Source organism: Ancylobacter sp. TW_SC_1 (genome assembly GCF_056836805.1).
Genome location: NZ_CM166365.1, coordinates 392,647 through 448,845 on the forward strand (window position 1 = coordinate 392,647; position 56,199 = coordinate 448,845).

General features: G+C 68.3%; 53 protein-coding genes (1 of these 53 only partly in view). 27 read left to right on the forward strand and 26 right to left on the reverse strand.

The genetic code is table 11. From position 1 onward, the window contains the following. Positions 1–18: 18 nt before the first annotated feature. A complete protein-coding gene (locus AC1PZ7_RS01770; protein ID WP_482357806.1) occupies positions 19–225 on the forward strand; it encodes a ChaB family protein in 207 nt (68 codons plus the stop codon). 23 nt (positions 226–248) lie between these two features. Then, a complete protein-coding gene (locus tag AC1PZ7_RS01775) occupies positions 249–1,319 on the forward strand; it encodes an alpha/beta hydrolase (protein WP_482357807.1) in 1,071 nt (356 codons plus the stop codon). Positions 1,320–1,340: 21 nt separating this feature from the next. Here AC1PZ7_RS01775 and AC1PZ7_RS01780 read toward each other — a convergent pair whose 3' ends face one another. Beyond that, the gene (locus tag AC1PZ7_RS01780; RefSeq protein WP_482359542.1) at positions 1,341–2,012 is read right to left on the reverse strand and encodes an LOG family protein; all 672 of its coding nucleotides are present in this window, start codon (positions 2,010–2,012) and stop codon (positions 1,341–1,343) included. A gap of 182 nt (positions 2,013–2,194) precedes the next feature. Next, a complete protein-coding gene (locus tag AC1PZ7_RS01785; protein WP_482357808.1) occupies positions 2,195–4,234 on the reverse strand; it encodes an NAD(+) synthase in 2,040 nt (679 codons plus the stop codon). 213 nt (positions 4,235–4,447) lie between these two features. Here AC1PZ7_RS01785 and AC1PZ7_RS01790 point away from each other — a divergent pair, with 213 nt between their 5' ends. Then, the gene (locus tag AC1PZ7_RS01790; RefSeq protein WP_482357809.1) at positions 4,448–5,722 is read left to right on the forward strand and encodes a porin; all 1,275 of its coding nucleotides are present in this window, start codon (positions 4,448–4,450) and stop codon (positions 5,720–5,722) included. A gap of 64 nt (positions 5,723–5,786) precedes the next feature. Here AC1PZ7_RS01790 and fabG read toward each other — a convergent pair whose 3' ends face one another. Further along, positions 5,787–6,566, reverse strand: a complete 780-nt coding sequence (fabG, locus tag AC1PZ7_RS01795) for a 3-oxoacyl-ACP reductase FabG (protein ID WP_482357810.1) — start codon at positions 6,564–6,566, stop codon at positions 5,787–5,789. Positions 6,567–6,822: 256 nt separating this feature from the next. Between fabG and AC1PZ7_RS01800 the strand changes: the two genes are divergently transcribed. From AC1PZ7_RS01800 to AC1PZ7_RS01830, 7 genes are all read left to right on the forward strand, one after another. Beyond that, complete coding sequence (locus AC1PZ7_RS01800) at positions 6,823–7,977, forward strand: ABC transporter substrate-binding protein (protein WP_482357811.1); 1,155 nt, start codon at positions 6,823–6,825, stop codon at positions 7,975–7,977. 204 nt (positions 7,978–8,181) lie between these two features. After that, positions 8,182–9,321 carry an ABC transporter ATP-binding protein gene (locus tag AC1PZ7_RS01805; RefSeq protein ID WP_482357812.1) on the forward strand — a complete coding sequence of 380 codons (1,140 nt, stop codon included), beginning with the start codon at positions 8,182–8,184 and terminating at the stop codon, positions 9,319–9,321. A 3-nt stretch (positions 9,322–9,324) separates the two neighbouring features. Further along, on the forward strand, positions 9,325–10,230 hold the full coding sequence (locus AC1PZ7_RS01810) for an ABC transporter permease (protein WP_482357813.1): 906 nt from the start codon (positions 9,325–9,327) through the stop codon (positions 10,228–10,230). A 1-nt stretch (position 10,231) separates the two neighbouring features. Continuing rightward, positions 10,232–11,062, forward strand: coding sequence for an ABC transporter permease (locus AC1PZ7_RS01815; RefSeq protein WP_482357814.1), 831 nt, complete (start codon positions 10,232–10,234; stop codon positions 11,060–11,062). After that, complete coding sequence (locus AC1PZ7_RS01820; RefSeq protein ID WP_482357815.1) at positions 11,059–11,859, forward strand: DeoR/GlpR family DNA-binding transcription regulator; 801 nt, start codon at positions 11,059–11,061, stop codon at positions 11,857–11,859. Before AC1PZ7_RS01815 ends, AC1PZ7_RS01820 begins: the two co-directional genes overlap by 4 nt. Positions 11,860–11,867: 8 nt before the next feature. Then, positions 11,868–12,905 carry a phosphotransferase enzyme family protein gene (locus AC1PZ7_RS01825; RefSeq protein WP_482357816.1) on the forward strand — a complete coding sequence of 346 codons (1,038 nt, stop codon included), beginning with the start codon at positions 11,868–11,870 and terminating at the stop codon, positions 12,903–12,905. A gap of 17 nt (positions 12,906–12,922) precedes the next feature. Next, on the forward strand, positions 12,923–14,215 hold the full coding sequence (locus AC1PZ7_RS01830) for an aspartate aminotransferase family protein (protein WP_482359543.1): 1,293 nt from the start codon (positions 12,923–12,925) through the stop codon (positions 14,213–14,215). Positions 14,216–14,233: 18 nt separating this feature from the next. Here the strand turns inward: AC1PZ7_RS01830 and AC1PZ7_RS01835 are convergent, their stop codons facing one another. Both AC1PZ7_RS01835 and AC1PZ7_RS01840 read right to left on the reverse strand, forming a co-directional pair. Then, positions 14,234–15,052 (reverse strand): FadR/GntR family transcriptional regulator, encoded by an 819-nt coding sequence (locus AC1PZ7_RS01835; RefSeq protein WP_482357817.1) that lies wholly within the window; start codon positions 15,050–15,052, stop codon positions 14,234–14,236. Beyond that, the gene (locus tag AC1PZ7_RS01840; protein WP_482357818.1) at positions 15,018–16,193 is read right to left on the reverse strand and encodes a mandelate racemase/muconate lactonizing enzyme family protein; all 1,176 of its coding nucleotides are present in this window, start codon (positions 16,191–16,193) and stop codon (positions 15,018–15,020) included. The genes AC1PZ7_RS01835 and AC1PZ7_RS01840 overlap by 35 nt, the downstream gene beginning before the upstream one ends. A 190-nt stretch (positions 16,194–16,383) precedes the next feature. Between AC1PZ7_RS01840 and AC1PZ7_RS01845 the strand changes: the two genes are divergently transcribed. The 6 genes from AC1PZ7_RS01845 (at position 16,384) to AC1PZ7_RS01870 (ending at position 21,302) form a co-directional block, all read left to right on the forward strand. Continuing rightward, entirely contained in the window at positions 16,384–17,238 is an 855-nt protein-coding gene (locus tag AC1PZ7_RS01845; protein ID WP_482357819.1) for a substrate-binding periplasmic protein, read from the forward strand. Between the two features lie 79 nt (positions 17,239–17,317). Beyond that, positions 17,318–17,998: an amino acid ABC transporter permease gene (locus AC1PZ7_RS01850; protein WP_482357820.1), complete on the forward strand. Its 681-nt coding sequence runs from the start codon at positions 17,318–17,320 to the stop codon at positions 17,996–17,998. Positions 17,999–18,010: 12 nt separating this feature from the next. After that, positions 18,011–19,195, forward strand: coding sequence for a mandelate racemase/muconate lactonizing enzyme family protein (locus AC1PZ7_RS01855; protein WP_482357821.1), 1,185 nt, complete (start codon positions 18,011–18,013; stop codon positions 19,193–19,195). A gap of 115 nt (positions 19,196–19,310) precedes the next feature. Continuing rightward, on the forward strand, positions 19,311–20,156 hold the full coding sequence (locus AC1PZ7_RS01860) for a fumarylacetoacetate hydrolase family protein (RefSeq protein ID WP_482357822.1): 846 nt from the start codon (positions 19,311–19,313) through the stop codon (positions 20,154–20,156). A gap of 14 nt (positions 20,157–20,170) precedes the next feature. After that, positions 20,171–20,923: an SDR family NAD(P)-dependent oxidoreductase gene (locus AC1PZ7_RS01865; RefSeq protein ID WP_482357823.1), complete on the forward strand. Its 753-nt coding sequence runs from the start codon at positions 20,171–20,173 to the stop codon at positions 20,921–20,923. Positions 20,924–21,059: 136 nt separating this feature from the next. Next, on the forward strand, positions 21,060–21,302 hold the full coding sequence (locus AC1PZ7_RS01870; RefSeq protein WP_482357824.1) for a BON domain-containing protein: 243 nt from the start codon (positions 21,060–21,062) through the stop codon (positions 21,300–21,302). Positions 21,303–21,329: 27 nt separating this feature from the next. Here the strand turns inward: AC1PZ7_RS01870 and AC1PZ7_RS01875 are convergent, their stop codons facing one another. After that, the gene (locus tag AC1PZ7_RS01875; RefSeq protein WP_482359544.1) at positions 21,330–22,337 is read right to left on the reverse strand and encodes an aldo/keto reductase; all 1,008 of its coding nucleotides are present in this window, start codon (positions 22,335–22,337) and stop codon (positions 21,330–21,332) included. 217 nt (positions 22,338–22,554) lie between these two features. Here AC1PZ7_RS01875 and AC1PZ7_RS01880 point away from each other — a divergent pair, with 217 nt between their 5' ends. From AC1PZ7_RS01880 to AC1PZ7_RS01890, 3 genes are all read left to right on the forward strand, one after another. Further along, positions 22,555–23,094, forward strand: coding sequence for a DUF2478 domain-containing protein (locus AC1PZ7_RS01880; protein ID WP_482357825.1), 540 nt, complete (start codon positions 22,555–22,557; stop codon positions 23,092–23,094). Positions 23,095–23,165: 71 nt separating this feature from the next. After that, a complete protein-coding gene (locus AC1PZ7_RS01885) occupies positions 23,166–23,987 on the forward strand; it encodes a glutamine amidotransferase (protein WP_482357826.1) in 822 nt (273 codons plus the stop codon). A 164-nt stretch (positions 23,988–24,151) separates the two neighbouring features. Continuing rightward, entirely contained in the window at positions 24,152–24,853 is a 702-nt protein-coding gene (locus AC1PZ7_RS01890) for a maleate cis-trans isomerase family protein (protein WP_482357827.1), read from the forward strand. 55 nt (positions 24,854–24,908) lie between these two features. On the opposite strand, the gene AC1PZ7_RS01895 is transcribed toward AC1PZ7_RS01890, so the two are convergent. From AC1PZ7_RS01895 to AC1PZ7_RS01915, 5 genes are all read right to left on the reverse strand, one after another. Further along, positions 24,909–26,450, reverse strand: coding sequence for an amidohydrolase family protein (locus tag AC1PZ7_RS01895; protein ID WP_482357828.1), 1,542 nt, complete (start codon positions 26,448–26,450; stop codon positions 24,909–24,911). Beyond that, positions 26,381–27,301, reverse strand: coding sequence for a carbon-nitrogen hydrolase family protein (locus AC1PZ7_RS01900; RefSeq protein ID WP_482357829.1), 921 nt, complete (start codon positions 27,299–27,301; stop codon positions 26,381–26,383). Before AC1PZ7_RS01900 ends, AC1PZ7_RS01895 begins: the two co-directional genes overlap by 70 nt. 6 nt (positions 27,302–27,307) lie before the next feature. After that, complete coding sequence (locus tag AC1PZ7_RS01905; RefSeq protein WP_482357830.1) at positions 27,308–28,096, reverse strand: ABC transporter ATP-binding protein; 789 nt, start codon at positions 28,094–28,096, stop codon at positions 27,308–27,310. Next, a complete protein-coding gene (locus AC1PZ7_RS01910; protein ID WP_482357831.1) occupies positions 28,093–29,013 on the reverse strand; it encodes an ABC transporter permease in 921 nt (306 codons plus the stop codon). The genes AC1PZ7_RS01905 and AC1PZ7_RS01910 overlap by 4 nt, the downstream gene beginning before the upstream one ends. A gap of 74 nt (positions 29,014–29,087) precedes the next feature. Beyond that, the gene (locus AC1PZ7_RS01915) at positions 29,088–30,146 is read right to left on the reverse strand and encodes an ABC transporter substrate-binding protein (RefSeq protein ID WP_482357832.1); all 1,059 of its coding nucleotides are present in this window, start codon (positions 30,144–30,146) and stop codon (positions 29,088–29,090) included. A 581-nt stretch (positions 30,147–30,727) separates the two neighbouring features. On the opposite strand from AC1PZ7_RS01915, the gene AC1PZ7_RS01920 reads away from it, so the two are divergent. Together AC1PZ7_RS01920 and AC1PZ7_RS01925 are read left to right on the forward strand one after the other, a co-directional pair. Next, on the forward strand, positions 30,728–31,474 hold the full coding sequence (locus tag AC1PZ7_RS01920) for a GntR family transcriptional regulator (RefSeq protein ID WP_482357833.1): 747 nt from the start codon (positions 30,728–30,730) through the stop codon (positions 31,472–31,474). A gap of 10 nt (positions 31,475–31,484) precedes the next feature. Then, positions 31,485–32,252, forward strand: coding sequence for an aspartate/glutamate racemase family protein (locus AC1PZ7_RS01925; protein ID WP_482357834.1), 768 nt, complete (start codon positions 31,485–31,487; stop codon positions 32,250–32,252). Positions 32,253–32,282: 30 nt separating this feature from the next. Here the strand turns inward: AC1PZ7_RS01925 and AC1PZ7_RS01930 are convergent, their stop codons facing one another. Then, positions 32,283–32,810, reverse strand: coding sequence for an ureidoglycolate lyase (locus tag AC1PZ7_RS01930; protein WP_482357835.1), 528 nt, complete (start codon positions 32,808–32,810; stop codon positions 32,283–32,285). Between the two features lie 107 nt (positions 32,811–32,917). Between AC1PZ7_RS01930 and AC1PZ7_RS01935 the strand changes: the two genes are divergently transcribed. Beyond that, entirely contained in the window at positions 32,918–33,679 is a 762-nt protein-coding gene (locus tag AC1PZ7_RS01935) for a FadR/GntR family transcriptional regulator (RefSeq protein WP_482357836.1), read from the forward strand. Between the two features lie 18 nt (positions 33,680–33,697). On the opposite strand, the gene hydA is transcribed toward AC1PZ7_RS01935, so the two are convergent. From hydA to AC1PZ7_RS01955, 4 genes are all read right to left on the reverse strand, one after another. Beyond that, positions 33,698–35,122 carry a dihydropyrimidinase gene (gene hydA, locus AC1PZ7_RS01940; protein WP_482357837.1) on the reverse strand — a complete coding sequence of 475 codons (1,425 nt, stop codon included), beginning with the start codon at positions 35,120–35,122 and terminating at the stop codon, positions 33,698–33,700. A 265-nt stretch (positions 35,123–35,387) separates the two neighbouring features. After that, a complete protein-coding gene (locus AC1PZ7_RS01945; protein ID WP_482357838.1) occupies positions 35,388–38,126 on the reverse strand; it encodes an HAD-IC family P-type ATPase in 2,739 nt (912 codons plus the stop codon). A 134-nt stretch (positions 38,127–38,260) separates the two neighbouring features. Then, the gene (locus AC1PZ7_RS01950) at positions 38,261–38,809 is read right to left on the reverse strand and encodes an ActR/PrrA/RegA family redox response regulator transcription factor (RefSeq protein ID WP_482357839.1); all 549 of its coding nucleotides are present in this window, start codon (positions 38,807–38,809) and stop codon (positions 38,261–38,263) included. Between the two features lie 138 nt (positions 38,810–38,947). Then, positions 38,948–40,321 (reverse strand): ActS/PrrB/RegB family redox-sensitive histidine kinase, encoded by a 1,374-nt coding sequence (locus AC1PZ7_RS01955; protein WP_482357840.1) that lies wholly within the window; start codon positions 40,319–40,321, stop codon positions 38,948–38,950. 172 nt (positions 40,322–40,493) lie between these two features. Between AC1PZ7_RS01955 and AC1PZ7_RS01960 the strand changes: the two genes are divergently transcribed. After that, positions 40,494–41,846: a polyhydroxyalkanoate depolymerase gene (locus AC1PZ7_RS01960; protein ID WP_482357841.1), complete on the forward strand. Its 1,353-nt coding sequence runs from the start codon at positions 40,494–40,496 to the stop codon at positions 41,844–41,846. 32 nt (positions 41,847–41,878) lie between these two features. Here the strand turns inward: AC1PZ7_RS01960 and AC1PZ7_RS01965 are convergent, their stop codons facing one another. Beyond that, positions 41,879–42,802 (reverse strand): LysR family transcriptional regulator, encoded by a 924-nt coding sequence (locus AC1PZ7_RS01965; RefSeq protein ID WP_482357842.1) that lies wholly within the window; start codon positions 42,800–42,802, stop codon positions 41,879–41,881. A 127-nt stretch (positions 42,803–42,929) separates the two neighbouring features. Between AC1PZ7_RS01965 and AC1PZ7_RS01970 the strand changes: the two genes are divergently transcribed. Together AC1PZ7_RS01970 and AC1PZ7_RS01975 are read left to right on the forward strand one after the other, a co-directional pair. Further along, on the forward strand, positions 42,930–43,694 hold the full coding sequence (locus tag AC1PZ7_RS01970; RefSeq protein WP_482357843.1) for an SDR family oxidoreductase: 765 nt from the start codon (positions 42,930–42,932) through the stop codon (positions 43,692–43,694). A 120-nt stretch (positions 43,695–43,814) separates the two neighbouring features. Further along, the gene (locus AC1PZ7_RS01975; RefSeq protein ID WP_482357844.1) at positions 43,815–44,894 is read left to right on the forward strand and encodes a bifunctional transcriptional activator/DNA repair enzyme AdaA; all 1,080 of its coding nucleotides are present in this window, start codon (positions 43,815–43,817) and stop codon (positions 44,892–44,894) included. A 53-nt stretch (positions 44,895–44,947) separates the two neighbouring features. Here AC1PZ7_RS01975 and phoB read toward each other — a convergent pair whose 3' ends face one another. From phoB to AC1PZ7_RS02010, 7 genes are all read right to left on the reverse strand, one after another. Next, positions 44,948–45,649 (reverse strand): phosphate regulon transcriptional regulator PhoB, encoded by a 702-nt coding sequence (phoB, locus tag AC1PZ7_RS01980; protein ID WP_482357845.1) that lies wholly within the window; start codon positions 45,647–45,649, stop codon positions 44,948–44,950. A 37-nt stretch (positions 45,650–45,686) separates the two neighbouring features. After that, on the reverse strand, positions 45,687–46,400 hold the full coding sequence (gene phoU, locus AC1PZ7_RS01985) for a phosphate signaling complex protein PhoU (protein WP_482357846.1): 714 nt from the start codon (positions 46,398–46,400) through the stop codon (positions 45,687–45,689). 25 nt (positions 46,401–46,425) lie between these two features. Further along, on the reverse strand, positions 46,426–47,247 hold the full coding sequence (gene pstB / locus AC1PZ7_RS01990; RefSeq protein ID WP_482357847.1) for a phosphate ABC transporter ATP-binding protein PstB: 822 nt from the start codon (positions 47,245–47,247) through the stop codon (positions 46,426–46,428). A gap of 8 nt (positions 47,248–47,255) precedes the next feature. Further along, complete coding sequence (gene pstA / locus AC1PZ7_RS01995) at positions 47,256–48,089, reverse strand: phosphate ABC transporter permease PstA (protein ID WP_482357848.1); 834 nt, start codon at positions 48,087–48,089, stop codon at positions 47,256–47,258. Positions 48,090–48,099: 10 nt separating this feature from the next. Further along, positions 48,100–49,074 (reverse strand): phosphate ABC transporter permease subunit PstC, encoded by a 975-nt coding sequence (pstC, locus tag AC1PZ7_RS02000; RefSeq protein WP_482357849.1) that lies wholly within the window; start codon positions 49,072–49,074, stop codon positions 48,100–48,102. 142 nt (positions 49,075–49,216) lie between these two features. Beyond that, positions 49,217–50,260 (reverse strand): phosphate ABC transporter substrate-binding protein PstS, encoded by a 1,044-nt coding sequence (pstS, locus tag AC1PZ7_RS02005; RefSeq protein ID WP_482357850.1) that lies wholly within the window; start codon positions 50,258–50,260, stop codon positions 49,217–49,219. 149 nt (positions 50,261–50,409) lie between these two features. Next, complete coding sequence (locus AC1PZ7_RS02010; RefSeq protein ID WP_482357851.1) at positions 50,410–51,726, reverse strand: ATP-binding protein; 1,317 nt, start codon at positions 51,724–51,726, stop codon at positions 50,410–50,412. A 98-nt stretch (positions 51,727–51,824) separates the two neighbouring features. Between AC1PZ7_RS02010 and ppk2 the strand changes: the two genes are divergently transcribed. Next, positions 51,825–52,913: a polyphosphate kinase 2 gene (gene ppk2 / locus AC1PZ7_RS02015; RefSeq protein ID WP_482357852.1), complete on the forward strand. Its 1,089-nt coding sequence runs from the start codon at positions 51,825–51,827 to the stop codon at positions 52,911–52,913. A gap of 22 nt (positions 52,914–52,935) precedes the next feature. Then, entirely contained in the window at positions 52,936–53,541 is a 606-nt protein-coding gene (locus tag AC1PZ7_RS02020) for a hypothetical protein (RefSeq protein WP_482357853.1), read from the forward strand. A 27-nt stretch (positions 53,542–53,568) separates the two neighbouring features. Here the strand turns inward: AC1PZ7_RS02020 and AC1PZ7_RS02025 are convergent, their stop codons facing one another. Both AC1PZ7_RS02025 and AC1PZ7_RS02030 read right to left on the reverse strand, forming a co-directional pair. Further along, positions 53,569–54,651 carry a putative bifunctional lysylphosphatidylglycerol flippase/synthetase gene (locus AC1PZ7_RS02025; RefSeq protein WP_482357854.1) on the reverse strand — a complete coding sequence of 361 codons (1,083 nt, stop codon included), beginning with the start codon at positions 54,649–54,651 and terminating at the stop codon, positions 53,569–53,571. Positions 54,652–54,854: 203 nt separating this feature from the next. Beyond that, positions 54,855–56,199 carry the 3' portion of a potassium transporter Kup gene (locus AC1PZ7_RS02030; protein ID WP_482357855.1) on the reverse strand. The gene runs 539 nt beyond the window's last position, so 1,345 of the gene's 1,884 nt are visible here — the last part of the coding sequence; its start codon lies beyond the right edge, outside the window; its stop codon occupies positions 54,855–54,857.

Here is a 56,199-nt window from a genome sequence, read left to right on the forward strand (position 1 = left end):
CCGCTGCGGAGCATGGCCATGCCTTACGCCAGCAATGCGGATCTGCCCCCGCCGGTACGGGCGCATCTGCCCGGCCATGCGCAGGACATCTATCGTGAGGCGTTCAACCACGCTTTCGCCACCCATACCGGCGAGAGCGACCGTGAGGAGCGGGCCCACCGCATCGCCTGGGCGGCAGTGAAGCGCTCCTACGTTAGGGATGGCGAACACTGGGTTCCACGCTGAACCCGCCCGCAGGGAGGATGCCGATGCCCCACGCCGCGCCCCAACCCGATCCTGACCCGCTCGTCGGCCTGCGCGCATCGCAACGCGCCGCCATTGAGCAATGGCGCGGCCTGCAGGCGCGCGCGCTCGACCTGTTCGGCTATGGCGTCCATGAATGCGCTTATGACGTGGTGGCCTGCGGCCCGCGCTGGCGGCTGCGGCGCTACCGGGGCGAGGCGACGGGCGCGCCGCTGCTGATGGTCCCGGCGCCGATCAAGCGGGCCTATATCTGGGACCTGACACCGGCCGTCAGCGCGGTCCGCTTCTGCCTCGACCGCCGGCTGGACGTCCATCTGCTCGAATGGCTGCCACCGCCGGACGGGCATGACGGAATCGAGGCGCATGCACAGGCCATACTGACAGCCGGCGCGGCGATCGCGACCGAGACCGCCGGCGGCCCGCCGGTCGTGCTCGGCCATTCGCTCGGCGGCCCGCTCGCCGCCATCGCCTGCGCGCTGGAGCCCACATTCGCCCGCGGACTGGTGCTGCTGGCGGCGCCGCTGAGCTTCGAGCCGGGATCCAGCCCGTTTCGCGACATCGTCGTCGCGCAGCCGGACCGGGTGTCGCAGGACGACACCGTTCCCGGCGCGCAGTTCTCGCAATCCTGCGCCATGCTCTCGCCCGGCACCTTCCTGTGGTCGCGCTGGGCCGACGGCGCGCTCAGCCTCGCCGATCCGGCGGCACTCGGGCTGCATATGCGCATCGAGCGCTGGGCGCTGGACGAGATGCCGCTGCCCGGCCGGCTGGTGCACGAGATCGTCGAATGGCTGTACCGGGAGAACCGATTCGCGCGCGGCACGCTCGCCCTCCGTGGCCGCGCGCTCGGGCCGCAGGACCTTCGCGTTCCCACCCTCGCCGTGGTGAACGCCGCCGACGAGATCGGACCGCGCGCGGCGGTCGAACCCTTCCTCGCGCGGATGGCCGGCTCCACCGGCATCATCGAGAACCCGGTGGAGATCGGCGTCGGGCTCCAGCACCTCGCCATCCTCGCCGGCCGCCAGGCCCATGCGCAGACCTGGCCGAGGATCGCCGACTGGATCGCCGCCCGCGCCTGAACGCCTCGATGGGGGGCGGGATCAGGAGCGCGGCTTGAGACCGCAGGCGATGAGCCGCGCCCAGATATCCTCGGCGGTATCGGCGAACTGGAACAGCTCGCATTCCTGCGCGCTGACCATGCCGTTCTCGACCAGCGCCGGGAAATTGATCACCGAACGCCAATAGGCCTCATCGAACAGCACGATGCCGACCGGCGGCGCCTTGCCTGTGACACGCAGGTTGAGGATCTCGAACAGCTCGTCCAGCGTGCCGAAGCCGCCGGGGAACACCACCAGCGCGTTCGCCCGCATGGCCAGATGCATCTTGCGCATCGCGAAATAGTGGAAGCGGAAGGTGAGCTGCGGCGTGGTGTAGGGATTGGGCTCCTGCTCGTGCGGCAGGCTGACGTTGAAGCCGATGCTCGGTGCCGCCGCCTCGAACGCCCCGCGATTGGCGGCCTCCATCAGGCCGGGCCCGCCGCCGGTGGCGATCACATTGTCCCGGTAGCCGCCATCGGCGACCTCGAGCGCGCCGCCGCGCTCGGAGGCGATGCGGCCGAAGGTGCGGGCCTGCTCATAGAGGAAGGGCTGGCGGCCGGGGCCGTTGGCGCGCACCCGCGCCGAGCCGAACACCACGATGGTCGAGCGGATGCGCCAGCGCCGGAGCTCCTCCTCCGGCTTGGCGTATTCGAGCATGAAGCGCACCCCGCGCATCGAATCGCCGAGGATGAAATCCTCGTCGCGCGCGGCCAGCCGGTAGCTCGGATGCGCCAGCCTGCCGTTTTCCGGCCCGTCCTTTTCCACGTCGCTGCTTCTCCCGTTCGCGCCGATCCCGCACGGGCTGGTTCACGCCCCGCGAGGCACATGTCAAGCGGCGGCGGGCGGAAGCCGCCGGGTCAAGCTTCCGGCGGCCATCCGGCCTCGAGTTCGTCGAGCCAGACTCCCGCCGCAGCGTCGGAGGGCGCGCGCCAGTCGCCGCGCGGCGACAGCGAGCCGCCGGAGGAGATCTTCGGCCCGTTGGGCAGCGCCGAGCGCTTGAACTGGTTGGCGAAGAATCGTTTGAGGAACAGACGCAGCCAGTGGCGGATCTCGTCCCGCGAATAGGCCCGCCGGTCCTCGGCCGGCGTGTTGGCCGGCCAGCTGCCGCGCGCCGTGTCGCCCCACGCCTGCTCGGCGAGATAGGCGATGCGCGAGGGCCGGTAGCCGTACCGGGTCAGGTAGAACAGGTTGAAATCCTGCAGCGCGTAGGGACCGACCACCTGCTGGGTCGACTGGATGGTCGCACCCGCATCGGCCGGCACCAGCTCGGGCGAGATCTCGGTCGCCAGCACGGCGTCAAGCACTGCGGCGGTGTCCGCCGACACGTCGCCCGAGGCGGCGACAAAGCGGATGAGATGCTGGACCAGCGTCTTCGGCACCGAGGCGTTGACGTTGTAGTGGGACATGTGGTCGCCCACGCCATAGGTGCACCAGCCGAGGCCGAGCTCGGACAGGTCGCCGGTGCCGACCACCAGCCCGCCGCGCTGGTTGGCGAGACGGAACAGGTAGTCGGTGCGCAGCCCGGCCTGCACATTCTCGAAGGTGACGTCGTAGACCGGTTCGCCCTTGGCGAAGGGGTGGCCGAGATCGGCCAGCATCTGCCGCGCCGCCGGGCGGATGTCGATCTCCGCGCCGGTGACGCCCAGCGCACGGATCAGCGCCTGCGCGTTGGCCCGCGTCGCGTCGGAGGTGGCAAAGCCCGGCAGGGTGAAGGCGAGCACGTCGGTGCGGGGCCGGCCGAGCCGATCCATCGCCCGCGCCGCGACGATGAGCGCCTGCGTCGAATCGAGGCCGCCGGAGACGCCGATCACCGCATGCCGCACGCCGGAGGCGGCGAGCCGCTGCGCCAGCCCCTGAACCTGGATGTTGTAGGCCTCGTAGCATTCCTCGGCGAGGCGGGAGGCGTCCACCGGCACATAGGGAAAGCGCTCGACGATCCGCTCCAGCGCGACCGCCGCCGCCGGCCGGTCGAGAGTGAAGCCAACGCTGCGGAATCCCACCGCTCCCCCGGCCCGCACGCAGTCGCCGAAGGTGTTGGTGCGCATGCGCTCCTGGCGCAGCCGGTCAAGGTCGACATCCGCGCACAGCAGGGTCGGCCCGTCGGGAAAACGCTCGCTCTCGCCGAGCGTGTCGCCATTCTCGAAGATCGCCGCCTGGCCGTCCCAGGCGAGGTCGGTGGTCGATTCGCCCGGCCCCGCCGCGGCATAGGCATAGGCGGCGATGCAGCGGGCGGAATGGCTGGCGCAGAGCAGCCGGCGATGGCGCGCCTTGCCGATGGTGATGTTGCTGGCCGACAGGTTCAGCAGCAGCTCGGCGCCCACCATCGCCCCCCGCGTCGAGGGCGGCAGCGGCACCCAGAGATCCTCGCAGATCTCGACATGGAAGGTGACGCCGACCTCGCCGCCCGAGCGGAACAGCAGGTCGTCGCCGAACGGCGCCTCGCGGCCGGCGACGGCGATCGTTCCGCCCGTGCCGATGCCCGGCGCGAAATGCCGGCGCTCGTAGAACTCGCGGTAATTGGGCAGATAGCTCTTGGGCACCACGCCGAGCAGCGCGCCGCGATGAATCACCACCGCCGTGTTGAAGAGCTGGCCCTCGCGCCGCAGCGGCGCGCCGACGACGAGCACCGGGTGGAGATCGCGCGAGGCCGCGACGATCGCGCCGATCGACGCCTCGACGCGGTCCAGCAGGGCGTCCTGAAACAGCAGGTCGTCAATGGCGTAGGAGGAAAGGCCGAGCTCGGGGAACAGCAGCACAGCGGCGCCGCGCCGGTCACCCTCCCGCGCCAGCGCCAGATGTTCATCGACCGCGAACGCCGGATCGGCGACGCGCCCGCGCGGCACGCAGGCGCCAACGCGCAGGAAGCCGTGGCTGTACAGGCAGGTCGAACGGGCCATGCATACCTCGTAGCCGCGAGGGCGGCCGGCTCTCATCGCCCGGCCCCATCGCCGCCGATCTTTACCCGCCTGAACGCCGACGGCCAGATGAAAGACACGCACCGGCGTCGATGATGCCGATCGCCGTTCCGTTCACCCGATCCGCCCGTTACTATCGGTCCCGCGATCACCGCAAGGGGTGGCGGCCGGGGTTTCCGGTTCGGGGGAAGAGGCATGAGGAGCGCGGTGGCCGGCATGGCCGGGATCGGGATCGCCGCCGCGCTGGGGGCGCTGCCGCCGGCGGCACTCGCGGCCGATCCGGCGACCGCCCGCTATGTCCTCCAATGCAAGGCCGAAGGACCGGGCTTCTATTACGTGCCGGGCTCGGACACCTGCCTGCGGGTCGGCGGCTATCTCTGGGCCGAGACCTATTACAATACCTTCACCGACTACCCGCGCGAGAACGCCAGCACCTACTGGGTTTCGACCTTCGGCCTGCAGATCGACGCGCGCAACGCCACCGATTACGGCCCGCTGCGCTCCTATACGGACATGCGGATCATCTGGCGGACCGCCGAGCCCTGGGGGGAGGCGCCGGAAAACCAGGCGGAGTTCCAGCCCTGGGACATGCATATCGAATTCGCCGGCCTCACCGCCGGCTATCTGCAGTCCTTCTTCGACTTCTATGCCAACGCCAATGTGATGGGCACGGACCCGCTGACCATCGGCGACCAGACCCAGCTCCCGGTCCTGGGTTACACATGGAAGCTGCCGAACGGGTTTTCCGCCCAGCTCGCGCTGGAGGGATCGAGCGCCCGCGACGCAGGCATCCTGCCAGCCGTGTCCGCCGGCGCGGGCTCCGACCCGGACGAGGCGGCCGGGACGGCGACGCGCTGGCCCGAGATCGTCGCCACCTTCGGCCAGAACGGAAGCTGGGGCGACTTCCTGCTGTCGGGCGCGCTGCATCAGATCGCGCAGGCCGAGACGGCCGGCACGATCGGCGCCTCGACCGACGAATGGGGCTATGCGCTGCAGGCCGGCGTGATGTTCAACCTGCCCTTCATCGCCTCGGGCGACACGCTCTATCTCCAGGCCGCCTATGCCGACGGGGCGGTGTCCTATCTCGGCCTCGTCGATGCGAGCGGCGACTTCACGGCACCCGACGCCTTCATGCGCGCGGATGGCAGCCTCTCGAAGGTGCGCGGCTGGAGCGTGGTCGGCCAGTTTCTGCACAACTGGAACGACACGTGGAACTCGGCGCTCTACGGCGGCTATGGCCGCTTCGATATCGAAGATGTGCTCGCGCGGTTCACCTATGGCGCCAGCGGCGTCGGCAACTGGAATCTCGGCGCCAACATCACCTGGACGCCGGTCGGGCCGTTCGCGGTCACGCTGCAATATGACTACAATCTCTACAGCGCCGACGATTTCCGTCCCGCCTCCAAGGGCCTGCCGATCGCCTCGCAGGCCGCGCACGAGGTGCTGCTGATGTTCGCGGCGACCTTCTGAACGAGGCCTCCCCGCGCAGCGCCGCGCGTGGAGCAATCGGTACCGCGCCGGAGCGGAAGGGGGCTCAGGCCGTGCCCATCTCGTTGAGCGCCATCAGCGATTCGGGCAGGACCTGCCCGCCATCAATGGACAGCCCCTGCCCGGTGACATAGGCCGCCTCCTCCGTCGCGAAGAACAGCGCCGCATTGGCGATGTCGAACGGGGTGCCGAGCCGCTTCATCGGAACCGAGGCCTCCATCGAGGCGATGTAGTCGGGGCCGTTGCCCTCCAGCCCCTCGGTGAAGATGTTGCCCGGCATCACCGCGTTGACCGTGATGTTCCACGGCGCCAGCTCGATCGCCGCCGTGCGCATGAAGCCGAGCTGCCCGGCCTTCGAGGCGCCGTAATGCGACCAGCCGGGATAGCCGGTGATCGGCCCGGTGATCGACGAGGTGATGACGATGCGGCCCTTCTTCTGCGCCTTCATAGCCGGCAGCACGGCGGAGACCGAGAGGAAGGTGCCCTTCAGATTGGTGTCGATCACATGGTCGAAATCGGCCGCCGTCATCTCGCCGAGCTTGGCGGCGGGGAAGATGCCGGCATTGGCGCAGAGCACGTCGATCGCGCCGTAGCGCTCGAGCGCCGCCTTGGCCATCGCCTCGGTGTCCTGCGGGCGGGTCACGTCGGCGGCAAGACCCGAGGCGTTGGGGCCGATCTCGCCGGCCACCTTCTCAGCCTCGGCGAGGTTGCGGCTGACGACCAGCACGTTCAACCCGGCCTGGCCGAAGCGCAGCGCGATGCCGCGCCCGATTCCCTTGCTGGCGCCGGTGACGATGACGGTCTTGCCTGCGAGCGACGTGAACATGGTGAGGCCATTCCCCGATCTTGATGCCTGGACAGTGTTTTTCGGGACGGCTCCGCCCGCGGCACCACATAGTGCCGTCCGATTGGGCTGCCTTCCTTTTCATCACGTTGCGCTGTCAAATTAGTGTTGTAAAGCCCAAATCCAAATGTTTAGGATCACACACAGTCCAACATAAAAACCACATCCGCATCGCCCGGATGTCGACCGAACGCGCGGCCGAGACCGTTCCGCGCCAACAATCCAGAGGGACTTCGAAATGGCAGGAATTTCGAGAAGGTCAGTGCTTCAGGGAATCGGGACGGGCCTCGGCGCGCTCGCCGCCGCCGGCCCGCTGATGAACGCGAACAAGGCCTGGGCCGCGCGCGAAAAGGAACTGAATATCCTGTGCTGGGAGGGCTACAACTCCGCCCAGGTGCTCGATCCGTTCCGCTCCAAGACCGGCGCCACGGTGAAGGCCGAGAGCCTCACCAACGATCCCACCATGATCAACCGGCTGCGCGCCGGCGAGATCAACACCTGGGATCTGATCAACGTCAACAATCCCTGGGCGCGCAAGGTGATGCTGCCCGAGAAGCTGATCAAGCCGCTGCCGAAGGCGGAGTTCGAGCCGTTCTTCGACAAGATGCTGCCGATGTTCAAGCCGCCCTACAAATGGGCGATGAGCGATGACGGCAAGGATCTGCTCGGCATGGCCCAGCGCTTCGGGCCCTACAGCTACGTCGTCAACACCGACAAGGTGAGCCGCAAGACCGCCGAGGAGGTGGGCTGGGACCTGTTCAACGATCCCGCCCTGGCCGGCAAATACGGCATCCTCGAATCCGACGACTGGAACGTCTTCAACATCTTCATCATCGCCGGCATCGACCCGTTCAAGGTCCACACGCCGGACGAGTTGGCCAAGTTCGAGGAGACCGCCAAGCGCGTCTTCAAGGGCGCCAAGCTGATCGGCGACATCGCCTCGATGAACCAGGCGCTGATTTCCGGCGAGATCGACCTGCACATGACCGGCGGCACCTATTCGGTCTCCCCGGCCCGCGCCGACGGCCACCCGAACCTGCGCGGCATCACCCCGCTCAAGGGCCCGCTGCCGGGCGGCAAGGGCGGCATCGCCTGGATCGAGATCACCTCGACGGTGAACAATCCGAACCTCTCGCCGCTGGCGCTCGACTTCCTGAAATATGTGCAGGCGCCGGACGTCGCGCACACCGTCGCCTTCGCCGAGGGCACCTTCAACCCGGTCTCGCAGATGGGCAACAAGGCCTGCTTCGACCTGTTCACCAAGGACGAGCTCGATGCCATCCAGTGGGACAGCCTGCAGGAGGAGATGGACCGGTCGGCCGAGTACGACATCGTGCCCGACTACGACAAGGCACTCGACCTGATGAACGCCGCCAAGCGGCTGCGGGGATGAACGGGTCGCCCTCGCCTCCCTCTCCCCGCCGGGGAGAGGGGTAGGGTGAGGGGTCTTCGACGCTCCTCGACCGCGTCTCCCCTCACCGACCCGCTTCGCGGGCCACCTCTCCCCAATGGGGAGAGGATTGGAGAGGCCGCCCCCCCGCATCAACACCCCCCCGGCGGCGGCCCCGCCGCTGCCGGGCGCAGAACGGAAGACGACATGCTCCAGACCCTGCCGGCCGCCACTCCCGACGCCGAGCTGCCGCCCAAGCCGATCCTTCAGCTCGTCGGCGTGCGCAAGACCTTCGGCGCCTTCACCGCCGTCCAGGGCATCGACCTCGACGTACGCGAGGGCGAGTTCCTCACCATCGTCGGCCCCTCCGGCTCGGGCAAGACCACGCTGCTGCGCATGCTGGCGGGCATGGACACCCCGACCGAGGGCAACATCACGCTGCATGGCGAGCTGATCAACGACGTCCCGCCCAACAAGCGCCCGACCTGCCTGGTGTTCCAGTCGCTGGCGCTGTTCCCGCACAAGAGCGTGGGCGAGAACATCGCCTTCCCGCTCAAGGTGAAGGGCGTCGACGCCGCCGCGCGCAAGGCGCGCGCGCTGGAACTGATGAAGGTCGTCCGCCTGCCCGAGACCTACCACGACAAGAATGTGATGAAGTGCTCGGGCGGCGAGCGCCAGCGCGTCGCGCTCGCCCGCGCGCTGGCCTACGACCCCGAGGTGCTGTTCTTCGACGAACCGCTCTCGGCCATCGACTACAAGCTGAAGAAGACACTGGAGAAGGAGCTGAAGGACCTGCACCGGGAGACCGGCAAGACCTTCATCTACATCACCCATTCGCTGGAGGAGGCGATGGTGATGTCCGACCGCATCGGCGTGATGCGCGCCGGCCGGATCGTGCAGATCGGCACGCCCGAGGAGATCTACGGCGCCCCGGTCGACCGCTTCGTCTGCGAGTTCGTCGGCGAGGTGAACACCATAAGGGTGCGGCGCGGCGCGGACGGCGTCTGGTCGGGCATCGACGTGCCCGGCACCTTCGCCGTGCGCCCGCCGCAGGCAGACCCGGCCCACCCGGGGGCCGCCCTCGACGAAGCCTATGTGGTGGTGCGGCCCGAATTCATGCGCTTCCTCGACCCCGGCGAAAGCGCCGACAACCGGCTCGAAGGCACCGTCTACAACGAATATTCGCTCGGCTCGCGCATCCAGTACCAGGTGCGCACCGGCGGCAAGGACATGCCTGAGAAGGTGATGCTCGTCGAACTCTCGCGCGGGCGGGCGCTGCCGCCCGGCGCTGACCGGCACGTCACGCTCGGCTGGGACGCCGCCGACGCCTTCACGCTGGGGAGCTGAGAGATGGCCGACATCGCCATCGCCCACAGCCCCGAGACGACGGTGCAGCTCCGGCAGGGCCGCAGGCTCTCGCTCGGCGCGCGCTGCGCGCTGCCGGTCGCGATCCTGCTCGGTATCGGCTTCCTGGCGCCGCTCGTCGCCATCTTCGGCTACGCCTTCGCCACGCCGCGCAGCTTCGACGTGTTCTCCAGCTTCACGCTGGAGAATTTCGCGATCCTGTTCGACACCTCGAACACGGTGTGGCTGTCCTTCGCCTGGTCCTGCGGCTTCGCCCTGTTCACCGTCGCCATATTGGCGGTGGTCGCCTATCCCATCGCCTATGGGCTGAACCTCGTCTTTGGGCGCTGGTCGGCGCTCATCAGCGTGCTGTTCGTCTTCCCGCTCTTCGTGTCGGAGAATGTCCGGCTCTATGGCTGGGTGCTGTTCTACATCAAGAACGGCGTGCTCGACGGCACGCTGAAGTGGCTGGGCCTGCCCGGCGGGCCGGAGGTGCTGTACACGCCCGGCATCACCCTGTTCGGCATGGTCTACACCTACCTGCCCTTCATGCTGTTCCCGATGACGCTCGGCCTCGCCCTCGTGCCGCGCGACCTCGTCGACGCGGCGCGCGATCTGGGCGCCGGCCGCCTGTTCATCTGGCGCGAGATCGAGCTGCCGCTCGCCATGCCGGGCATCCTCATCGGCATGCTGCTGACCTTCGTGCTCGCCATCGGCGCGACGGCGGAGGCCAAGATCCTCGGCGGCCAGTCGATCATCGTCATCTCGCACGACATCGAGATCGCCTTCACCTATTCGCAGAACTGGCCGCTCGGCTCGGCCCTCGCCGTCGTCGTCACCTTCTTCATCGGCGCGCTCACCCTGTTCGCCCTGTCGAAGCTCGACCTCGACCGCATGCTGGGGAGGCGCTGAGATGGCGGGCGGAAATCTGGCGGGTGGAAATCTGGCCCGCGCGCGCCGGCGCACCAATGCGCTGATCTGGGCGTGGACGCTGTTCGTCCTCGTCGTGATCTATCTGCCGATCCTGTGCGGCGCGCTGGCGAGCTTCAACAAGAGCCGCTATTTCGGCTTCCCCATCAAGACCTACTCGACCGACTGGTGGGCCAAGACGACCGATTCGATCGAGATCGGCATGATCGTGAAGACCTCGATCTCGGTGGCGCTGCTGGTGACGATGTTCGCCGTCGTCATCGCCACCTTCGGCGCGCTGGCCTTCGCCCGCTACGACTGGAAGGGGCGGCGGCTCTACCAGAAGCTCATCCTGCTGCCGATCTTCTTCCCCCAGCCGGTGCTCGGCCTCGCCATGCTGCTCGGCTTCAACGCGGTCGGCATCCAGACAAGCTGGATGACGGCGGTGTTCGCCCACATGGTGTGGATCGTACCGGTGGTGACGCTGGTCATCGCCATCCAGGTCTACGGCTTCGACCCTTCGCTGGAAGAGGCCGCCTTCGATCTGGGCTGCTCGCGCTTCCAAGTCTTCCGGGAGGTGACGCTGCCGCTGCTGTGGCCGGGAATCTGGTCCGGCATGCTGTTCGCCTTCCTGCTCTCCTGGAGCAATTTCCCGCTCTCGCTCTATACGACCGGCGCCGACTCGACGATCCCCGAATGGCTCTACGCCAAGATGGTCGCCGGCTACACGCCGATGGTGCCGGCGCTCGGCACCATGGCGACGCTCGGCGCGGCGGCGCTGCTGCTCACCGGCGGGCTGGTCGGCATCCTCGTCCGGCGGCGGACCGCGGCATGAGCACCGGCGACACAGCGGACCGGCGACGCCCGCGCCTCGACAAGGCGGCGCGGCAGGACCGCATCCTCGCCGAGATGATGGCTTCCGCCACGCTGCGCGTCGGCGATCTCGCCACCGAGCTCAGCGTCTCGACCGAAACCATCCGCCGCGACCTGTTCGAGCTGCAGGAAAAGGGCCTGATCAACCGCACCTATGGCGGCGCGGTCCGGCCTTTCGCCTCCGAGCCCTCGGTCACCGAACGCCATGGGCTGATGGTGGCCGAGCGCGAAGCCATCGCCGCGGCGACGGTGAAGCTCATCGAGCCGAAGGAGGTGATCGCCATCGGTGCCGGCGCCACCACCACCCATGTCGCCCGCCGCATGGCCGCCGAGTGCCGCGACCTCACTGTCATCACCCATTCCTTCTCGGTGGCGACGGTAGTGTCGGCCAACCCGACCATCGACGTGATCATGTGCCCGGGCCGCTACAACGCCCGCGAGGGCATGATGGTCGGGGTCGAGACCGGCGAGTTCCTGCAGAACTACAACGTCAACCGCGCCATTCTCGGCATTTCCGGCATCACCACCGACGGGCTGGCCGATGCCGAGGCCCCGGCCGCCTGGGTCTACCGGGCGATGATGAACCGCGCCGCCGAGACCATCATCGTTTCCGACCACAAGAAGTTCGACGTCCCCTCGCTCGCCATCTGGGCGCGCATCCCCGACATCCAGCGCCTCGTCACCGATCGCGCTCCGACGGGTACGATGTCGCGCGCCCTGGCGCGGGCGCGGGTGGCGATCACCATTGCCGACGCCTAGGACATGCCATGACGCAGCCCATGTATGACGACGCCTTTCTGGCACGGCTCGAAGGAGGCCTGCGCGCCGCCCTGCCGCGCTGGGGGCTGTCGCAGGCCACGCAGCTGCGGCTGCTCACCATTTCCGAGAACGCCACCTTCCGCGCGCATGATCCGGCAAGCGCCCGCGACGTGGTGTTCCGCGTGCACCGTCCGGGCTATCACAGCCGCGCGGAGATCGAATCCGAGCTGGCCTGGCTGACCGCACTCGGCCGCGAGAACATCGTGCCGACCCTCACCCCGGTGGCGCAGACCGACGGCAGCCTCATCGCCGAGATCGACGACGGCGGCACCATCCGCCACGCCGTCGCCTTCGGTCTGCTGCAGGGCAAGGAACCAGCGGGGGACGACGATCTCGCCCGCTGGTACCGCGAGCTCGGCATCATCAATGCGCGGCTGCACGGCCATGCGCGCGGCTGGCAGCGGCCCGAGGGCTTCGTGCGCAAGGTGTGGGACTACGACGCCATGCTCGGCGACGTGCAGCTCTGGGGCGACTGGCGCGCCGGCCCCGGCCTCGACGCCGAGGGGCTCCGGGTGCTGGAGCGCACCGCGCAGGTGCTGCGCGAGCGGCTCGACGCCTATGGCAAGGGGGAGGACCGTTTCGGCCTCGTCCATGCCGACATGCGCGTCGCCAACCTGCTGGTTGACGGCGACACGCTCTCGGTGATCGATTTCGACGATTGCGGCTTCAGCTGGTACCTCTACGACTTCGCCTCCGCGGTCAGCTTCAGCGAGCACGAGCCCTACATTCCCGAGCTGCAGGCGGCGTGGATCGAGGGCTACCGCACGGTGGCGCCGCTGTCCGACGAGGACTGCGCGCTCCTGCCCGTCTTCATCATGCTCCGGCGCATGCTGCTCACCGCCTGGGTCGCCTCCCATTCGGAGACGCCGACGGCGCAGGAGCTCGGCGACGCCTACACGCACGGCACGGTCGCGCTCGCCCGCGACTTCCTCGCCAGATACGATACCGACGGCAGCGCCGCCGAAACCCGGAGGGCGGCCTCGTGAAAAGCCAGGAACTGCAGATCCTCTCGCTCAACGCCTTCTCCGGCGGCTCCGGCGAGATGGCGCCCGACATCGCGGCGCTGGTCGAACGGCGCCGCAAGAGCTTCGGTGCCGGCTCGGTGCTGTTCTACGACGAGCCGCTGAAGATCGTGCGCGCCGAGGGCGCCTATCTCCACGCCTCGGACGGGCGGGCCTATCTCGACTTCTACAACAACGTGCCGACCGTCGGGCACTGCCACCCGAAGGTGGTCGAGGCGGTGCGCCGGCAGGTCGGCGAGTTCAACATCCACTCGCGCTATCTGTTCGATGTCGCTCACGACTACGCCGAGAAGCTGCTCGCCACCTTCCCGGCGGCGCTCAGCAATGTCGTGCTCACCTGCACCGGCAGCGAGAGCAACGATCTCGCGCTGCGTCTCGCCCGCAAGGCGAGCGGCGGCGAGGGCGTCGTCGTGACGCAAACCGCCTATCACGGCAACACCGCCATCGTGACCGAAGTCTCGCCCTCCTCCTACAGGAACGGCGCGCCGCCGCGCCATGTGCGCCTGGTGCCGCCGCCGGACCCGGCGATCTTCGGCAACGACGTGGCACAGGGCTTCGCCGACGCGGTGAGCGCGGCGATCGCCGACATGGAGGCGGACGGCATCCGCTTCGCCGGCCTGCTGGTCGATTCGATCTTCTCCTCGGACGGCGTCTATGCCGACCCGGCCGGCTTCCTCAAACCCGCGGTCGAGGCGGCGCACGCGGCGGGCGGGCTGTTCATCGCCGACGAGGTGCAGCCGGGCTTCGGGCGCACCGGCGAGGGCATGTGGGGCTTTGCCCGCCACGGCGTGGTGCCGGACATCGTCACCATGGGCAAGCCGATGGGCAATGGCTACCCGATCGCCGGCGTCGTCACCCGGCCCGAGATCCTCAGCGCCTTCTGCGCCGATTTCGGCTACTTCAACACCTTCGCCGGCAGCCCGGTGGCCTGCGCCGCCGCGCTCGCGGTGCTGGAGGCGATCGAGGAAGACGATTTGATCGCCAACGCCGCCCGCGTCGGCCGCCACCTGATCGGACGGCTGAAGCGCCTGCAGGCGCGCGCGCCGATCACCGCGGTGCGCGGCGTCGGGCTTTATGTCGGCGTCGAGTTCGGCACCGCGAAGGGGCCGGCGCCGGAGATCGCCCGGGGGTTGATCAACGGCCTGCGCCAGCACGGCATCCTCATCGGCGCCGCCGGACGCTTCGGCAACGTGCTGAAGATCCGTCCGCCGCTGTGCGTCACCACCGCCCATGCCGACGCGCTCGTCGACGCCATGGAGCACCTGCTCGACTGAACGCGGCGCGCCGCCGGCTCAGCCGATGGCGGCGAGCAGCGAGTTCTTGCCGTTGAGGATCACGTCGCGCATGGAGAGCGCCGCCGCCTCGCCGTCGCCGCGGTTGATCGCGTCGAACACCACGCGGTGCTGGCGCACATCGTCCTCGATGCGGTTGTCGCGCTCGTTCAGCGCCTCTTGCTGGATCGAGAAGCTGAGCTGCAGGAAGTCGGCGACGAGATGGGCGAAGGAGGCGAGCAGCGCGTTATGCGCGGCGGTGAACACCGCCATGTGGAAGGCGACGTCGGCGCGGGCATAGGCAGCGAGGTCGCCGACCGCCGCCTCCATGGCATTCAGCGCGGTGCGCAACTGCCGCAAATCCTCCATGGAGGCCCGCCCGGCGGCGAGGCGCGCGGCGGAGGGCTCGATCATCTGGCGCAGCTCGATAAGGTCGCGCAGCATGCCGTCGCGCTGGGCGGCGGGGGCCGTGCGGTCGCCGAAATGCCAGGCCAGCACATCGCTGTCGAACATGTTCCACAGGTCGCACGGGCGCACCCGCGTGCCGACCTTCTGGCGCATCTCGATCAGCCCCTTGGCCGCCAGGACCTTCAGCGCCTCGCGCAGCGAGGGACGGCTGGCGGAGAACTCGGCCATCAGATCCGGCTCGCGCGGCAGCAGTTCGCCCGGCGCGAAGCGGCCGGACACGATGGCCCGGCCCAGCTCGGTGATGACGCGGCCCTGCAGGCCGCTGATGCGGTAGCCGGAACGGCGCGGGCCGCGCTCGACCCGCTCCTCGCCCGCCTCCTCGGCCGGATCGGTCGGCTCAGAACGCCGGCGTGGCGTAGAGTATCTTTCCACCGACCTTGATCTCCGTCTCCACGAGGTAGCGCCGCACGGCCGGCGCGTCGATCTCTATGCCGAGCCCCGGCGTATCTGGAAGTATGATCTCACCATTCGCATCCGGGCGGAGATGATTGGCGGTCATCTCCACGCAAAGCGCTCGCGGCGCGGCGGGATACTCGCAGATGCGGTGCTCCTCAAGCCCGGCATAAGGCTGCAGCGAGGCGGACAGCGCGAGATGCGAGGTGAAGGTGTGGTTCACATAGGTCACGCCGCGCGGCACCGCATAGTCGGCCACCCGCTTGGCCGGGCCTATGCCGCCGATGCGCCCGCAGTCGATCTGCACATAGCCGACGCCGCCATAATCGATGAGGTGGCGGGCCATGTGAAAATTATGCGCGCCCTCGCCGCCGGCGAGCCGCACCTTGCTGCTGCGCTTCGCCAATGCGCCATAGGCCTCCAGTGCGCTGGCGAGGAAGGGCTCCTCCAGCCATTCGACGCCGAAACGCTCGAGGGCGGGCAGGCGCAGCGCCGCCCGCTCGACGTCCTCCACCCAGATCTGGCCGACATCGACGAGCAGCATCCCTTCCGGGCCGAGCCCCTCGCGTGCCGCCGCGAGATGGTCGACGTCGCCGGCCAGTTCGCCGGCGCCGAAATCCGCCCAGCCGAACTTGGCGGCGCGGAAGCCACGGGCGATCGCGTCGCGCGCGCGCTCCAGCGTCTCCTGCGGCTCGTGGCCGAACAGGAGCGAGGCATAAGGCGTCTTGGGGCAGGCGCGCTCATAGCCGAGCAGGCGCCAGACCGGCTCGCCGCGCACCTTGCCGAGCAAATCCCACAGCGCCATCTCGACGCCCGACCAGGTGTGGGCGGCCTGCAGCAGGTCCATGCTGTCGCGCTCGACCAGCGCGGCGATGCGGGCGATGTCCTGCGGCCCGTCGACCGTCTGGCCGAGCACCGAGGCGCCGACCGGCCGGCAGATGCCGTGCGACATCGGCGTGACGAAGGCGGCGATGGACGTCACCGGCGAGGCCTCGCATTCGCCATAGCCTTCCAGGCCACCCGCCCGGACGCGCACGAGCAGCGCATCCTGGCTGCCATCGGCATCCGTGGTGATCTCCGGCATCGCCAGATAGAAGAAATCAACCGCTTCGATACGCATCACGCCGATCCTCGCTGGCGCGGCGTCGACCGCCGCCTGCCCGTCACCTTGATTTTACGATAAATCATATTTTTTGACGTTAAAGCCCCTAGAGAGCTGAATCTGTCTGGACAGCAAACTTTCAAGAAGTCATATTTTTGGCAAGACAGAGTCGGCGACAAGCCGGCCGTTCCAGAAAGAGGAGAGAGCAATGCTGAAGTCCGTCTTGGCGGCACTGTTCGTGGCCGTCGTGAGCACCGGCGCGCTCGCGCAGGAGTTCCAGTTCGAAGCCCCGCCGCTGTTCGACAATTGTGGCGACCCCTCGCTTGCCCGTGCCAAGGCCGAGGGCGTCACTCTCGGTTTCTCGCCCTCGCCGCCCTATTCCTCGCTCGATCCGGCGACCAAGAAGGCCGACGGCCTCGACATCGAGCTGGTCGAGGCGGCGCTGAAATGGGCCGGCGTCACCACGTTCAAATATGAGGTGATGCCCTTCGGCCAGCTCATCCCGGCCCTGCTCGCCAAGCGCATCGACATCGTCACCGCCAACATCCACGTCACGCCGGACCGCCTGAAGGCGGTGTCCTTCTCCGGCCCGGCCTGGTGGTATGGCCCGGCCATCGTCGTCGCCAAGGGCAACCCGGCCGGCATCACCTCCTTCGACGGCCTTAAGGGCAAGAAGGTCGGCGCCATCGCCGGCTCGGCGGCGGATGAATATCTGCGCAAGATCGGCGTCGCCGTCACCGCCTTCCAGACCGACGCCGAGGAGTTCGCCGCCATCTCGACCGGCCGCGTCGACGCCATCCTCGACGACGACGTGAAGATCATCGAGTTCATGAAGGCCAATGGCGCGGCGCCGATCGAGATCGTCGCCAATGTCGCCATCCCCGACGAACTGATCTTCAAATATGGCTACGGCTATGCGCGCTACGCCCTGCGCAAGGAAGACTGCTCGCTGCGCAGCGCCTTCACCCAGGGCCTCGCCGAAGTGCGCGGCAACGGGCAGGCCACCGCCATCCTGAAGAAATACGGCCTGACCAACCGCAACCTGTTCTTCTTCCCGCTCTGACGGCGCGAAAACGCCGGGAGAGCCTTCCCATCGAAGGCTATAGTCGGCCTTCCCCCAGGCTCTCCCGGCGCGTCATCCCATGAACCTGTTCGATTTCTCCGTCGTCACCGACTACAGCTCTGTCTTCCTGCAGGGCCTCGCCGTGACGACTTTCCTGACTGTGGTCGTCATCCTGCTGGCCGGCGTGCTGGCGATCCCGATCGCCCTCGCCCGCCTGTCGCCCACGCGCTGGATCCGCTGGCCGGCCGACTTCTATGTCGAGTTCATCCGCGCCACGCCGCTGATCCTGCAACTGATCTACATCTATTACGTGCTGCCCAGCGCCGGCATCCGGCTGGAGCCCCTGACGGCGGCCATCATCGGCCTGACGGTGAACTATTCCGCCTTCATGAGCGAAGTGTACCGCTCCGGCATCCAGTCGATACCCCGCAGCCAGTACGAGGCCGCGCAGAGCCTCGGCCTCAAGCCGACCGTCGTCTTCGTGAAGATCATTTTCCCGCAGGCGTTCCGCGTCGTGCTGCCGGCGCTCGGCAACTACCTGATCGCGCTGTTCAAGGACACCGCGCTCGCCTCCGTCGTGACGGTGCAGGAACTGATGTTCTCCGGCCAGATCATCGCCGCGCGCAACTACCAGTACTTCACCGTCTACACCGTCACCGCCATTCTCTACTTCTCGGTCGGCTATCCCGCCGCCCTCTTCGTCCGGCGCCTCGAGCGCTGGTCGCAGCGCGGCTGGGCGGCGGCGGGCCGCAAGAACTGAGCCGAGGTTCCCGTGCCCCCTTCTGCCATCTCCACCGTCGCGCTGCCCAGGCTCGCCATCCGCTCCATCACCGTCGCGCCGCTGTTCGGCGAGAGCCCCAAGGGCGGCTGGTCGGCGGAGATACGGCCGGAGGATTCGGTGCACGCGCTCATCGCCGTGCACACGCAGGAAGGCATTACCGGCCTCGGCAGCGTGTTCACCGACGGCCGGCTGGTGAAGGCGGCGGTCGACGTGCTGGAGCCGCTCTGGCGCGGCGAGAACGCGCTGGAACCCGAGCGCGTCACCGAGAAGCTCCACCAGAACACCTTCTGGATGGGCCGCGGCGGCAGCCTCACCCATGCCATCAGCGGCATCGACATCGCGCTGTGGGACATTCTCGGCAAGGCGCTCGGCCAGCCCGTCGGTCGGCTGCTGGGCGGCACCTACCGCGACCGGGTGAAGCCCTATTGCTCGCTGCTGATGGAGGAACCCGGGCGCATGGCCGAGGTGATCGGCCCGCACCGCGCACGCGGCTTCCGCGCCTTCAAGATCGGCTGGGGCCCCTTCGGGCGCCGCGACGACGCGCGGCTCGACGAGGCCATCGTGCGGGCGGCGCGCGAGGCGGCGGGAGAGGACGCGCAGCTCTTCGTCGATGCCGGAGCCTCCGACGCGCATTGGCCGCAGGGGCTGAAATGGGCGCTCAACACCGCCCAGATGCTGAAGGACTACAATGTCGGCTGGTTCGAGGAGGCGCTGCACCCCGACGCGCTGGAGGAGTTCTGCACGCTGCGCCGCGCCAGCCCGGTGCCGATCGCCGGCGGCGAGGTGCTGACCCGCCGGCAGAGCTTCCTGCCCTGGCTGGCGAAAGGCGCGCTCGACATCGTGCAGCCCGACGTCACCAAGGTCGGCGGCATCAGCGAGCAGCGCCGCATCGCCTGGCTGGCCGACGATTTCGGCGTCGGATATGTCGGCCATGGCTGGAACACCGCGCTGGGCCTCGCCGCCGACCTGCAGCTTGCGAGCGCCATGCCGCACTGCGACCTCGTCGAGTTCATCGGCGGCAGCCCCTATCTCGACGGCATCGTCGCCGAGCCGTTCACGGTCGACGCGGAAGGCTATCTGCACATTCCCGCCCGGCCCGGCCTTGGCGTGGCGCTCGATCCCGATGCGGTCGCGCGCTACACGGCCGACCCGGCGGCGCTGTTCGCGCCGGCCTGAACCGGACGCGGGCGGGCGTCGGCCGACGCCCTCGACGGCCCCCGGCTTTGCAGCTAGGGCTGGGTATCGACAAGGCCGCCCGAGAAGCGGCGGCATGGTTCAGGAGGTACGTTCGATGAAGCTCGTCCGCTATGGTTCCGCCGGTCGCGAGAAGCCCGGGCTGCTTGATGACGGGGGCGTTCTGCGCGACCTGTCCGCGCTGGTGTCCGACATCGCCGGCGACGCGCTGCTGCCGGAGAGCCTGGCGCGCATCCGTGCCGCCGATCCCGCCGCGCTGCCGGCGGTGGCGGGCGCCCCGCGCATCGGCGCCTGCGTCGGCAAGGTCGGCAAGTTCATCTGCGTCGGCCTCAACTACACCGACCACGCGGCGGAAGCCGGCATGGCCATTCCCGACGAGCCGGTGCTGTTCATGAAGCCGCCGAACTGCATCGTCGGCCCCTATGACAATGTCGAGATCCCCCGCGGCTCCACCAAGACCGACTGGGAGGTCGAGCTCGGCATCGTCATCGGCAAGCCGGCTAAATATGTCTCGGTGGAAGACGCCTATGACCACGTCGCCGGCTATTGCGTCATCAACGACGTCTCCGAGCGGGCCTTCCAGCTCGAGCGCGGCGGGCAGTGGGACAAGGGCAAGGGCTGCGACACCTTCGGCCCGATCGGCCCCTGGCTGGTGACCACCGACGAGATCCCCGACCCGCAGGTGCTCGACATGTGGCTGGAGGTCGACGGCAGGCGCTACCAGAACGGCTCGACCCGCACGATGATCTTCGACGTGCCGACCATCGTCTCCTACATCAGCCAGTTCATGAGCCTGCAGCCGGGCGACGTCATCTCCACCGGCACCCCGCCGGGCGTCGGCCTGGGGCAGAAGCCGCCGGTCTATCTCACGGCCGGCCAGACCATGCGGCTGTCGATCGCGGGCCTGGGCGAACAGCAGCAGACGACCGTCCCGGCGGCCTGAGGGGAAGACAGCTCATGAACGTTCTCGACCTCAACGGACGCGTCGCCATCATCACCGGCGGCGCCCGCGGCATCGGCTACGCCACCGCCGCGCGCTTCCTCAAATCCGGCGCCGCGGTGGCGCTGTGGGACATCGACGCCGCCCGCCTCGACGAGGCGGCGGGCCAGCTGGGAACCGCCGGCGAGGTCTCGACCCATGTGGTCGAACTGACCGACGAGGCCTCGGTGCGGGCGGCGACCGCCGCCGTCGTCGCCGCCCATGGCAAGATCGACATCCTCGTCAACAATGCCGGCATCACCGGCGGCAACGGCAAGCTGTGGGAGCTCGACACCGACACCTGGCGCCGCGTGGTCGACGTCAACCTGGTCGGGCCGTTCCTCACCTGCAAGGCGGTGGTGCCGGAGCTGTTGAAGAATGGCTGGGGCCGTATCGTCAACGTCGCCTCGATCGCCGGCAAGGAGGGCAACCCCAACGCCTCGCATTATTCGGCCTCGAAGGCGGGGCTGATCGGGCTGACCAAGTCGCTGGCCAAGGAACTGGCGACCTCCAACGTGCTGGTCAACGCCATCACCCCGGCGGCGGCCAAGACCGAGATCTTCAACCAGATGCGCCAGGAACACATCGACTTCATGCTGTCGAAGATCCCGATGAACCGCTTCCTCGCCGTCGAGGAAGCCGCCGCGCTGATCGCCTGGCTCGCCTCCGAGGACTGCGCCTTCTCCACCGGAGCCGTCTTCGACATCTCCGGTGGAAGAGCCGTCTACTGAAGAGGTGCGCAGACCTGCCCCGCGGCCGTTCCCTCAGGCGCCCCCGGCTTGCGGCAGATCAATGCGCCACGGTGCAATTGGGCGTTGCATCAATATCGATAGCCGTTCCGTCATCGGCCAGCCTGGGGAGGATGCGATGCAGGACACCGAGCTTTACCAGCGTCTGCGTGAGGCGATCGAGCACGATGGCGACGGCGCGGACGTCGACATCGGCCTGTCCGCCGACAAGCGGATCATCACCCTGACCGGACGCGTGCACTCGCGCGGCGCGCAGATCGGCATAGAAGACGCGGTCGAGCGCCTCGCCGGGGATTTCACCATCGTCAACCTCGTCAAGGTCGATCCCCGGCTCGGGCGCCTGTCGGTCGTGCTGCACTGAGAGTGACCCTTACCGGACACCCTCGGCTCAGCGGTCGACCAGCCGCAATTGCTCGTCCGTGTAGCGCGCGCCCTGGATGGCGAGCGTGGCCAGCGCGCCGTCGATGTCGCGCAATTCGTCGGGCGTGAGCACGAGCGCCGTGGCGCCGATATTCTCGTCCAGCCGCTCAAGCCGGGTCGTTCCGGGAATCGGCACGATCCACGGCTTGCGCGCGAGCAGCCAGGCCAGCGCGATCTGCGCCGGCGTCGCGCCCGTGCCGGCCGTCGCCTTCCCCGCCGCAACCCGGCGCAGCACCTCGACCAGCGCCTGGTTGGCGGCAAGCGCCTCCGCCGAGAAGCGCGGCTGGGTGGCGCGCATGTCGGTGCTGGCGAAAGTGGTCGTCGCGCTCATCGCGCCGGTGAGGAAGCCACGGCCCAGCGGGCTGAACGGCACGAAGCCGATGCCCAGCTCCTCCAGCGCCGGCAGGATCTCCTCCTCCGGCTCGCGCCACCACAGCGAATACTCGCTCTGCAGCGCCGTCACCGGCTGCACCGCATGGGCGCGGCGGATCGTGCGCACACCGGCTTCCGACAGGCCGAAATGCCGGACCTTGCCCTCGCGGATAAGATCGGCCACCGTCCCGGCGACCTCCTCTATCGGCACGTCGGGATCGACCCGGTGCTGATAGAGCAGGTCGATATGGTCGGTCCGCAGGCGCCTGAGCGAGGCTTCCGTCACCTCGCGTATATGGGCAGGCCGGCTGTCGACGCCGATTCGTCGGTGCGTCCCAGGCTCCATCTTGAAGCCGAACTTGGTGGCAATCACTACCTTGTCGCGGACCGGCGCCAAGGCCTCGCCGACCAGTTCCTCATTGATGAAGGGACCGTAGAACTCGGCGGTGTCGAACAGGGTGATGCCGCGCTCGACCGCGCCGCGGATCAGCGCGATGCCGGTCGCCCTGTCCGGCGCCGTTCCATAGGCGGAGGTCAGGCCCATGCAGCCGAGCCCGAGCGCGGAGACTTCCAGACCGCTCTTTCCAAGTTCACGCGTGCGCATCATGGTTCATCCCTTCGCAATCGCCGCGACCGATGCCGGCGCGAGGCCCCTATTGGTAACGGATCGAACGCCGGCCGGCATTCAACTGTCGAGTAATGCCGCTGCGCAAGCGATCAGGCGACCCAAGCGCGATGCGCAACGTGGCGGACACGCCTATATACTCGGCGAAACAGGCATGTGCCCGGGGCGAACGCGACGGGCGACGGGAATTCGGCCCATGAGCCCCATCCTCGCGCTGCAGGGCGCCCAGCGACCGGCGATCCAGCTCGCCCTTGCCGCGTTCGGCGACCGGCGCCGGGCGGAAGGCTGGCGGGTGGCCGGGCTGGTGGAAACCACCAGCGAGCCGGGCGGCTCTGGCTGCGCCGGCCACGCGCTGAGCGATCTCAGGAGCGGGGCGCGCTACCCCATCGCACAGAATCTCGGGCGCCTCTCCGATGCCTGCCATCTGGACGGCGGCGGCGTCGCACAGGCCTGCCAGAGCGTGCTCGATGACCTTGCGGAGGGCTGCGACGTGCTCATCCTCGCCAAGTTCGGCAAGCTGGAAGCGGCGCGCGGCGGGCTGGTGGACGCCTTCGGCCAGGCGATCGCCCGTGACATCCCCATCCTCACCTCCGTGGCGCCGGGCCTTGCGGCCGGCTGGGCCGCGTTCGCGGGAGAGCTCGCCCGGGTGGCACCGCCGGACACCGCGCTGATCGAGGAATGGTGGCGTAGCGTGCGGCCGGGCCGTCACCCATGGCAACAGCCCGGAGGACAATAGCGACGCACCCAAGGGGCCCGGGGCTTGCGAGCCAACCTATATTCGTATGAATATAACGTGATGGAGCGACGATGATGCGGATGGTTGGCAGATACTGGCCCGAAAGGCGGCGCTCTGCCGTCGCCATCCGCCATGTCGCCTTCGAGGATCTCGGCCGCCTCGCAGGTCCGCTCGACGAGCATGGCTGGAACGTCGCCTATTGCGAGGCCAGCACCGACCAGCTCTCGCACTATTCGATCCGCGACGCCGATCTCGTCATCGTGCTCGGAGGGCCTATCAGCGTCACCGATATGAGCGCATACCGCTTCCTCTCGCGCGAGATGCACCTGATCGAGCGCCGTCTCGGACGCGGCCAGCCCGTGCTCGGCATCGGCCTCGGCGCGGAACTCATGGCCGGGGCGCTCGGCGCCCGGGTTTTCGCCGGCCCGGCCAGGGAGATCGGCTGGGGCCCGGTGGCTCTGACGCCCGACGGCCTGTGCTCGCCGCTCGCCCCGCTCGCCCGACCCGATACCAAGGTGCTGCACTGGCATGGCGACACCTTCGACCTTCCGCCCGGCGCGCGGCGGCTCGCCTCCAACGAGATTTACGAGAACCAGGCCTTCAGCCATGGCACGGCCGGCCTCGGCCTGCAGTTCCATGTCGAGGCCGACGCCCGCAGCCTCGAGGAATGGTATGTCGGACACGCGGTAGCGCTCGCTGGCGCCGGCATCGACCTCCGGCAGCTGCGGCGCGACGGCCGAAGCGAAGCGCCTCGTACCGCCCTGCTTGCCGTGGAGATGTTCGAAAACTGGCTCGAAAGCCTCTTTCACGACGAGACGCCGGAGCTTTCGTCCGGACAACCGGATTCCGTGGCGCCGATGCACATGCCTCTCATTGCCAGCGGCCATTCCTGAATGATCGCCTGACCTGCGGTGCGAGAGGTTGAGGCCCCTTATTCGGCCGGCTAACATTTTTGCTTCGCTCGTCTGATTCCCATTCGACGGCCTGTTGCGTGTGCACCCGCGAGGATCCCGTGACGTCCCCACAGCCCCTGCCCTCCACGCGAACCCGCCTTGGCATGCTCACGCCCTCGTCCAACACCGCGCTGGAGCCGCTCACCGCGCGGATGCTGGCGGAGCACGCGGACATCAGCGCGCATTTCTCGCGCTTCCGTGTGACCGAGATCGCGCTGTCGGAAGGCGCGCTGAGCCAGTTCGACGTCGGCTCCATCCTGCCCGCCGCCGAACTGCTGGCCGATGCGAAGGTGGACGTCATCGGCTGGAACGGCACCTCCGCCGCCTGGCTCGGCTTCGATCGCGACGAGGCGCTGTGCGCGGCGATCACCGGGCACACCGGCATCGCCGCCTGCACGGCGGTGCTGGCCTTCCGCGAGCTTTTCCAGCGCCACGGCTTTCGCCGCATCGGCCTCGTCACGCCCTACCGGGCGGAGGTGCAGCAACGCATCCGCGCCAACTGGAGCGCGGCGGGCTTCGACTGCACGGCCGAGCGCCATCTCGGGCTGCAGGACAATTTCTCCTTCGCCGCCGCCGACGCGCCGACCATCGCCGGCATGGTCCGCCATGTCGCCGAGGAGGGATGCGACGCCGTCGCCATCGTCTGTACCAACATGAAGGGCACCGCCCTCGCCCCGGAGATGGAGCGCGCGCTCGGCATCCCGGTGCTCGATTCCATCGCGGTAACGCTGTGGAAGTGCCTCGCCCTCGCCGGGCGCGATCCGTCCGAGCTGCGCCGCTGGGGTGGCCCCTTCGTCCTGTCCTGACAGAAAAAGGGCGCCCATGGGCGCCCTTTCCGTCACGCTCCGCGGCCGGGCGGGATCAGATCCGCGCCGAACCGGCATAGAACGGCGTCGGCTCCGCCTCCGGAAGATAGCCCTCATAGAACTTCTTCACATGCGGGAACACGGCGAGGCCCAACTCGCGGCGGGCGACTTCTTCGGCGCTGCGCGGCTTGCCGAGCGTGTCGGCGATCTCCGCCAGCACCGCCTCGCGGTCGATTTTGGTGAAGCGGCCATCCTGATAGACCACCTCGCCATTGATAAAGACCGCGTCGACCGCCCCGGTCTTGGCGCGCTGCACCAGCGCGTCGAGCATCGGGATGTCCGGGTCCTGATAGGGATAGGTCGCCTTGGTCCAGTTGATCAGCACCGCGTCGAAGAAGCGGCCCGCGTCGAGCCGGCCGATGGAGGCACCGAAGGCGGTGGTCAGGGCGCCGGCCTCGGTCGCCATCTTCACCACCTGCGGGCAGGTCGGCACGTCGGCCTCGTCCATGCCCGGCTCACGATGGACGCGCAGCGCGAGGCGAAGCTCGGAGAGCATGTCGCGGTCGTCGTTTATGCCGGCCTCGTCGAGGCCCATGCCAACATTGATGCCCTTGGCCTCCCAGCGGTTGAGCGGGGCGAGACCGGAGCGCAGGCGGAAATTGGACGAGCAATTGTGGCAGATGCAGGTGCCGGTGTCGGCGACGATGTCGATATCCTCCCCGTTCAGCCACACGCCATGGCCGAGCGTCATGTGCGGGCCGAGCACGCCCAGATCATGGAGGTGGCGCAGCGCCGTCTTGCCGGTGCGACGGCGGGCATATTCCTTCTGGTAGATTGTCTCCAAGAGGTGCATGTGCATCGGCACGCCGGCGGCCTTCGACTTGGCGTCGAGCGCCTGCAGCCCCTCGTCCGTGCACCAGTGCAGATTGGCCGGGGCGAGCTGGATGCGGGTGAGGCCCTGGCCTTCATTCTCGGCGGTGAGCTGGTCGAACAGCGTGAGGAAGTCGTCGAAGGGCATGGCCTGGGACTTGAGGTGCTTGCCCAGCGTCGCGCCGAGATCGGCCGGCAGCCGGGCGCAGAAGGCCTCGTCCGCCTCGTAGACCAGCCGGTTCTGCTCGCGCACGGCGTAGCAATAGGAGGCGCGCATGCCGAGCGAGCGATAGGCGCCCAGCACCTTGCTGGCGGCGCCGTGGATCGCGTCGTAGCCGCCGGGCATCCAGCCATGGATGTGCTGCACCGTGGTGATGCCGGAAGCGATCATCTCGAAGGCCGAATAGAGCGTGTCGAGCGTCAGGTCGAGCCGGCGCGCCGGCATGCGGCTGGCGAACCACAGCTCCAGCGCATGGTCCGGCGAGCCGAGCTGCAGCGGCGTCATGCCGACGTGATGGTGGCTGTTGACGAAGCCGGGCAGCATGGCGTGGTCGGGATATCTGCGCAGCTCCGCCGTGGGGGCAAGCTGCTGCATAGCCTCCAGCGTGCCGGTGGCGACGATGACGCCGTCGCGCGCGAGCACCGCACCCTGCTCGATCACGTCGGGGGTGAAGCGGTCCTTGATGCCGGTGACGACCCAGCGGGCCTGGACGATGAGTTCAGCCATGATGCTTCCTTGGACTGTAAGGGCAGGCGCAGGCGCCGTGCCGTGGCATTGTTCTCCCGGGCGTAGGCGAGGCGCCCGGGGTCGATGGAGACGAGAAGCGGACGACAGCCGCCGCGCGGCGCGCGGGCGAGGAGATCGCCGTCCGGGCCAAAGGCCAGTGTGGCGCCGTCGTGCCGCACGGGCCGGCCGGCGACGGTCTCGGTGCCGTAGCGCGCGGCGGCGACCGCATAGACGGCGTTGGCGCGGGCGCTCGCCTGCAGTTCAGCGGCGAACAGCCCGTCCGGATCGGATGGCGCCGGGCCGCCGACCAGCACGGCGACGAGATCGGCACCCGATGCGGCGGCGGCGCGCCAGCATTCGGGGAACCGGCGGTCGTAGCAGATGAGCACCGCCAGGCGGATCGGCCCGACCGCCACCGCCGCGACCTCGGCCGGGCCGGGCGCGAAGTGATCGGCTTCGCCGAAAGCGTCGCCCGAGCCGGCGGGCGGCAGATGGATCTTCACCGCGACCGTCTCGACGCGCCCGTCGGGATGGGCCAGCAGCGCCGCGTTGAAGGGCGGGCCGTCGTCGCGGCGCAGCGACAGGCCGAACAGCACCGCGATGGCATGGGTCGCCGCCACGAAGCGCATGCGCGAGGCGGTGGGGCCGTCCGCCGGCTCGGCGAGCTCCGTCCAGCCGGACGGATTCTCGCCGGCGACATAGGGCTGCGCGAACAGCTCGGGCAGGATGGCCAGCCGGGCGCCGGCGCTGGCCGCCGCGGCGATGCCGGCTTCCGCCTCTCGCCATTGCGGCGCCGGATCGCGCCCCGCCGGCCCGACCGCCACGGCGGCGACGGGGAACACGCGGTTCATGGCGCCCTACACCGCTTCCTGCTCGGCGAAGGCCCGGTCGACCTCGTCCGCCAGCAACTCGGTGAACAGGTCGCGATAGGCGTGGTAGCGCGGATCGCGGCTCTCGCGCGGGCGCGGCAGGTCGATCGGCACGATGGTCTTCACCTGCCCGGGCCGGGCCGTGAACACCACCACGCGGTCGGCCAGCGAGATCGCCTCGTCGATGGAATGGGTGACCAGCAGGATCGAGGCGCCGCTGTCGCGCCATATCTGCAGCAGGAAGTCCTGCATGCGCGCGCGCGTCTGCACGTCGAGCGCCGCGAAGGGCTCGTCCATCATCAGCACCTTCGGCCGCATGGCGAGCGCGCGGGCGCAGGCGGCGCGCTGGCGCATGCCGCCGGAAAGCTCGTCCGGCTTCTTGTCCAGCATGTCGCCGAGGCCCACCCGCTTGAGCATCTCGATCGCGATCTCGCGGCGCCGGACCGGCTGCACATGCTGAACGGCGAGACCGAAGGCGACGTTGTCGGCGATGGTCAGCCAGGGAAACAGCGAGGCTTCCTGGAAGATCAGCCCGCGCTCGGCGGAAGGTTCGGTGACCGGCTCGCCATCACAGGCGATGGTGCCGCCCGAGACCTCCTCCAGCCCGGCGATCATGTAGAGCAGGGTGGACTTGCCGCAGCCGGACGGCCCGAGCAGCACGATGAACTCGCCCGGCTCGACATCGAAGGTGAGGTCGCTCAGCGCCTGCACCGGCGCCCGGCCCTCGGGCGTCCAGCGCTTGGAGACCGACTGGATCGAAACGGCGGGGCGGCTCATCGCGTGCCTCCCTGGTTGGGGGCGATCCACCACAGCATCTTGTGCTGGACCTGGCGCAGCGCGAAGTCCGAGAGGAAGCCGAGCAGGCCGATGATCGCCATGGTGAAGAAGACCAGCTTGGCGTTGAAGGTGGAGCGCGCCATCGAGGTGATCTGACCGAGCCCCGTGCCGACGCCGACCGTCTCGGCGATCAGCACCACCATCCAGGCCGCGAAGAGATTGAGCCGCAGCGTCATGAACAGGCTCGGCAGGATGGAGGGCAGTATCACCTTCCAGAAGGTCTGCCGCTGGCTGGCGCCCATGATGCGGGCGACATGGATGTAGTTCTTCGGCACGCTCTCGATCTGCGCCCCGGTGGAGAGCACGATGGCGAAGAACACGGTGATGAAGACGAGGAAGATCGCCGGCACGTCGCCGATGCCGAAGACGAAGATCGCCACCGGCAGCCACGCCACCGGCGAGATCGGCGCCAGCAGCAGGATGGTGGGCAGCAGAAGATTGCGCAGCAGCTTCACGTAGTGGATCGCCGCGCCGACCGCGACGCCGCAGGCAAAGCCGAGCGAGAGGCCGACCACGACCCGCATCAGGGTCCAGCCCATGGTGGTGAGCAGCGCACCCAGCCCACCGCCCGTCGCGACCGAGCCGATGCGGTTCGAGCGGTCGAAATACTGCAGCGTTCCGGGAATGTCGGAGAGGAAGAGATGCGGCGGCGGCAGCAGCAGCGGGTTGAGCATGCCGAGCGCCCAGAACCCCTCCCAGACACCGGCGAACAGGGCGACCGACACCACGCCCCATCCCATGGCGCCGAGGCGACGGCGCCAGGCCGGCGACAGCAGGGGCCGAACAGGCGGCGGGACCGAACGCGCGGGCCCGGTGCCGCCGAGGCCGGTATGGCCGGCATCTGCGCTCATCGTCATGGCGTCCTTCCAGAAATCACAGCGAAGGGACGCCCGGCCATGCGGGGGACACGGCCGGGCGGCGACAGTCGTGCTCAGGCCGACTTCAGCTTGAGGCCGTCATAGAGCGGCTTGTTCTCGGCGATCACCGCGTCAAGCAGGCTCCAGTCGAACGCGCCCTGGTCCGGCAGCTTCTTGACGTAGCCGAGCTCCATCATCGACTTGCCGCGGTCGATGATGAACTGCGTCTGGTTGCGCTGGTCGACGACGATCGGCTGCTTGGTCGAGGCGTCGATCGCCGCTTCCATGCTGGTCTTGTAGTACTTGCCGACGGTGTCCTTGAGGGCGGCAGTCTTGTCGACCTCGGCCTGCGACTGGGCGACCATCAGCGCCTTGATCACCGCCTTCACGGCGGCGGGGTTGCTCTCCAGCAGCGGCGTGCGCACCGCCAGCACGCAGTCCGAATAGCCCTTGCCATAGACGTCGGTGCCGTCGGAAAGCACCGTCGCGCCCTTGCGGCCGATCACGCATTGCGAGGCGTAGGGCTCAATGTGGCAGATGGCGTCGATGGCGCCGACCATGAAGGCCTGGGCGAGTTCCGGCGAGGTGTCGAGATACTTGATCTCGACATCCCCAAAGGAAAGGCCGGCCTTCTTCAGGTAATCATAGGGCAGCACCTCGAGCGTATCCGCCTGGAAGGTGCCGAAGGTCTTGCCTTTGAGGTCCTGGGCGGAGGTGATGCCCTCCTTGGCGACGATGATGCAGCCCTCGACGCCGCCGCCGGCGACGATCTTCACCGGCGCGCCGGCATCGTAGAGCGTCATGAAGTTCGAATAGGGGATCATCGACATGTCGACGAGGCCCGCGCCGAACATGGTGGTGATCTCGGTGTTGGACGGAGTGACCACGAATTCGAGATCGACGCCGTCCGCCTGGGTCAGCTCCCGCTCCTTGGCGAGGAAGATGCCCATGTTGCAGAAGCCGGAGCCGTGCGTGGCCTTGATGGTGGTGCCCGCCGCGCGGGCCGCGTTCGGCGCCAGCAGGCTGGCGAGCGAGGTCGGCAGCGCGATGGTCGCCGCAGCACCCGCCACGGACGATTTCAGGAAGCCGCGGCGCGAGAAGTTACGAAAGAAGGTGCCGTCACGATCACACATGATCCCCTCCGGATCTTGAGAACCGATACGACCCCGCCCTGACAGCCCGTTCGTTGGCGAACTGCCGGACCACGCCGCAACGGCCACATGCCGCAACAGCGGGATCCGCAGACGGGATCACGATGATGGGCACGCCAACCCGAAAGAGCATTTTCGCCCTGCGCTACACCACAGGTGCGGCGAAAACATCCGCACTATACTTGGCAAATACACGAGACAAAGCGCAAATTAACGTCAGATAAACCGCATTTTGACTAAAAATAAGCCAGACTCAACGCCGCGTACTGTGCCTCTTCTGATGCGGCAATCATCCGACCGCCGAACCGCGCTCCCACCAGACTACGGCGCAAAAGCCCCTTACCCGACCAGGAACAGATCCGCAGGCCAACCCTCCGCACTCTCCGGAACGGCGCCCGGCCAGCTGCATCATCGCAGTAAATGGCGCCGCGGAAGGTTACGCAACAATTTTCTGTATGTTGAATACAATTTACTCCAACAGTCTATGAACAAGGCATAATGTGATTATAATTGCAGCGTCTCGCGGACTGATTGCAGCCCACGGGTTGTGCTAGGATCGGATCGTGGCGGAACAGTTGGACATCCCGAGGAAGAGAGGGCGACCGCGCAAGATCCGTCCGGCGGAAGGCGGCGGCGCGGAGCGCCTGGCGCGCGCCGGCCTGCATGAGCACGCGGCCCGCCAACTCCGCGGCATGATCGTCACCGGCAAGCTTCGGCCGGGGGCGCCCATAGTAGAAACGGAGCTTTGCGAGGAACTCGGCATTTCCCGCACGCCGTTGCGCGAAGCGGTGAAGATGCTGGCGGCGCAAGGACTGGTGGAACTGCGCCCCAACCGCAGCAGCCGCATCGCGCCGATGGACGCCACGCACATCACCGAGCTTTTCGAGGCGCTGAGCAATGTCGAGCGGATCGCCGCCGAATATGCCGCCCGGCGCTTGACCACGCCCGAGCTCGCCGCGCTGCGCGGCATGCAGGAGACGATGGAAGGGCATTACCGCGGGGGCGATCTCGCCGCCTATTTCGCGGTCAACCAGGCCATTCACAGCGCGATCCTCGCCGGCGCGCACAATGCGACGCTGGTCGAGATGCACCGCTGGCTGTTCGCCCGGGCCGAACGCGCGCGCTATTTCGCGCTCGGCACGCAGTCGCGCTGGGTCGAATCGATCCAGGAACACCGGGACATTCTCGTCGCGCTTGAAGCGCGCGATCCCGACACCGCCGGGCGGCTTCTCGCCGCCCACGTCATGCATACGGGAACCGGCGTGCTGGCGCTGCTCGCCACCAGCGACATAGCCGGCGACGCCGCCTGAGGGGACCACCTTGCGCATTCTGGTGCTCAATCCGAACACGACCGAAGCCGTCACGCAGATGCTGCTCGCCGCCGCGCGTCCGGCGGTGGCGGCCGGCACCGAGCTGGTCGGGCTCACCGCGCCGCGCGGCGTGCCCTATATCGCCTCGCGCTCCGAGGCCCAGCTCGGCGGCGCCATCGCCATCGAGATGCTGGCGGAACACCATTCGGACTACGACGCGGCGATCATTGCCGCCTTCGGCGATCCGGGCCTGCTGCCGGCGCGCGAGCTGTTCGACATTCCGGTGGTCGGCATGGCCGAGGCGGCGATGCTCACCGCCTGCACGCTCGGCCAGAAATTCGGCATCGTCACCTTCACCACGACCATGGCCAACTGGTACCAAGACACGGTCGACATTTATCGCCTCGGCGCCCGCTGCGCCGGCATCCGGGCGCGCAGCCTCAGCTTTTCGGCCATCGAGAACGTGCAGGCCGAAAAGGAGCAGGCGATCGCCGAGCTGTCGCGCGAGGCGGTGGAGGAGGACGGCGCCGACGTGGTGATCCTCGGCGGCGCGCCACTCGCCGGCCTGGCGCCGCGCCTGCGCGCGCAGGTGCCGGTGCCGCTGGTCGACCCGATCGTGGCAGCGGTGAAGATGGCGGAGGCACTGGTCACCCTCGCGCCACGCAAGGCCGCCACCGGCACGTTCAGCCGCCCGCCGGCCAAGCCGACGACCGGCCTCGCCCCGGCGCTGGCGGCGCGCATCGAGCATCGCGACATGCTCGCCACCGCCGCGCCGTGACCGGGCCGGGCGGCGTGCGGGCATGGCGCCTCACCCCCTTCGGATGAGGAGGGGCGGGATGACGATCTCCTCGCAATCGCCCGCCGTGCCGTCCTGCCAGGACTGCACGAAGAACTGGCCCGGACGGGAGAGCCCGATGATCGGGCTGTGCCAGACGCCGCGCCCATAGACGACGCCACAGCCCGGCGGGCAGTTGAACGCCCGCAGCGTGCCGACGTCGGGCCGCCCGGCCCCGTCGTCGCGGGCGACCACGCAGGCGAACGCGGACATGCCCATGCAGATGATGGCCTGCTCCGAATGGGGGTGCCGCTCCACGAGCCGCACGATGAGCGGCAGGGCCTGCGGCTCGGTCTCGAAGACCGAGAGCACGAGCCGGCTAGCCGGCCGCGAATCGCCACCCAGCCGCAGGATGTCATGGCGGAGCGCCGTACCGGCATTGGCGGGCACCGAGCGTGTGTCGCCCGGCGCGACGACATGGCCATAGGGCGCGAAGGACGCGCGGGTGAGGGGTTGCAGGGCAAGCTCGGTGAACCTCTCCGTGTCGGTCGACCTGCTCACGCCGACCTCGCGACGGCGTGCCAGCCCAAATCCGAACTGGTCAGACCATTCGCGCCTATGCCATCCTGACATCGCGGAGTTGGTTCTACCGGCTGGAATTCGGGCAGATGCACGGGGGCAGGAGTGACGAGGGCGAGACGGCCGGCCCGACCGGGGCATCCGCGCGCCAACGGACCCAGCCTGCCCCGACGGCGACCCAGCTCGCCGTCGCCACGCTGCAGCAGATGATCGCCGACGGGCGGCTGGCGCCGGGAGCCCCGCTGCCGCCGCAGCGCGCGCTGGCCGGCACGCTCGCCATCAGCCGCGCCGCGCTGCGGGAGGCGCTTTCCGTCCTCGCCACTCTTGGCCTCGTCTCGATCGAACCGGGGCGCGGCACCTTCGTGCGTACCGGGCAGGCGGAGGACGCGGCGGCGCGTGCGCCCTCCTGGCGCTTCGCCGCGCGCTATTCGCCGGCCGAGGTCTACCAGTTCCGCTACATCGCCGAGAGCCACGCCGCCCAGCTCGCCGCGATGAGCCACACGCAGGCCGAAATCGAGGCGCTGAAGGAAAATCTCGAATCCTTCCGCGAGGCGGCGCGGACGCAGGATTTCGCCGCCTTCGCGCAGATCGACTTCGCTTTCCACAAGCTGATCATGCGCTTCTCGCGCAACCGCCTGCTGGCCGACATGCATGACAGCTTCGGCCGGGTGCTGCTGGAGAGCTCGCGCCTGCCGGTGCGGCGCGACAAGCTGTGGGACCCGGTGATGGAGCATGAGCGCGTCGTCGAGGCGCTGACCATGGGCGACCCGCAAGGCGCCGGCTACTACATGCGGCGCCATCTGAGCCGCACGGCGGACCGCGCGGGCATCGTCCTCACCGAACTGGTGTGAAGCCGCCGGCGTCACGGCTCACACCGCGCCGGCCGGCACGGCATAAGGCGACAGGCCGCGCTTGAGAAAGCCGCCATCGCCGGGCTCGCCGACGATGCGGCCGTCTTCCGCCATCACCTTGCCGCGCAGCAGCGTCATCACCGGCCAGCCGGTGACGGCGAGCCCCTCATAGGGCGTGTAGTCGGCGCCGTGGTGCATCAGTTCCTGGCGGATGGTCTCCTTGCGGTTCGGATCCCACAGCACGAGATCGGCATCGAAACCGGGGGCGATGGAGCCCTTCCTCGGGTAGAGGCCATACATCTTGGCGTGGTTGGTCGAGGTCAGCGCGACGAACTCGTTGAGCGTAATCCGCCCTTCCACCACCCCCTTGGAGAACAGGATCGGCAGCCGCGTCTCGACGCCGGGAATACCGTTCGGCACCCAGCGGAAGGAGGTGCGGCCCTTGGGCACGAGCTTGCCCTTCGCGCTGTCGTAGAAGAACGGGCAGTGATCCGACGAGAAGGTCTGGAACACGCCGGTGCGGATGCCTTCCCAGATCGCGTCCCAGTCCGCGCGCTCGCGCGGCGGCGGCGAGCAGACATATTTGCCGCCGCTTTCGTCCATGTTGAGACCCTTCATGTCGTCCGCGGTGAGCGCGACATATTGCGGGCAGGTCTCGCCATAGACCTTGAGGCCGCGCTGCTGCGCCCAGCGGATCTGCTCCATCGGCTCGCGGCCGGAGACATGCACCACCATGATCGGCACGTCGGTCAGCTCGGCATGGCTGATGGCCCGATGCGTCGCCTCGCGCTCCACCGATTGCGGCCGCGAGGCGCCGTGATAATAGGGCGCCGTCCTGCCGGCCCGCTCCAGCCTCTCGGTCATGAAGCGGATGGCGTCGTAGCCCTCGCAATGGACCATGACGAGCGCGCCGCAGCCGCGCGCGCAGTCGAACACCTCGAGCAGCTGGCGGTCGTTCAGCACCAGGTCGTCATAGGTCATGAAGACCTTGAAGGAGCTGTAGCCGTCGCCGACCAGCGCCGGCAGTTCCTGCCCGAGGACGCTGGCCGTGGGATCGGAGATGATGAGGTGGAAGCCGTAGTCGCAATAGGACTTGCCCTCGGCCTCGCGGTGATAGTCGGTCACGCTCTGGCGCAGGCTGGCGCCGCGCGGCTGCAGGGCGAAGGGGATCACCGTCGTGTTGCCGCCGGCGATCGCCGAGCGCGTGCCGCTCTCGAAGCCGTCGGCCATCACCGCCTCGCCGGAGGGCTGGGCGAGATGGACATGGCTGTCGATGCCGCCCGGCATGACGAGGAGGCCTGACGCGTCGATCACCCGCGCACCGCCGTCGAGGCGTTCCGCCACCGCCACGATGCGCCCGTCGCGAATGCCGATATCGGCCCGTACCGTGTCCGCGGCGGTGACGACCGTGCCGCCGCGTATGACCGTGTCCAACTCGCTCATGGACGCCCCGCACGATGAGGATGCCGGCTTATCCGGTCTGACCTCTTCCGAGGATCACGCGCGCACCCGTGACTGACAACTCCAAATTCTGATCGGCACGGCGCACAGGGAATAGGCAGGGCCTCCCCGTCGAATGATAATCCGGGAAAGGTTTTGGAGCGCCCGGCGGCGAGAGGGGGGGGCGGAAACGGACCGAGCCGATGCGCTTATTGGTCAGACCGGTTCGCCGGTGCCCGAGGGCCGTCCCGACCCATAGCGGCGCGGCTCACATCTGCGAGTCGTCGAACAGCCCGAGGCGCCGCAGCAGCGCCTTCTCCAGCTCCAGCACGATCATCAGCGCCACGCCGACGCCGACGATCATCATGCCGTCGAGCAGGGCGACGGGGCGGGTGTCGAAGATCGCCTGCATCACCGGCAGATAGGTGAAGGCGAACTGGCCGGCGACCACCGCGGCCAACGCCAGCAGCACCGCCCGCGTGCCCAGCACGCCGCGCCAGGTGATCGACGTCATGTGCAGGAAGCGCACATTGAACAGATAGAAGATCTCCATCACCACGATGGTGTTGACCACGATGGTGCGGGCCATCTCCATGCCCTGCCCGCGCCAGATCGACAGCCCGTACATGGCGAAGGTCACCAGCGAGAACAGCAGCGACACCAGCACGACGCGCCACAGCATGAAACGCGTCAACAGCCCGGAGTGGGCAGGGCGCGGCGGCCGCTTCATGATGCCCGGCTCGGTCGGCTCGAAGGCGAGGGCGAGGCCGAGCGTGGCGCTGGTCGCGAGATTGATCCAGAGGATGTGCGCTGCCGACATCGGCATGGCGACACCGAAGAGGATGGCGCCGATCACCGAGAGCACCTCGCCGCCATTGGTCGGCAGGGTCCAGGCGATCATCTTGCGGATATTGTCGTAGACGGTGCGCCCCTCCTTCACCGCCGCGACGATGGAGGCGAAATTGTCGTCGAGCAGCACCACTTCCGCCGCCTGCTTGGCGGCTTCCGTGCCCTTGCGTCCCATGGCGATGCCGACATCGGCCTGCTTGAGCGAGGGCGCGTCGTTGACCCCGTCACCGGTCATCGCCACCACCGCGCCGGTGGACTGCAACGCCCGCACGATGCGCAGCTTGTTCTCCGGGCTGGTGCGGGCGAACACCGCGGTACGGGCGGCGACGCCCACCAGATCCTCATCGGAGGCCGCGTCCACCTCGGCGCCGGTGACGACGACGGGATCCCCGGCGAGGCCGAGCTGGCGGGCGATGGCGCCGGCGGTGGCGCCGTGGTCGCCGGTGATCATCTTCACGCCGATGCCCGCGCTGCGGCATTCGGCGATGGCGGCCACCGCCTCGGGGCGTGGTGGATCGATGAAGCCGATCAGGCCGAGGAAATCGAAGCCGTCGCGGACATCCTCGAAGCCGATCCGGGTGGGCGCCCCGTCGATGCGCTTCGTGGCGAAGCCCAGCACCCGTTCGCCGTCCGCCGCCGCCCGCGCGATGGCCGCCTCCCAAAGGGCGCCGTCCGGCGTACCGCACAGCGCGAGCACCTCCTCCGGCGCGCCCTTGACGAAGATCGCCGCCTCGCCCTGCGGTCCGCGGTGCAGGCTGGCCATGAAGCGGTAGGCGGCATCGAAGGGAATCTCGTCCTGCCGTGCCCAGGCGCCGCGCTCGAGCGCCGGGCTCATCCCGGCCTTCACCGCCAGCGACACCAGCGCGCCTTCCATCGGGTCGCCCTCGGCCCGCCAGGCGCCGTGCTCGGCATGAAGATGCGCGTCGTTGCAGAGCAGGCCGCAGCGCAGCAGGCGGTCCGCCGCTCCGGATGGGTCGCTGGGTGACGACCAGCTCAGCGCGCCTTCCGGCGCATAGCCGATGCCGGAGACCTCGATCTCGGCGCAGGCGCCGTCACGGGCGATGATCAGCCGGCGGGCGGTCATCTCGTTGCGGGTGAGCGTACCGGTCTTGTCGGAGCAGATGACGGAGGTCGCCCCCAGCGTCTCGACCGCCGGCAGGCGGCGTATGACGGCATTGCGGGCCGCCATCCGCCGCACCCCGATCGCCAGCGTGATGGTGATGACGGCGGGCAGTCCTTCCGGCACCACGCCGACGGCCAGCGCCACCACCGCGATCAGCGCATCGGTCCAGCCATAGTCGCGCACCACGACGGCGAAGAGGAACAGCGCCGCCGCGCCGCCGATCGCCAGCCAGGTGAAGCGGCGGGCGAAGGCGTCGACCTGCCTCAGCAGCGGCGTCGCCAGCGGCTCGACCTCGGCGATCAGCCGGCCGATACGGCCGATCTGGGTCTGCGGTCCGGTCGAGACCACGATGCCGGCGCCCTGCCCCGCCGCCACGGTGGTGCCGGAGAACGCCATGGAATGCCGGTCGCCGAGCGCGGCTTCCGGCGGGGCGGGATCCTCGTTCTTGGCGGCGGCGACGGATTCGCCGGTGAGGATGGCCTCGTCGATGAGCATGCCGCGGGCGCGGGTGAGCCGGGTGTCGGCCGGTACCCGGTCGCCGGCCTCCAGCAGCACGAGGTCGCCCGGCACCAGGTCGCGCGCATGGATGCTCACGCGCTGGTTGCCGCGCAGCACGTTGGCATGCGGCGAGATCATGCTGCGGATGGCACGCAGCGCCTGCTCGGCCTTGCCCTCCTGCACGAAGCCGACGATCGCGTTGATCAGCACCACGGCGACGATGACGCCAGCATCTATATGATGGTCGAGCGCCAGCGCCGCCGCCGCGCCGGCCAGCAGGAAATAGATCAGCGCACTGTTGAACTGGGCGAGGAAACGCACCAGCGGATGGCGGCCGGGCGGGTCGGGCAGCGCGTTCGGGCCGTGCTGCGCGAGGCGGCTGCGCACCTCCTCGGGCGTCAGGCCGCCCGCCGACACTCGCAGGCGTTCGGCCACGTCCTCGTGGGCAAGCGCATGCCAGTCGTAACTGGCGGCGGGATCAGGTCGGCCGGAGAGGGCGGCGGGCGGGACGTTCGATGAAACGGCATCGGCAGTCATCGGTTCGGGCGCGCTCCGGTGACGTCGGGTTACGCCAATACCCTAAGGCCGCGACCGCCGCGCGCCTACCGGACTTTTCCCTATTGCGCACCGACCGCCCGGTGCCGCGCCGGCGCTCGACGCGGCACGCATCTTCAGCGCGGCGCGCGCTTGGCGAGGATGCGCTGGAGCGTGCGGCGGTGCATGGACAGCCGGCGCGCGGTTTCCGACACGTTGCGTCCGCACAGTTCGTAGACGCGCTGTATATGCTCCCAGCGCACCCGGTCGGCCGACATGGGATTCTCGGGAAGCTGGGGCTTGTAGTCGCCCTGCGCGTTCAGCGCGGCGCAGATATCGTCGGCGTCGGCCGGCTTGGCGAGGTAGTCGACGGCGCCGATCTTCACCGCGTTCACGGCGGTGGCGATGTTGCCATAGCCGGTGAGGATGATGCCGCGCGCCTCCGGGCGGCGGCGCTTGAGCGCCGAGATCACGTCGAGCCCGTTGCCGTCGCCCAGACGCATGTCCACCACGGCATAGGCCGGCGCGTTGCCCTCGAGACTGGCGAGCCCGTCCGCCACGGTTTCCGCCGTGGTGACGGTGAAGCCGCGCGTCTCCATGGCACGGGCGAGTCGCTGCAGGAACGGCCGGTCGTCATCGACGATCAGCAGTGTGCGATCCTGAGGGTCCGTGGTGGTATCGAGCATTTCGAGCTTTCCCAGATGCCGGTCGCGTCCCGCCCGGTAGCGGTTATGACCGCTGCCGGCCGGCGCGCCGCCTATTCGACTTTTCGCTCAGTTTATACGTGCCGGGCCACGAGCGCAAAATTGTCGCAGCGTCGGCCCTCACGCCTTCGCGGCCGCGTGCCCTTCCGTCTCGCGCTCGCCGGAAATGTCGATCGCCCGGCGCAGCCAGCGCACGCTCACCGACGCGCCATGCGCGGGCGGCGGGCGGTTGACGAAGGCGAGCTCGGCTCCGGAACGCTCCAGCAGCGTCTTGGCGATGAACACGCCGAGCCCGAGACCCTGCTGGCCCTCCTCGCCGTCAGGCTCGGCCTCGCGCCGCCAGCGGTTGCGGCCGCGGCTCGTCACATAGGGCGCGCCGATACTGTCGATCAGCTCGGGCGGAAAGCCGGGACCGTCGTCGGTGACGGTGATGACGACGTCATCCTCCGTCCAGTTGGCGACGATATTGACCCGCCCCTGGGCGAAATCGACCGCGTTCTCGACGATGTTGCCGAGGCCGTAGAGCAGGCCGGGATTGCGGGCGATGATCGGCTCGTCATTGGCGCGGGTCGGCAGCGTCACCGCAATGGCGATGCCGAAATTGCGGTGCGGCGCGACGACATCCTCCAGAAGATGCGAGATCGGCATGCGGTCGAACGGCGCCTCGCCCGCATCGAGCGTGGTGAGCGTGCGCAGGATGGCGCGGCAGCGCTCGGCCTGCTCGCTCACCAGGCGGATATCGTCGCTGATCGGACTATCGGCCGGCAGCGAACGGGCAAGCTCCTTGGCCACCACGGTAATGGTGGCGAGCGGCGTGCCCAGCTCATGCGCGGCGGCGGCGGCGAGGCCGTCCAGCGCCGAGAGGTGCTGCTCGCGGGCCAGGACCAGCTCGGTCGCCGCCAGCGCCTCCGACAGCTCGCGCGTCTCTTCCGCCACCCGCCAGGCATGCACGCCGATGAAGGCGATGGCGATGGCCAGCGCCAGCCAGATGGCGACGAGGTAGAGCGGCGGCAGCTCCGGCGGGTTGCCCAGCGCGCCGTCGGCGGCCCAGGGCAGCGGCATCTGCCACAGCCCGACCAGCGCTGCGCAGACCGCCGCCAGCACGCCCAGCAGCACCGTCGTGCGCGGGGAAAGCGCCGTCGCCGAGATCAGCACCGGGGCGAGAAAGAGCAGCGCGAAGGGATTGGAGAGCCCGCCGGTGAGGAACAGCAGCGCGCCGAGCTGCAGGATGTCGTAGGCTAGCAGCCACGCCGCCTCGACGTCAGTCAGGCGACGCGCCCCGGGATTGCGCAGCCGCAGCGCCAGGTTCAGCCAGGCCGACAGTGCGACGACGGCCAGGCTGGCGCCGATCGGCAGGGTGAAGCCCAGCAGCCACTGCACCACCACGATGGCCAGCGTCTGGCCGGAAATCGCGAGCCAGCGCAGGCGGATAAGCGTGTCGAGCCGGAGACCGAAGAAACGTTCGCCAATCGGATGATCGAGCGAGAGCGACATGGCATTGCCCCGTCCGCGGCGCCTCCCAGGCGCCTGAATGCCCTCTATAGCCGCAGATGCGACCCGAGGGCGAGGGTGCGTCTTCGTTGACGGCGCCGCGAAAGAGCCTATCTATGCTGCAGCGCACAAGAAGGACCCGGCCCCCTGGGCGGATCCATCGACGGAGGCTTTCATGGCGATCGGTGTTTTCGGAGACGTGCCCGACGCGGCCGAGGCGGCAACGGCACCTGAGGCAACGATCGAGACCGCTTCGGCACTGTCGCGTCCGCTCTACTGGATGTTCGAGATGGGCCATGCGGCGCTCGACCCGTTGCGGGTGATGGCCGATGCCGGGCGGCTCTACTACCGCAACCCGACCAATCCGCTTTCCCATACCGGCTTCGGCAAGTCGATGTCGGCGGCGTGCGAGATGTTCGAGCGCACCACGCGACGCTACGGCAAGCCGGACTGGGGCATCACCGAGACGACGGTCGGCGCCACCCATGTGCCGGTCGAGATCGAGACCGTATGGGAGCGTCCCTTCTGCCGGCTGCTGCATTTCCGGCGGGACTTCGCCCACGAGCCGCGCCGGCCGCAGCCGCGCATGGTGATCGTCGCGCCGCTCTCCGGCCACTACGCCACGCTGCTGCGCGGCACGGTGCAGACGCTGCTGCCCAATCACGACCTCTACATCACCGACTGGGTGGACGCGCGCGACGTGCCGATGGCCGAGGGACGCTTCGGGCTCGACGACTATATCGACTACCTCATCGAGATCTTCCGCCACCTCGGCGGGGGCGTGCACGTGCTCGCCGTCTGCCAGCCGGCAGTGCCGGTGCTGGCCGCCGTGGCGCGCATGGAGGAGATGGGCGATCCCAACGTGCCCGCCTCCATGGTGCTGATGGGCGGGCCGATCGACACGCGCGAGAGCCCGACCGCGGTGAACCGCTTCGCCGAGGAACGCGGGCTCGACTGGTTCCGCCGCAACGTCATCACCACCGTTCCGTGGCCGCATCCCGGCGTGATGCGTCAGGTCTATCCCGGCTTCCTGCAGCTGCACGGCTTCGTCAGCATGAATCTGCAGCGCCATCTGCAGGCGCACACCGAGATGTTCGGCCATCTCGTCAAGGGCGACGGCGATTCCGCCGCCAAGCACCGCGAATTCTACGACGAGTACCTGTCGGTGATGGACCTGCCGGCGGACTACTATCTGCAGACGCTGCAGACCGTCTTCATCGACCACGCCCTGCCGAAGGGCGAGATGACCCATCACGGCGAGAGGGTGGACACGTCGAAGATCCGCAACGTCGCGCTGCTGACCGTCGAGGGCGAGAACGACGACATTTCCGGCGTCGGCCAGACCCGGGCGGCGCACAAGCTGTGCTCGAACCTGCCCGACGACATGAAGGCGCACTACCTGCAGCCGACGGTCGGCCATTACGGCGTGTTCAACGGCTCGCGCTTCCGTGCCGAGATCGCCCCGCGCATCTCCGACTTCGTGCTCTCGCACAACTGGCCGAAGAAGGGCCACAACCAGCCGGAGTAAGACGGGCGCCCCGTCTTGCTCTCCGTGCCGTGTCAATCGGCGGAGGCACCCTTCTGGGTTCCGATTTCCCAATAGGGCGGATCGCCGAAGGCCGCGCGCAGGCAATCAGCCAATGCGCGCAGCTTGGCCGAGGGGCGGCGCCCTTCGGGATGCGCGACATAGATGAACTCCGGCTCGGCGACGGCGCCGACGTCCACGACGTCGAGGCTGCCGGCCCTGATCGCCGCGCCGGCAAGGAACATCGGCAGCAACGCGATGCCAAGGCCGGCAATGGCGGCGTCGCGCATCACCTCGCCATTATTCACCCGCAGGCCGACCTGGGCGCGCACCTGCACCGTGCGGTCCGGCATCACGAAACGCCAGTCGGCGATGCCGCGATGTGTGTAGAAGATGCCGCGATGCCCATCGAGCGCGGAGAGGCTGCCCGGAGAGCCATGTCGTGCCAGATAGTCCGGCGCCGCCACCAGTTGGCGGCGGCTGCGCGCGAGGCGCCAGGCAACGAGCCGGCTGTCGTGCATCGGCCCGTGCCGGATCACCCCGTCATAGCTTTCCGCCTGCGCGTCGATGCGGCGGTCGTCGAGGTCGAGCGTCAGCTCGATGCCGGGATGGGCGCGCAGGAACGGATAGAGCGCCGGCCCCAGATGCAGGCGGGTGAAGCTGACCGGCGCGGAGAGCCGCAGCGGACCAGCGAGCGTCCCCCGCCGCTCGGCAAGGTCGGCGGCCGCGGAATCCAGCTCGCGCAGCGCAGGCGCGGCGCGCTCCAGGAAGGCCGCGCCGTCCTCGGTGAGCGAGAGCTTGCGGGTCGAGCGGTGAATGAGGCTGGCGCCAAGGCTGCGCTCCAGCTCGGCCAGGCGGTCGCTCACCACGGATTTCGACACGCGCAGCCGGCGGGCGGCCTCGCTGATCGAGCCGGCTCCCGCGATGGCGACGAAAACCGCGATGCCGTCGAGTTTCATCGTTCGGATTTTCCGGACACGAAGTTCACCATCGGCATACTAATCCGAACGGGAGACACGGGCCATACTCTGTGACGAAAACGGGCCGGCGCGGATCGGCCGGCGACATCGATCACGGGGAAATCTCATGCAACGTCTCAACGCGAAGGTGGCTATCGTCACAGGTGCCAGCTCCGGCATCGGTCGCGCAACGGCGCTTCTGTTCGCCGCCGAGGGCGCGAAGGTTGTGGTCGGAGCCCGCCGCAAGGATGAACTCGACACGCTGGTCGCCGAGATTGCTGCTGCCGGCGGCGAAGCGACGGCGCTGGCTGGCGACGTGCGCTCGCAGGACTATGCCAAGGCGCTGGTAGCGTTGGCGACCGAGCGCTACGGTCGGCTCGACATTGCGTTCAACAATGCCGGCACGCTCGGTGAAGGCGGCGACAGTGTCGATGTCTCGGCGGCCGGTTGGAACGATGCGCTGGCGATCAACCTGACCGGCGCCTTCTACGGCGCCCAGCAGCAGATCGCGCAGATGCTCAGGAATGGCGGTGGCTCGGTGATCTTCACCTCCACCTTCGTCGGCTACACCGTCGCCTTCCCCGGCACCGCCGCCTATGCCGCGTCGAAATCCGGCCTGATCGGCCTGACGCAGGCGCTCGCCGCCGAATACGGGCCGCAGGGCGTGCGGGTGAACGCGATCCTTCCGGGCGCGGTCGACACGCCGATGTTCCGCGAACGCAATCCCGACGCGGCCGGACAGGCCTTCCTCGTCGGACTGCACGCGCTGAAGCGTGTCAGCCAGCCCGAGGAGATCGCCCGCTCAGTGCTTTATCTCGCCTCGGACGATGCGTCCTTCGTGTCCGGCACGGCGCATCTGGTCGATGGCGGATTGTCGATCACCCGTACCTGAGCCGTGACGGACGGCGCCCGGGCGGTACGCTCTGCAGCCAGGTCGCGCGGCAATGCCGCGCGAGGAAATAACCGCCCGATTTGCGGCGGCACACCATCCGGGCGATGCTAGATTTTGCCCATGCTGTTCGATCTGCCCGATCACGAGACGCTCTACCGCGCCCTTCTCGACCGCGACGAAGGCTATGAGGGCCGCGCTTATGTCTGCGTCGCCTCCACCGGCATCTTCTGCCGGATGACCTGCCCCGCGCGCAAGCCGAGGCCGGAGAACTGCACCTTCGTCGCGACGGTCGGCGAGTGCATCGAGGCCGGCTTCCGCCCCTGCCGGCGCTGCCATCCGCTGCAGCCCGCGGCGAGCGCCGACCCGGCGATCGGGGCACTGCTCGCCGCGCTCGATGAGCATCCCGCGCGCCGCTGGAGCGAGGACCATGTCGCACGGATGGGGTTCGACCTGTCGACGGTGCGACGCAGCTTCAAGCGGCAATTCGGCATGACCTTCCTCGAAATGGCGCGGCACCGGCGGCTGAGAGAGGGCTTCGAGACGCTCTCGGACGGCGGCAAGGTCATCACCGCGCAGCACGACGCCGGCTTCCAGTCGGCGAGCGCCTTCCGCGCCGCCTTCGCCCGGCTCATGGGCTGCGCGCCGGGCGACATCGCCGGGCATGGCACGCTGCTGGCCGACTGGATCAGCACGCCGCTTGGCGACATGATCGCCATCTGCAGCGCCTCCCATCTGCACCTGCTGGAATTCATCGAGCGCAAGGGTTTGCCGGCCGAGATCGCGCGGCTGCGGAAGCGGGCGCGCGGCGATCTCGGAATCGGCGGTTACGCCCCCACCGAGCAGATCCGCGCCGAGCTCGCCGACTTCTTCGCCGGTACGTCGGCCGCCTTCCGGACGCCGCTGGCACTCGACGGCAGCGCGTTCACGCGCGCCGTCTGGTCCGAGCTGCGGCAGATTCCACCCGGCGCGACGGTGAGCTATTCGGAAATCGCCCGCCGGATGGGGCAGCCCTCGGCGATCCGCGCCGTCGCCCGGGCGAACGGCGCCAACCAGATCGCGCTGGTGATCCCCTGCCACCGCGTCATCGGCGCGGACGGCTCGCTGACCGGCTATGGCGGCGGGCTCTGGCGCAAGCAGCGGCTTCTGGAGATCGAGCAGCAGTACCGGCAGGGTCGCGACAGGGTCGCCGCGACGGGGTGATGCGACGCCACCCCCCCGCATCATCCCGGCCGATGCGCAGCTTGGACGGCCCGTCAGTGCGCCCGGGCGAACATCTCGTTGAACGAGTAGCCGGAGCCGCGCACGGTGCGGATCGGGTCCGGCTGACGCGCCCGGTTGAGTGCCTTGCGCAGGCGTCCGACATGCACGTCGACCGTCCGCTCGTCGATATAGACGTCCTGTCCCCACACGCCGTCGAGCAGCTGCTCGCGCGAATAGACCCGTCCCGGCGACTGCATGAGAAATTCCAGCAGGCGGAACTCGGTGGGGCCGAGATGCAGCTCGCGGCCGGCGCGGTGCACCCGCTTGGTCTCGCGGTCGAGCTCGATGTCGCCGGCGCGCAGCAGGGTCGAGATGTGCTCGGGCTTGGCCCGGCGCAGCAGCGCCCGCACCCGCGCCACCAGTTCGGGAACCGAGAAGGGCTTGACGACATAGTCATCCGCGCCGGTGGCGAGGCCGCGCACCCGCTCGGTCTCCTCACCGCGCGCGGTGAGCATGAGGATCGGCATGCGCTCCGTGTCGGGGCGCGCGCGCAGGCGCCGGCACAGCTCGATGCCGGAGAGCCCCGGCAGCATCCAGTCGAGGATCAGCAGATCCGGGACGCTTTCGCGCAGCCGGGTCTCGGCCTCGTCGCCGCGCCCGACGCTCTCGACCGCATATCCCTCGGATTCGAGATTGTAGCGCAGCAGGAGGGTGAGGGGCTCCTCATCCTCCACGATCAGAATATTGGTCGGCATGGTCTGGTTCCCGATCGTTCGTGGGGCACCGGGGGCCTCAGGCCGGGAACGCCACGCTGGTCAGGCTGCTGGTGTCCTGCTTCGGCCGTTCCTCCGTCAGGAGCTGACCGGTGACGAGATAGTGGATCGTCTCGGCAATGTTGGTGGCGTGGTCGCCGATGCGCTCGATGTTCTTGGCGCAGAACAGCAGGTGCGTGCACAGCGAGATGTTGCGCGGGTCCTCCATCATGTAGGTGAGGAGTTCGCGGAACAGCGAGGTGTAGAGCACGTCGACCTCGCCATCGCGCTGCCAGACTTCCAAGGCACGGGTCTCGTCGCGGCTCGCGTAGGAATCGAGCACCATCTTGAGCTGCTCGAGCACGATGGTCGACATGTGCTCCACGCCGCGCACCAGCTTCTGCGGATGGAACTCGCCGGTGAGGGCGAGGACGCGCTTGGCGGTGTTCTTGGCGAGGTCGCCGATGCGCTCCAGATCGTTGGCGATGCGCATGGCGGCGACGATCTCGCGCAGGTCGCCGGCCAGCGGCTGGCGGCGGGCGATGATGAGCACCGCCTTCTCCTCGATCTCCCGCTGCAACAGATCGACCGGACCGTCGAGCACGATCACCTTCTGGGCGAGCTCGCTGTCGCGCTTGACAAGCGCCTGCACGGAGTCGGCGACAAGGCGTTCGGACTGTCCGCCCATCTCGACCACGCGGCGGCCGAGTTCCTTCAGGTCGGTGTCGAACGACGAGACGATATGTTCGGTCATGGGTCAGGCCTCTCTCGTCGTGCGTTCAGCCGAAGCGGCCGGTGATGTAGTCGCGGGTGCGGGCTTCGCGCGGGTTGGTGAAGATCTCGTTCGACGCGGCGACCTCGATCAGTTCGCCGAGATAGAAGAACGAGGTGATGTCGGCACAGCGCGCCGCCTGCTGCATGTTGTGCGTGACGATGACGATGGTGAATTCCTGCTTCAGCTCGTCGATCAGATCCTCGATCTTCGAGGTCGAAATCGGATCGAGCGCCGAGGTCGGCTCGTCGAGCAGGATCACTTCCGGACGCACCGCGATGGTGCGGGCGATGCACAGGCGCTGCTGCTGGCCGCCGGACATGCCGAGCGCCGAGGTGTGGAGACGGTCCTTGGTCTCCTCCCAGATCGCCGCCTTGCGCAGGCACCATTCCACGCGCTCGTCCATCTGCGCCTTGTTGAGGCGCTCGTGCAGCTTCACGCCGAAGGCGATGTTGTCGTAGATCGACATCGGGAACGGCGTCGGCTTCTGGAACACCATGCCGATGCGCGAGCGCACCACGGTGGAATCCAGATCCTTGCTCAGCAGGTCGGCGCCGTCGAACAGGATCTTCCCTTCCGCGCGCTGGCCCGGATAGAGCTGGTACATGCGGTTGAAGATGCGCAGCAGCGTGGACTTGCCGCAGCCCGACGGCCCGATCATCGCGGTGACGCGCTTCTCGGGAATGTCGAAGTTGATGTTCTTCAGCGCATGGTTGTCGCCGTAATAGAAGTTGAGCTTCTCGACCTTGAGCTTGGACTCGGCCGACGGCGCGGTGGCGCGATTGACGGCGGAGGCGATGTCGATCGACGTTTCGGGTGCGAAGTTCATGGTCCGTCTCACTTCATCTTCGCCAGGACGAGGCGGGAAAGGATGTTCAGGGTCAGAACCCCGACGGTGATGATGAGGGCGCCCGCCCAGGCCAGAGCCACCCAGTCGTCGAAGGGGCTGGCGGCGTACTGGTAGATGGCGATCGGCAGGCTGGCCATGGGGCTGTTCATGTCGAGCGACCAACTATTGTTGCCGAGCGAGGTGAACAGCAGCGGCGCCGTCTCGCCGGCGGCGCGGGCGACCGCCAGCAGGATGCCAGTGACGATGCCCGCGCGTGCCGCTCTCCAGGTCACGAAGGTGACGACCTTCCACTGCGGCGCGCCGAGCGCGAACGCCGCCTCGCGCAGGCCGATCGGCACGAGGTTGAGCATGTCCTCGGTGGTGCGCACGACGACCGGGATGATGATGATGGCGAGCGCCACCGCGCCGGCCCAGCCGGAGAACCCGCCAAAGGGCATGACGAGGATCTGGTAGACAAACAGGCCGATGAGGATCGACGGCGCGGAGAGCAGCACGTCGTTGACGAAGCGAACCGCGTTGCCGACCTGCGTGCCGCGGCCGTTCTCGGCGAGGAAGGTGCCGCACATCAGGCCGATGGGCGTGCCGACCACGAGAGCGATGCCGATCTGGATCAGCGAGCCGACGATCGCGTTGAGAAGACCGCCCTCCTGCCCGGGCGGAAGGGTGATGCGGGTGAACACGTGCGGGCCGAGCGCGGGCAGGCCGCGGATCACCAGGGTCCAGAGGATCCAGGCCAGCAGGAGCAGGGCCAGCACGGCGAAGAGCGTGCTGATGACCTTGACTGTGTAGTCGGTCGCGCGGCGGCGGACGAGCGATGACATGTAAGCTTCCTCAGCCCTTCAGCTTAGAGCGAACGAGAAGGCGCGACAGCGCGAGCACGATGAACGAAATCACGAACAGGATGAAGCCGAGCTCGAGCAGCGACTGCAGCTTCAGCGAGCCGGGCGCGGCCTCGGGAAACTCGTTGGCGATGGTCGAGGCGATGGTCGAGCCTGGTGCGAAGAGCGAGGCCGACATGCGGGTGGCGTTGCCGATGACGAAGGTCACGGCCATGGTCTCGCCGAGCGCACGGCCGAGGCCGAGCATCACCGCGCCGACCATGGCGGTGCGGCCATAGGGCACCGAGACGTTGCGGTAGACCTCATAGGTGGTGGCGCCAACGCCGTAGGCGGATTCCTTGATCATCGGCGGCACCGATTCCAGCACCTCGACGAACATCGCGGTGATGAAGGGCAGGATCATGATCGCCATGATCAGGCCGGCGGTGAGCATGCCGGCGCCGAGCGGCGGGCCCTGGAACAACGCGCCGATGAAGGGGAGCGGGCCCAGCCAGTCGATCAGCGGCGGCTGCACATAGGCGGCCATCAGCGGCACGACGACGAAGAAGCCCCACATGCCGTAGATGATCGAGGGAATGGCTGCGAGCAGCTGGATCGCCACGCCGATCGGCCGGCGCAGGGCGCCCGGCGCGATCTCGGTCAGGAAAAAGCCGATGCCGAAGGACAGCGGCAGCGCGATCACGACGGCGATGACGGCGCTGAAGATGGTGCCGAACACCATGACGCCGGCGCCGAACTTCTCGGTCACCGGGTTCCAGGTCGTCGACCAGAGGAAGTTGATGCCAAACTCCCGCAAGGCGGGAAGCCCACCCTCGAACAGCATGGCGATGATGAGGCCGAGCAGCACCAGAACGAGAATGCCGCTGCCCCAGAGTATTCCCACGAAGACTGGGTCGCTGACGCGCCCGGCCGGCTTGCGCTCAGAAACCAGTGCCGGATCAGCGGTGCCGCTCAATGTGGCGTCCATGTGCGAAAGGTCCCTCAGGAACAGACGGAAACGGCGGCCTTGAAAGTGGCCGGGAAGATATCATGCAATGGGCGCGGACGCGTCGCGTCCGGCAAAGACGAAAGGGAGGGATGCACGCATCCCTCCCCTGTATTCAGTGATGTCAGTGCGACCAGACCGGCTTGCCTTCGGCCTTCACTTCCGTCTTCCAGGCCTCGCGGACGCGGTTGGCGACGTTCTCGGGAAGCGGGATGTAGTGCAGCTTCTCGGCGATGGCGCCGCCATCCTTGAACGCCCAGTCGAAGAACTTGATGACCTCGGCCGCCTGCGGGCCCGACTTCGGCTCCTTCGGCAGCAGGATGAAGGTCGCCGAGGTGATCGGCCAGGTGGTTTCGCCGGGGGTGTCGATCATCGACGCGGCGAAGTCCTTGGCACCGGCCCAATCGGCATTGGCGGCAGCCGCCTGGAAGGCGGGAACGGTCGGCGCGACGAACTTGCCGGCCTTGTTCTGCAGCTCGGTGGTGATCAGATTGTTCGAGGAGGCGTAGATATACTCGACGTAGCCGATCGCGCCCTTGGTGTTCTTGACGGTGCCGGCAACGCCTTCATTGCCCTTGCCGCCCGCGCCCGCCGGCCACTGAACCGAGGTCGCGGCACCGACGTTCGACTTCCACTCCGCGCTCACCGCCGAGAGGTAGGTCGCGAAGACATAGGTCGTGCCCGACCCGTCCGAACGGTAGACCGGAACGATGGCGAGGTCGGGAAGCTGCGAGCCCTTGTTGAGCTCGACGATCTTCGGGTCGTTCCACTTGGTGATCTTGCCGAGATAGATGTCGGCGAGAACCGGGCCGGTCAGCTTGACCTGGTTGGCAGCGACGCCGTCGAGGTTCACGATGGCGACGACCGAACCGATGACGGCCGGAAACTGCAGCAGCTTCTGCGCGGCGAGCTTGTCACTGGCGACCGGCGCGTCGGAGGCGCCGAAGTCGACGGTGCGGTTGAAAATCTGGGTCTGGCCGGCACCGGAGCCGATCGACTGGTAGTTCAGGCCGGTACCGGTCTTCTCCTTATAGGCGACAGCCCAGGCCTGGTAGACCGGGGCCGGGAACGTGGCGCCGGCGCCGGTGATGTCGGCGGCGAAGGCGGCGCCCGAAAAGACGGCGCCGAACGACAGCGCCGCGGCGCCGAGCAAATGAGTGAATTTCAAGGGTCTTCTCCTTAGGTCGGGAGACCGGCTGCATCGCGGAAGACGCACCCGAATGCGCGATTGGCCGGAGGGTGGATTAAGGTCACACGGGACTCTTAACGCCCGGCGACCAAGGTTCTATGACCCTGAGATGACGCCTTGATGACAATTCAAGTTATTGATTTATTTGCTGTTTTCTTCTCGTTCGCAGGCAACGTGGAAAGTCGCACCGAGAATGTCGAGCCTTCGCCCGGTGCGCTCTCTATGCCGAGCTTGCCACGATGGCGCGCAACGATGTGCTTGACAATGGCAAGGCCGAGCCCGGTACCGCCCTGCTCGCGTGAATGGGCGGTATCGACGCGGTAGAAGCGCTCGGTGAGGCGCGGCACATGTTCCGGCTCGATGCCTGGCCCGTAATCGCGTACCGACACGACCGCATCGCCTCCCTCGCGCGCGACCGTGACCTCGATCCGCCCGCCGGACCCGCCATATTTCAGCGCGTTCTCGATGAGGTTCTCGAAGACGCGGATGAGCTCGTCGCGATCACCGCGCACATTGACCGGAGGTGCCGGGTGCTCGAACAGAATCTCCACCCCGCGCTCGCGCCCCAGCGGACCCAGCGCGTCGCGCACATGGCTGATGACCGCCAGGAGGTCGACCTCCGACTGCGGCCGCAGATGGGCGTTGAGCTCGATGCGCGAGAGCGAGAGCAGATCGTCGATCAGCCGCGACATGCGGCGCGCCTGCTCGCTCATGATCTTGAGAAAGCGCTCGCGGGCGTTGGTATCGTTACGGGCTGGCCCCTGCAGCGTCTCAATGAAGCCGGACAGCGAGGCGAGCGGGGTGCGCAGCTCGTGGCTGGCATTGGCGATGAAGTCGACCCGCATCTGCTCGACGCGCCGCTGCGGGGTGAGATCGACGAAGCCGAGCAGCACCGCCTCGGTCGGCGCGCCCTCGCGGATGAGGCCGGGCCGGATGGGCACGATGTCGGCGCGCAGCCAGCGGTCGATCGGCACGCGCTCGGCGAACTCGATACGGCGGGCGACGCCGTCGGCCACCGAGGCGCGGATGGCTTCCAGCACCTCCGGCACGCGCACCGCGAACGACACCGGATCGCCCACCCGCACGCTGGCCAGCAGGCCGACGGCGGCGCTGTTGGCGGTGAGAACCGTGCCGCGGGCGTCGAGCAGCAGCGCCGCCTCCGGCAGCGCGCGCACCAGCGCGAGCAACCGCTCCTCGGTGCGCGGCGGCGCCTTCGGCTCGCCGCTGAAGCGGGCCAGTGCGGCGGCGACCGGTCGCTTGCGCGACGGCAGCATGGCGCCCGCCGCCACCAGGACGCCGATCAGGAAGGCCGCGCCCGGCGCGATGGATCCCGCCCAGGCGGCACCGCCGAGGCCCAGCGCCGCGGCGCCGAGAATCCAGCGCGCGCCGACCAGACGCTCGCGCAGCGTATCTTCCGCCAAATGGCTTGAGTCACCCAGGGCCATGCCCGACGTTCCTGCCCGACGCTTCTTACCCGACGTTTCCCGCCGGCCGCTTCTGTGGATATGCTATCTCCTGATCGCGCGGGCAGGGACCGTCCCGAATGCGCGAATCGAGGAGAGGCGGCACGTCTCTCCTTATGGTACAGCTAAGAGGCTTCCATATGACGAAGAAGCCGGCCGGATCCTCCAGGAAATCCGCCGCGAAAACGCCCGTCAGCGTGGAGGCCGCCGCCGCGACGGCCGGGCCGTCAAAGGCGTCCACTTCCAAGGCGTCCGCCTCCAAGGCGAAAGCGCCCAAGCCGGCGGTGCCGAAGAAGGCGGGATATGGCGACGAACAGGTTGCCGCAGCCATCGCCGCCTTTGCCGTGGACGCGCCGGAACTCTCCCCGATCATCGCCGCGCGCGCCTATCGCAGCGGCGGCTATCCCTATAGCGACCGGCCCAAGCGCAAGCTGTACGAAAAGGAGCTGCACGCGCTGCAGATCGAGTTGCTCAAGCTGCAGGAATGGGTGAAGGCAACCCATGAGCGGGTGGTCATCGTCTTCGAGGGGCGCGATGCCGCCGGCAAGGGCGGCACGATCCACCGCTTCGTGCAGCATCTCAATCCGCGCTTCGTGCGTCTCGTCGCCCTGGACAAGCCAAGCGACGCCGAGGCCGGGCAGTGGTACTTCCAGCGCTATGTCGCGCATCTGCCGCGCCGCGGCGAAATCGCGATCTTCGACCGCTCATGGTACAACCGGGCGGTCGTCGAACCCGTGATGGGTTTCTGCCGACCGGGCGAGACGGCGCATTTCCTGGAACAGGTCCCGACCTTCGAGAAGATGCTGGTCGATGACGGCATCCGGGTGTTCAAGATCTGGCTCGACATCGGCCGCGAGATGCAGCTCAAGCGGCTCTTCGACCGTCACAAGGATCCGCTGAAGCGCTGGAAGCTGTCGCCGGTCGACCTCGCCGCCCCGGCGCGCTGGGATGCCATTTCGGCCGCCCGCGACGCCATGATCGGCGCCAGCCAGGCGCCCGCGCCATGGACCGTCGTGCTCGCCAACGACAAAATGAGGGCGCGACTAGGTGTCATACGTCAAATCCTTGCCCAAATCCCGTACGACGGCAGGAGCGACAGGCTCGTCGGCATACCCGACCCCGCCATCGTGCTCGATGGAAGGGTCTTCCTCGGACGCCGGTCCGCCTGAAACATGACCATAGGCCCGTACTATGCGCAGCTCTGATATCGCCGCGTGGATGCTCGGCGTCGGCATGTCGTTCGACGTGATCGGCCTTGCCGCCGAGCCGCTGCCGACGCCGTCGGTCGATTACCGCGTGCGGGCGAAGGCTCCGCAGGGCATCGAGATGAAGGTCGCCCATCATGAGGGGCGCCTGCGCATGGACATCAGCAGCGCCAATTTCCCGGGCGTCATGACCAGCCTGATCAATCTCGGCGAAAGCGACATGATCGTGCTGATGGACGTGCCGGGCATGGAGGGCATCGCCGTCGAGATGGACCTGCCGCCGGGCTACGCCTTTGCCGATTCCGGGCGGCAGGGCACCCGCACCGGCACCGGCGAGGTGGTGGGCGAGGCCTGCGACCTGTGGCGGATCGAGGTCAAGGCCGTCAGCCCGTCGGTGGAAAGCTGCATCACGGCGGACGGCATCGTGCTCAGGACGGCGACGACGCTGGAGGGCAAGCCCGTGACGCTCTTCGAGGCCACGGAGCTGGAGCGGGCACCGCAGGACCCGGCCCAGTTCACCCTGCCCAAGGGAGTGAAGGTGACGAGGCTTCCCTCCGGTGTGCGCAGCCTGCTGCCCGGCCTCCTGCGCTAGGCGGCGAACGTAGATCCGCCAGCGGCTCTAGCCGGCCGCGCGACGCCGCCGCGTATCGGCCGGCCGTTCGCCCGCCTCATCCGGCTCGATCACCGGGAGCGCCGCCAGCGGATCGGTCGAGATCCCCTTGGTCGCCTTGAGGCGGCGGCGGCTGATGATCAGCTCGCGCGCGCCCATGATGACGAGCGCCAGCGCGAAGGGCGTCACGTAATAGAGCAGGCGCAGCAGCAGCAGCGCGCCGAGCAACGGCTCCTTGCCGAACTGCGGCAGCGCGACCAGCATCGCCGCGTCGAACACGCCGAGACCGCCCGGTGCGTGGCTGGCGAAGCCCAGAAGCGTCGCGGAAATGAACACGACACCGAGCGCGATCGGGTCGATGAAGGGGCTCTGCGGCATCAGCACGTACATGGCGGCGGCGCAGAAGGACAGATCGACGACGCCGATCACCATTTGCAGCAGCGTGAGTTTCGAGCCGGGAAGCGTGACCGCCCAGTGCCCTTCGCCGACGCCGATGCGACGCGGCTTGAGCCCCACCCAGACGACATAACCGGCAAGACCGGCGAGTAGTGCGAGGCCGATCAGCCGGTTAACCCAGGGCGGCAACTGGTCGACCGCGCTCGCCGCCCACGGCTCGATGGTGATGCCGATGCCGAGAATGGCGATGTTGCCGAGCCAGAAGGTGAGGCCGGTGATGAAGCACAGCTTGGCGACGTCGACCGCCCCGAGCCCATGCGCCGAATAGATGCGGTAACGCACCGTGCCGCCGGTGAAGGCGGAGAAGCCGACATTGTGGCCGATGGCATAGGAGGTGAAGGAGGCGAGCGCCGCGGTACGGTAGGGCACATGCGGCTTGCCGATCGTGCGTAGCGCGAACCAGTCATAGAAGGTCAGCGTGAAATAGGCGCCGGCCACGAACAGGGCGGCAAGCGCAATGCGCCAGGGATCGGTATCGGTGAGCGCGTCCAGCACCTCGGCCGGCCGGATGTTGCGCAGCATCTCGTAGAGGACGACGACGGCAAAACCGATGATGACGAGGCTCGCGACAAGACCGAGCATATGCCAGCCGATGCGCTCGCGCAGCCAGCCGGGAAGCAGCTTCAGGCCCTTCATCGCGCGCCAGTCCTCCTGATGTTTGGAACGTTCCGGGCAGCCCTAGCAGACCCGGACGGGTTTCGGAACTTGTTCCGGCTCCGAGCAGGCCATTACCGCATGGCGACCGGCGCGGGAACAGGCGCGACCTGTTGAAGCCACTTAGCGGCAGTGGCGTGACGATCCGATGATGCTCGCGCGAGCGTGATGCGGCCACCGCCGGCTCAGAGCCGAACCGGATACCCGATCTCGATGGTGCGCGGCCGCGGCAGGCCGAAACGGTCGACCGATCGCTCGGCATTGCGGGCGAGGAAAGCGAAAACGTGGGAGAGGACGTCGCGCACGCCGAGAATGTCGTCGGGCGGCATCACGCGCTCATGGCCGATGACGTAGACCGCCTCGTCCGGATCGACGCCCTGGGCATAGAGCGCCGGCCCCAGCACCGCCGGCACATCGATCTGCTGCATGTAGCCGAAGCGCACGTCGACGCGCAGATGGGCGGCGTCGAGTGGCAGGACGCGCACGCGCTCGTCGACCGGGACGCGTGGGCGCGACGCGATCCATACCGAGACGATGACCGCCTTGTTGAACTGCACGTTCAGCAGTTCGGACAGCCGCCCGAGCGCCACCGGGGTGACGGCGCCGCCACGCGACAGGAAGATGGCGGTGCGCGGGCTCACGGCGCAGTTGGCCGGCCGCCCCCGTCCTACGAACTCTTCCAGCGGCTCGGTGAAGCGCCGCTGCTGGATGCCGAGCCCTTCGAGCCCACGCCGCCAGGAGACCATGATGACCAGCACGATGCCGGCGATGGTGACCGGCAGCCAGCCGCCATCATGCAACTTGGTGAGATTGGCGGCAGCGAAGGACAAATCAATCAGCGCGAGGCCGCCGGCAAGACCGATCAGCGCCGGCAGCGGCCAGCGCCAGCTCCGCCGCACATAGGCGACGAACAGGATGGTCGTCGCCACCATCGCCATGGCGACGGCGATGCCGTAGGCCGAGGCGAGGCGGTCGGAGGAGCCGAAGGACACGACGATGGCGGCGCAGGCGACCATCATGATCCAGTTCAACCGGCCGACATAGATGTGCTGCTCGTTGCGTTCGCTGGTGTAGCGGATGCGCATCGGCGGGAGATAGCCGAGCTCGATGGCCTGCTTGGCCAGCGAGAAGACGCCGGTGATGATGGCCTGCGAGGCGATGATCGTGGCGGCGGCGGCCAGAATCAGCAACGGCACGTCGAAGACGTCCGGCGACAGGTCGTAGAACGGGTTGCGCACGGAATCGCGGTGGATCAGAACGTTGGCGCCCTGGCCGTAATAGTTGAGCAGCAGGGCCGGCATCGCGACGAAGAGCCAGGCGCGGGTGATGATCGGCCGGCCGAAATGGCCGAGATCGGCATAGAGCGCCTCGCCGCCGGTGATGGCGAGGAAGGTCGCCCCGAGAATGGCGCCCGACAGCATCGGATGATCCGCCAGGAGAGTTATGCCATGACGCGGATCGAGCGCCACGAGCACCTGCGGCGCCTGCACGATGCCGTGTACCCCCAGGGCTCCGAGGGCGAGAAACCAC

Bases quoted from the DNA above. Each gene is read 5' to 3' on its own strand.
- AC1PZ7_RS01895 (WP_482357828.1), bottom strand. From the start codon at position 26,450: ATGGCTGAACTCATCGTCCAGGCCCGCTGGGTCGTCACCGGCATCAAG.
- hydA (WP_482357837.1), bottom strand. From the start codon at position 35,122: ATGAGCGAGTTGGACACGGTCATACGCGGCGGCACGGTCGTCACCGCC.
- AC1PZ7_RS01850 (WP_482357820.1), top strand. From the start codon at position 17,318: ATGAACCTGTTCGATTTCTCCGTCGTCACCGACTACAGCTCTGTCTTC.
- AC1PZ7_RS01885 (WP_482357826.1), top strand. From the start codon at position 23,166: ATGATGCGGATGGTTGGCAGATACTGGCCCGAAAGGCGGCGCTCTGCC.
- AC1PZ7_RS01845 (WP_482357819.1), top strand. From the start codon at position 16,384: ATGCTGAAGTCCGTCTTGGCGGCACTGTTCGTGGCCGTCGTGAGCACC.
- AC1PZ7_RS01880 (WP_482357825.1), top strand. From the start codon at position 22,555: ATGAGCCCCATCCTCGCGCTGCAGGGCGCCCAGCGACCGGCGATCCAG.
- pstA (WP_482357848.1), bottom strand. From the start codon at position 48,089: ATGTCATCGCTCGTCCGCCGCCGCGCGACCGACTACACAGTCAAGGTC.
- phoB (WP_482357845.1), bottom strand. From the start codon at position 45,649: ATGCCGACCAATATTCTGATCGTGGAGGATGAGGAGCCCCTCACCCTC.
- AC1PZ7_RS01875 (WP_482359544.1), bottom strand. From the start codon at position 22,337: ATGCGCACGCGTGAACTTGGAAAGAGCGGTCTGGAAGTCTCCGCGCTC.
- AC1PZ7_RS01955 (WP_482357840.1), bottom strand. From the start codon at position 40,321: ATGTCGCTCTCGCTCGATCATCCGATTGGCGAACGTTTCTTCGGTCTC.
- AC1PZ7_RS01800 (WP_482357811.1), top strand. From the start codon at position 6,823: ATGGCAGGAATTTCGAGAAGGTCAGTGCTTCAGGGAATCGGGACGGGC.
- AC1PZ7_RS01950 (WP_482357839.1), bottom strand. From the start codon at position 38,809: ATGCTCGATACCACCACGGACCCTCAGGATCGCACACTGCTGATCGTC.
- AC1PZ7_RS01815 (WP_482357814.1), top strand. From the start codon at position 10,232: ATGGCGGGCGGAAATCTGGCGGGTGGAAATCTGGCCCGCGCGCGCCGG.
- AC1PZ7_RS01770 (WP_482357806.1), top strand. From the start codon at position 19: ATGCCTTACGCCAGCAATGCGGATCTGCCCCCGCCGGTACGGGCGCAT.
- AC1PZ7_RS01775 (WP_482357807.1), top strand. From the start codon at position 249: ATGCCCCACGCCGCGCCCCAACCCGATCCTGACCCGCTCGTCGGCCTG.
- AC1PZ7_RS01820 (WP_482357815.1), top strand. From the start codon at position 11,059: ATGAGCACCGGCGACACAGCGGACCGGCGACGCCCGCGCCTCGACAAG.
- AC1PZ7_RS01970 (WP_482357843.1), top strand. From the start codon at position 42,930: ATGCAACGTCTCAACGCGAAGGTGGCTATCGTCACAGGTGCCAGCTCC.
- AC1PZ7_RS01915 (WP_482357832.1), bottom strand. From the start codon at position 30,146: ATGTGTGATCGTGACGGCACCTTCTTTCGTAACTTCTCGCGCCGCGGC.
- AC1PZ7_RS02020 (WP_482357853.1), top strand. From the start codon at position 52,936: ATGCGCAGCTCTGATATCGCCGCGTGGATGCTCGGCGTCGGCATGTCG.
- AC1PZ7_RS01810 (WP_482357813.1), top strand. From the start codon at position 9,325: ATGGCCGACATCGCCATCGCCCACAGCCCCGAGACGACGGTGCAGCTC.
- AC1PZ7_RS01785 (WP_482357808.1), bottom strand. From the start codon at position 4,234: ATGGCCCGTTCGACCTGCCTGTACAGCCACGGCTTCCTGCGCGTTGGC.
- phoU (WP_482357846.1), bottom strand. From the start codon at position 46,400: ATGACCGAACATATCGTCTCGTCGTTCGACACCGACCTGAAGGAACTC.
- fabG (WP_482357810.1), bottom strand. From the start codon at position 6,566: ATGTTCACGTCGCTCGCAGGCAAGACCGTCATCGTCACCGGCGCCAGC.
- AC1PZ7_RS01870 (WP_482357824.1), top strand. From the start codon at position 21,060: ATGCAGGACACCGAGCTTTACCAGCGTCTGCGTGAGGCGATCGAGCAC.
- AC1PZ7_RS01900 (WP_482357829.1), bottom strand. From the start codon at position 27,301: ATGAACCGCGTGTTCCCCGTCGCCGCCGTGGCGGTCGGGCCGGCGGGG.
- AC1PZ7_RS01935 (WP_482357836.1), top strand. From the start codon at position 32,918: ATGCACGGGGGCAGGAGTGACGAGGGCGAGACGGCCGGCCCGACCGGG.
- AC1PZ7_RS01890 (WP_482357827.1), top strand. From the start codon at position 24,152: ATGCTCACGCCCTCGTCCAACACCGCGCTGGAGCCGCTCACCGCGCGG.
- AC1PZ7_RS01975 (WP_482357844.1), top strand. From the start codon at position 43,815: ATGCTGTTCGATCTGCCCGATCACGAGACGCTCTACCGCGCCCTTCTC.
- AC1PZ7_RS01865 (WP_482357823.1), top strand. From the start codon at position 20,171: ATGAACGTTCTCGACCTCAACGGACGCGTCGCCATCATCACCGGCGGC.
- pstB (WP_482357847.1), bottom strand. From the start codon at position 47,247: ATGAACTTCGCACCCGAAACGTCGATCGACATCGCCTCCGCCGTCAAT.
- AC1PZ7_RS01960 (WP_482357841.1), top strand. From the start codon at position 40,494: ATGGCGATCGGTGTTTTCGGAGACGTGCCCGACGCGGCCGAGGCGGCA.
- AC1PZ7_RS01945 (WP_482357838.1), bottom strand. From the start codon at position 38,126: ATGACTGCCGATGCCGTTTCATCGAACGTCCCGCCCGCCGCCCTCTCC.
- AC1PZ7_RS02010 (WP_482357851.1), bottom strand. From the start codon at position 51,726: ATGGCCCTGGGTGACTCAAGCCATTTGGCGGAAGATACGCTGCGCGAG.
- AC1PZ7_RS01840 (WP_482357818.1), bottom strand. From the start codon at position 16,193: ATGCGTATCGAAGCGGTTGATTTCTTCTATCTGGCGATGCCGGAGATC.
- ppk2 (WP_482357852.1), top strand. From the start codon at position 51,825: ATGCGCGAATCGAGGAGAGGCGGCACGTCTCTCCTTATGGTACAGCTA.
- AC1PZ7_RS01790 (WP_482357809.1), top strand. From the start codon at position 4,448: ATGAGGAGCGCGGTGGCCGGCATGGCCGGGATCGGGATCGCCGCCGCG.
- AC1PZ7_RS01780 (WP_482359542.1), bottom strand. From the start codon at position 2,012: ATGCGCGGGGTGCGCTTCATGCTCGAATACGCCAAGCCGGAGGAGGAG.
- AC1PZ7_RS02025 (WP_482357854.1), bottom strand. From the start codon at position 54,651: ATGAAGGGCCTGAAGCTGCTTCCCGGCTGGCTGCGCGAGCGCATCGGC.
- AC1PZ7_RS01905 (WP_482357830.1), bottom strand. From the start codon at position 28,096: ATGAGCCGCCCCGCCGTTTCGATCCAGTCGGTCTCCAAGCGCTGGACG.
- AC1PZ7_RS01965 (WP_482357842.1), bottom strand. From the start codon at position 42,802: ATGAAACTCGACGGCATCGCGGTTTTCGTCGCCATCGCGGGAGCCGGC.
- AC1PZ7_RS01910 (WP_482357831.1), bottom strand. From the start codon at position 29,013: ATGACGATGAGCGCAGATGCCGGCCATACCGGCCTCGGCGGCACCGGG.
- AC1PZ7_RS01825 (WP_482357816.1), top strand. From the start codon at position 11,868: ATGACGCAGCCCATGTATGACGACGCCTTTCTGGCACGGCTCGAAGGA.
- AC1PZ7_RS01860 (WP_482357822.1), top strand. From the start codon at position 19,311: ATGAAGCTCGTCCGCTATGGTTCCGCCGGTCGCGAGAAGCCCGGGCTG.
- pstC (WP_482357849.1), bottom strand. From the start codon at position 49,074: ATGGACGCCACATTGAGCGGCACCGCTGATCCGGCACTGGTTTCTGAG.
- AC1PZ7_RS01805 (WP_482357812.1), top strand. From the start codon at position 8,182: ATGCTCCAGACCCTGCCGGCCGCCACTCCCGACGCCGAGCTGCCGCCC.